This window comes from Cupriavidus sp. CP313 (assembly GCF_054072015.1).
The window spans coordinates 395829-452221 of record NZ_JBSVZB010000001.1 but is presented as its reverse complement, the minus strand read 5'-3'; the positions used below and the strand labels follow the sequence as shown (position 1 = coordinate 452221).

At 68.8% G+C, this 56393-nt stretch carries 48 protein-coding genes and 2 pseudogenes (2 of these 50 cut by a window edge); 19 read left to right on the top strand and 31 right to left on the bottom strand.

Going from position 1 to position 56393, the window contains the following annotated elements:
- The 7 genes and pseudogenes from ACW4E8_RS02020 to fliF all read right to left on the bottom strand — a co-directional run.
- Positions 1-47, bottom strand: a pseudogene (locus tag ACW4E8_RS02020) (type II toxin-antitoxin system HicA family toxin) (its annotated part extends 124 nt beyond the left edge of the window); the annotation flags it as partial.
- 199 nt (positions 48-246) lie between these two features.
- Entirely contained in the window at positions 247-1665 is a 1419-nt protein-coding gene (locus tag ACW4E8_RS02015) for a flagellar hook-length control protein FliK (RefSeq protein WP_456802981.1), read from the bottom strand.
- A gap of 26 nt (positions 1666-1691) precedes the next feature.
- Positions 1692-2150 (bottom strand): flagellar export protein FliJ, encoded by a 459-nt coding sequence (gene fliJ / locus ACW4E8_RS02010; protein WP_316155955.1) that lies wholly within the window; start codon positions 2148-2150, stop codon positions 1692-1694.
- Positions 2128-3603 carry a flagellar protein export ATPase FliI gene (gene fliI, locus ACW4E8_RS02005; RefSeq protein ID WP_456802980.1) on the bottom strand — a complete coding sequence of 492 codons (1476 nt, stop codon included), beginning with the start codon at positions 3601-3603 and terminating at the stop codon, positions 2128-2130. Before fliI ends, fliJ begins: the two co-directional genes overlap by 23 nt.
- Positions 3596-4414 carry a flagellar assembly protein FliH gene (gene fliH / locus ACW4E8_RS02000; protein ID WP_456802979.1) on the bottom strand — a complete coding sequence of 273 codons (819 nt, stop codon included), beginning with the start codon at positions 4412-4414 and terminating at the stop codon, positions 3596-3598. Before fliH ends, fliI begins: the two co-directional genes overlap by 8 nt.
- On the bottom strand, positions 4401-5411 hold the full coding sequence (gene fliG, locus ACW4E8_RS01995; protein WP_456802978.1) for a flagellar motor switch protein FliG: 1011 nt from the start codon (positions 5409-5411) through the stop codon (positions 4401-4403). The genes fliH and fliG overlap by 14 nt, the downstream gene beginning before the upstream one ends.
- Entirely contained in the window at positions 5398-7128 is a 1731-nt protein-coding gene (gene fliF, locus ACW4E8_RS01990) for a flagellar basal-body MS-ring/collar protein FliF (protein WP_456802977.1), read from the bottom strand. Before fliF ends, fliG begins: the two co-directional genes overlap by 14 nt.
- Before the next feature lie 407 nt (positions 7129-7535).
- On the opposite strand from fliF, the gene fliE reads away from it, so the two are divergent.
- A complete protein-coding gene (gene fliE, locus ACW4E8_RS01985) occupies positions 7536-7859 on the top strand; it encodes a flagellar hook-basal body complex protein FliE (protein WP_041688225.1) in 324 nt (107 codons plus the stop codon).
- An 83-nt stretch (positions 7860-7942) separates the two neighbouring features.
- Here fliE and ACW4E8_RS01980 read toward each other — a convergent pair whose 3' ends face one another.
- From ACW4E8_RS01980 to ACW4E8_RS01940, 9 genes are all read right to left on the bottom strand, one after another.
- Positions 7943-8236, bottom strand: a complete 294-nt coding sequence (locus ACW4E8_RS01980) for an EscU/YscU/HrcU family type III secretion system export apparatus switch protein (RefSeq protein ID WP_456802976.1) — start codon at positions 8234-8236, stop codon at positions 7943-7945.
- The gene (gene fliK / locus ACW4E8_RS01975) at positions 8233-9558 is read right to left on the bottom strand and encodes a flagellar hook-length control protein FliK (RefSeq protein ID WP_456802975.1); all 1326 of its coding nucleotides are present in this window, start codon (positions 9556-9558) and stop codon (positions 8233-8235) included. Before fliK ends, ACW4E8_RS01980 begins: the two co-directional genes overlap by 4 nt.
- A 70-nt stretch (positions 9559-9628) precedes the next feature.
- Positions 9629-9970 carry a flagellar protein FliT gene (locus tag ACW4E8_RS01970; protein WP_456802974.1) on the bottom strand — a complete coding sequence of 114 codons (342 nt, stop codon included), beginning with the start codon at positions 9968-9970 and terminating at the stop codon, positions 9629-9631.
- Between the two features lies 1 nt (position 9971).
- Positions 9972-10397 (bottom strand): flagellar export chaperone FliS, encoded by a 426-nt coding sequence (gene fliS / locus ACW4E8_RS01965; RefSeq protein WP_456802973.1) that lies wholly within the window; start codon positions 10395-10397, stop codon positions 9972-9974.
- Between the two features lie 37 nt (positions 10398-10434).
- On the bottom strand, positions 10435-11841 hold the full coding sequence (gene fliD / locus ACW4E8_RS01960) for a flagellar filament capping protein FliD (protein ID WP_456802972.1): 1407 nt from the start codon (positions 11839-11841) through the stop codon (positions 10435-10437).
- A gap of 33 nt (positions 11842-11874) precedes the next feature.
- Positions 11875-12234, bottom strand: coding sequence for a flagellar protein FlaG (locus ACW4E8_RS01955; RefSeq protein ID WP_456802971.1), 360 nt, complete (start codon positions 12232-12234; stop codon positions 11875-11877).
- Positions 12235-12389: 155 nt separating this feature from the next.
- Complete coding sequence (locus tag ACW4E8_RS01950) at positions 12390-13697, bottom strand: FliC/FljB family flagellin (RefSeq protein ID WP_456802970.1); 1308 nt, start codon at positions 13695-13697, stop codon at positions 12390-12392.
- 225 nt (positions 13698-13922) lie between these two features.
- Positions 13923-14249 (bottom strand): RNA chaperone Hfq, encoded by a 327-nt coding sequence (locus ACW4E8_RS01945; RefSeq protein WP_456802969.1) that lies wholly within the window; start codon positions 14247-14249, stop codon positions 13923-13925.
- Between the two features lie 752 nt (positions 14250-15001).
- The gene (locus ACW4E8_RS01940; protein WP_456802968.1) at positions 15002-15958 is read right to left on the bottom strand and encodes an oxygenase MpaB family protein; all 957 of its coding nucleotides are present in this window, start codon (positions 15956-15958) and stop codon (positions 15002-15004) included.
- A gap of 235 nt (positions 15959-16193) precedes the next feature.
- Between ACW4E8_RS01940 and ACW4E8_RS01935 the strand changes: the two genes are divergently transcribed.
- Positions 16194-16454, top strand: a complete 261-nt coding sequence (locus ACW4E8_RS01935) for a hypothetical protein (protein WP_456802967.1) — start codon at positions 16194-16196, stop codon at positions 16452-16454.
- Between the two features lie 288 nt (positions 16455-16742).
- Positions 16743-17183, top strand: a complete 441-nt coding sequence (locus ACW4E8_RS01930) for a BON domain-containing protein (RefSeq protein ID WP_456802966.1) — start codon at positions 16743-16745, stop codon at positions 17181-17183.
- Between the two features lie 212 nt (positions 17184-17395).
- Here the strand turns inward: ACW4E8_RS01930 and ku are convergent, their stop codons facing one another.
- The 3 genes from ku to ligD form a co-directional block, all read right to left on the bottom strand.
- Positions 17396-18415 carry a non-homologous end joining protein Ku gene (gene ku, locus ACW4E8_RS01925; RefSeq protein WP_456802965.1) on the bottom strand — a complete coding sequence of 340 codons (1020 nt, stop codon included), beginning with the start codon at positions 18413-18415 and terminating at the stop codon, positions 17396-17398.
- Positions 18416-18629: 214 nt separating this feature from the next.
- Entirely contained in the window at positions 18630-20639 is a 2010-nt protein-coding gene (locus ACW4E8_RS01920) for a response regulator (RefSeq protein WP_456802964.1), read from the bottom strand.
- A gap of 294 nt (positions 20640-20933) precedes the next feature.
- Complete coding sequence (gene ligD, locus ACW4E8_RS01915; RefSeq protein ID WP_456802963.1) at positions 20934-23636, bottom strand: DNA ligase D; 2703 nt, start codon at positions 23634-23636, stop codon at positions 20934-20936.
- A 257-nt stretch (positions 23637-23893) separates the two neighbouring features.
- Between ligD and ACW4E8_RS01910 the strand changes: the two genes are divergently transcribed.
- Together ACW4E8_RS01910 and ACW4E8_RS01905 are read left to right on the top strand one after the other, a co-directional pair.
- Positions 23894-24901 (top strand): SDR family oxidoreductase, encoded by a 1008-nt coding sequence (locus ACW4E8_RS01910; protein ID WP_456802962.1) that lies wholly within the window; start codon positions 23894-23896, stop codon positions 24899-24901.
- Positions 24902-25048: 147 nt separating this feature from the next.
- Complete coding sequence (locus ACW4E8_RS01905; protein ID WP_456802961.1) at positions 25049-27055, top strand: PAS domain-containing hybrid sensor histidine kinase/response regulator; 2007 nt, start codon at positions 25049-25051, stop codon at positions 27053-27055.
- Here the strand turns inward: ACW4E8_RS01905 and ACW4E8_RS01900 are convergent.
- Complete coding sequence (locus tag ACW4E8_RS01900; protein WP_456802960.1) at positions 27040-28104, bottom strand: sigma-54 interaction domain-containing protein; 1065 nt, start codon at positions 28102-28104, stop codon at positions 27040-27042. The genes ACW4E8_RS01905 and ACW4E8_RS01900 overlap by 16 nt on opposite strands.
- A gap of 356 nt (positions 28105-28460) precedes the next feature.
- Here ACW4E8_RS01900 and ACW4E8_RS01895 point away from each other — a divergent pair, with 356 nt between their 5' ends.
- The 4 genes from ACW4E8_RS01895 to ACW4E8_RS01880 all read left to right on the top strand — a co-directional run bounded on the left by ACW4E8_RS01895 (position 28461) and on the right by ACW4E8_RS01880 (position 31943).
- Positions 28461-29861, top strand: a complete 1401-nt coding sequence (locus ACW4E8_RS01895; protein WP_456802959.1) for a sigma-54-dependent transcriptional regulator — start codon at positions 28461-28463, stop codon at positions 29859-29861.
- Between the two features lie 141 nt (positions 29862-30002).
- On the top strand, positions 30003-30809 hold the full coding sequence (locus ACW4E8_RS01890; protein ID WP_456802958.1) for a sensor histidine kinase: 807 nt from the start codon (positions 30003-30005) through the stop codon (positions 30807-30809).
- 200 nt (positions 30810-31009) lie between these two features.
- On the top strand, positions 31010-31384 hold the full coding sequence (locus tag ACW4E8_RS01885) for a hypothetical protein (RefSeq protein ID WP_456802957.1): 375 nt from the start codon (positions 31010-31012) through the stop codon (positions 31382-31384).
- An 85-nt stretch (positions 31385-31469) separates the two neighbouring features.
- The gene (locus tag ACW4E8_RS01880) at positions 31470-31943 is read left to right on the top strand and encodes a PRC-barrel domain-containing protein (protein ID WP_456802956.1); all 474 of its coding nucleotides are present in this window, start codon (positions 31470-31472) and stop codon (positions 31941-31943) included.
- Between the two features lie 151 nt (positions 31944-32094).
- Here the strand turns inward: ACW4E8_RS01880 and ACW4E8_RS01875 are convergent.
- Together ACW4E8_RS01875 and ACW4E8_RS01870 are read right to left on the bottom strand one after the other, a co-directional pair.
- Positions 32095-32728: pseudogene (locus ACW4E8_RS01875) on the bottom strand (ParB-like protein).
- A 7-nt stretch (positions 32729-32735) separates the two neighbouring features.
- Positions 32736-33470, bottom strand: a complete 735-nt coding sequence (locus ACW4E8_RS01870) for a BON domain-containing protein (RefSeq protein ID WP_456802955.1) — start codon at positions 33468-33470, stop codon at positions 32736-32738.
- 341 nt (positions 33471-33811) lie between these two features.
- On the opposite strand from ACW4E8_RS01870, the gene ACW4E8_RS01865 reads away from it, so the two are divergent.
- The 3 genes from ACW4E8_RS01865 to ACW4E8_RS01855 all read left to right on the top strand — a co-directional run bounded on the left by ACW4E8_RS01865 (position 33812) and on the right by ACW4E8_RS01855 (position 35579).
- Entirely contained in the window at positions 33812-34318 is a 507-nt protein-coding gene (locus tag ACW4E8_RS01865; RefSeq protein WP_456802954.1) for an SDR family NAD(P)-dependent oxidoreductase, read from the top strand.
- Between the two features lie 150 nt (positions 34319-34468).
- On the top strand, positions 34469-34903 hold the full coding sequence (locus ACW4E8_RS01860) for a hypothetical protein (protein WP_456802953.1): 435 nt from the start codon (positions 34469-34471) through the stop codon (positions 34901-34903).
- The gene (locus ACW4E8_RS01855; RefSeq protein WP_456802952.1) at positions 34875-35579 is read left to right on the top strand and encodes a ParB-like protein; all 705 of its coding nucleotides are present in this window, start codon (positions 34875-34877) and stop codon (positions 35577-35579) included. Before ACW4E8_RS01860 ends, ACW4E8_RS01855 begins: the two co-directional genes overlap by 29 nt.
- Positions 35580-35668: 89 nt before the next feature.
- Here ACW4E8_RS01855 and ACW4E8_RS01850 read toward each other — a convergent pair whose 3' ends face one another.
- From ACW4E8_RS01850 to ACW4E8_RS01835, 4 genes are all read right to left on the bottom strand, one after another.
- Complete coding sequence (locus ACW4E8_RS01850; protein ID WP_456802951.1) at positions 35669-35857, bottom strand: DUF3008 family protein; 189 nt, start codon at positions 35855-35857, stop codon at positions 35669-35671.
- A gap of 151 nt (positions 35858-36008) precedes the next feature.
- Entirely contained in the window at positions 36009-36167 is a 159-nt protein-coding gene (locus tag ACW4E8_RS01845; RefSeq protein WP_456802950.1) for a DUF3309 family protein, read from the bottom strand.
- Between the two features lie 201 nt (positions 36168-36368).
- Entirely contained in the window at positions 36369-37025 is a 657-nt protein-coding gene (locus ACW4E8_RS01840; RefSeq protein WP_114134071.1) for a response regulator, read from the bottom strand.
- On the bottom strand, positions 37022-39046 hold the full coding sequence (locus ACW4E8_RS01835) for a type IV pili methyl-accepting chemotaxis transducer N-terminal domain-containing protein (RefSeq protein WP_456802949.1): 2025 nt from the start codon (positions 39044-39046) through the stop codon (positions 37022-37024). Before ACW4E8_RS01835 ends, ACW4E8_RS01840 begins: the two co-directional genes overlap by 4 nt.
- Positions 39047-39374: 328 nt before the next feature.
- On the opposite strand from ACW4E8_RS01835, the gene ACW4E8_RS01830 reads away from it, so the two are divergent.
- Complete coding sequence (locus tag ACW4E8_RS01830; protein WP_456802948.1) at positions 39375-40769, top strand: hypothetical protein; 1395 nt, start codon at positions 39375-39377, stop codon at positions 40767-40769.
- 94 nt (positions 40770-40863) lie between these two features.
- Here ACW4E8_RS01830 and ACW4E8_RS01825 read toward each other — a convergent pair whose 3' ends face one another.
- Complete coding sequence (locus ACW4E8_RS01825; RefSeq protein WP_456802947.1) at positions 40864-42033, bottom strand: NAD(P)H-dependent flavin oxidoreductase; 1170 nt, start codon at positions 42031-42033, stop codon at positions 40864-40866.
- A gap of 270 nt (positions 42034-42303) precedes the next feature.
- Here ACW4E8_RS01825 and ubiU point away from each other — a divergent pair, with 270 nt between their 5' ends.
- The 3 genes from ubiU to ubiT are packed head-to-tail and all read left to right on the top strand — an operon-like array spanning position 42304 to position 44791.
- Positions 42304-43350 carry a ubiquinone anaerobic biosynthesis protein UbiU gene (gene ubiU, locus ACW4E8_RS01820; protein WP_456802946.1) on the top strand — a complete coding sequence of 349 codons (1047 nt, stop codon included), beginning with the start codon at positions 42304-42306 and terminating at the stop codon, positions 43348-43350.
- A 47-nt stretch (positions 43351-43397) separates the two neighbouring features.
- On the top strand, positions 43398-44330 hold the full coding sequence (locus ACW4E8_RS01815; protein ID WP_456802945.1) for a U32 family peptidase: 933 nt from the start codon (positions 43398-43400) through the stop codon (positions 44328-44330).
- On the top strand, positions 44327-44791 hold the full coding sequence (ubiT, locus tag ACW4E8_RS01810) for a ubiquinone anaerobic biosynthesis accessory factor UbiT (RefSeq protein ID WP_456802944.1): 465 nt from the start codon (positions 44327-44329) through the stop codon (positions 44789-44791). Before ACW4E8_RS01815 ends, ubiT begins: the two co-directional genes overlap by 4 nt.
- Before the next feature lie 9 nt (positions 44792-44800).
- Here the strand turns inward: ubiT and ACW4E8_RS01805 are convergent, their stop codons facing one another.
- The 3 genes from ACW4E8_RS01805 to norR all read right to left on the bottom strand — a co-directional run bounded on the left by ACW4E8_RS01805 (position 44801) and on the right by norR (position 48725).
- Complete coding sequence (locus ACW4E8_RS01805; protein WP_456802943.1) at positions 44801-46375, bottom strand: histidine kinase N-terminal 7TM domain-containing protein; 1575 nt, start codon at positions 46373-46375, stop codon at positions 44801-44803.
- 209 nt (positions 46376-46584) lie between these two features.
- On the bottom strand, positions 46585-47013 hold the full coding sequence (locus ACW4E8_RS01800) for a polyhydroxyalkanoate granule-associated phasin (protein WP_456803027.1): 429 nt from the start codon (positions 47011-47013) through the stop codon (positions 46585-46587).
- 146 nt (positions 47014-47159) lie between these two features.
- Positions 47160-48725: a nitric oxide reductase transcriptional regulator NorR gene (gene norR / locus ACW4E8_RS01795; protein WP_456802942.1), complete on the bottom strand. Its 1566-nt coding sequence runs from the start codon at positions 48723-48725 to the stop codon at positions 47160-47162.
- Positions 48726-48877: 152 nt separating this feature from the next.
- Between norR and ytfE the strand changes: the two genes are divergently transcribed.
- Positions 48878-49597, top strand: a complete 720-nt coding sequence (gene ytfE, locus ACW4E8_RS01790; protein ID WP_456802941.1) for an iron-sulfur cluster repair protein YtfE — start codon at positions 48878-48880, stop codon at positions 49595-49597.
- Between the two features lie 34 nt (positions 49598-49631).
- Complete coding sequence (locus ACW4E8_RS01785; protein ID WP_456802940.1) at positions 49632-51920, top strand: nitric-oxide reductase large subunit; 2289 nt, start codon at positions 49632-49634, stop codon at positions 51918-51920.
- Between the two features lie 71 nt (positions 51921-51991).
- On the opposite strand, the gene ACW4E8_RS01780 is transcribed toward ACW4E8_RS01785, so the two are convergent.
- Entirely contained in the window at positions 51992-52900 is a 909-nt protein-coding gene (locus tag ACW4E8_RS01780) for a LysR family transcriptional regulator (RefSeq protein ID WP_456802939.1), read from the bottom strand.
- 96 nt (positions 52901-52996) lie between these two features.
- Between ACW4E8_RS01780 and ACW4E8_RS01775 the strand changes: the two genes are divergently transcribed.
- Positions 52997-56393, top strand: partial view of a molybdopterin-dependent oxidoreductase gene (locus ACW4E8_RS01775; RefSeq protein WP_456803026.1) — the 5' portion only. 17 nt of this gene lie beyond the right edge of the window; 3397 of the gene's 3414 nt are visible here — the first part of the coding sequence; it begins with the start codon at positions 52997-52999; its stop codon lies beyond the right edge, outside the window.

The window sequence follows — 56393 nt, the reverse complement described above, 5'->3', positions numbered from 1 at the left end:
GTGGCGCCCTGTCCGGCGAGCCATCGCCGGAATTCACTCTGCTTCACCCGAATTCTCCTGCACCTCAGGGGAAATCAAGGGTAAGCAAAAATGTTTACTGATTCTAGCAGCAATCCGTTAAATCTGGTTGCAGGATTGTGAGCGAAATACATGAACTGCCCCGCCGCTGACATGACAAAGGCCGCCCGTCGGGCGGCCTTGCTTTCTTCCGTGGCGCGCAATCACCACGCGCTACACAGCGCGAACTCAGGCAAACGTATCGATCTCGCCACGCCCAAGCACGCGCGCGGGACGGGCGGTCGTACTGGCCACTGCCGCCGGTTCAACAGCCGCCAGCGTGCCGGCACCAAAGCTGGTTTGCCCGCGCCCATTCCCCGGCGCTTGCTGTTGCTGCCCGTTCCCATTGCCCGCCTGGCTGGCAAAGCCGTCTGCCCCCACCGAAGTCTGGCCAAGCTGGATGCCGCTTTCCGACAGCGCGGTGCGCAGGTGCGGCAGCGCCGCTTCCACCGCGGCGCGCACGGCCTGGTGGGGCGAGACGAACTGGGCCTGGGCCTGATCGTTGACCACGTTGAGCACGACCTTGAGCGGCCCGAGGTCGGGCGGGTTCAGCTGCAGTTCGGCGCTTTGCTGGCCTTGCGTGCTCAGGCGGATCATCTGCTGGCCGAGGGCTTGCGGCCACTGGCTGTCGTACAGCGGCGGGGTGACCACGGGACGGGCGGCCGCAGCGGCTGCAGTAGCCGACGGGGCGGCCTGGCCGGCCAGCGCGGCGGCCACGGCTTGTGTGTTGTCGGGGCTGGCCGCGGCAGCCTCGCCGGTGCGGGCGGCAGCCTGCGCGACGGCGAACGGCGTTGCCACGGGTCTGGCATTCGCCGTGCCGGGGTTGGCGGCGAGCGGATCGGCGCGGTGCTGGGCGATGCCGCTGTCCGGGCGATTGCCCGATCCGCCGGCGGACTGGCCGCTGGTGTCCTGCTGCTGGACGGCCAGCACGTCGCCCCGGATGGCCTGCGTCGTGCCGGCCTTGCCGTCGGTGCCTGCGCTGGTGCTGGCCTGCATTGCGGCGCGCTGGGACGCGATGGTGGCCAGCGTGTCGGCTACCGAAGGCTGTGCGGGCCGGGCTTCGGTGGTGACGACCTGCAGCGTGTCCGGCAGCGGCGTGGCGGCTGCCGGCGTGGCATCGGCCTGGACATCTGCCGTGGCCGGCTGCGTGGCATTTGCCAGCGCCGCCTGCAGTGCGGCGGCGCCGCCGGTGTCGGCTACGCCGGCGAGGGCGGAACCTGGCGCGCCCGGTGCGGCAGCAGGGCTGGCCGGGGCGGCGGCAGGCAGCATCAGTGCCAGGGCCGCTGCGGCAGCGGCTGCGGCATCCGTCGGCGTGGCCGCCGCGGTGTCGTCCTGGTCCTGGTCTTCATCCTTGTGGCCGGCCGCGGGCTTCTTGCCGGCCGCGGCGGCTGGCTGCGGCTTGCCGGCATCGGCCTGCGCCGCGGGCTGGCGGGATGCGGGCTGGTCGCGCGCGGCGGTTTCCCTGGCCGGCGGCGCGGGGGCCTTGTTGCTTTCGCGGGCGCGCGACAGCGCGTCGCCGAATCCGCTCGCGGTTGCGTCGGCGGTGGCGCGCCTGGCGCCCTCGACCGCATTGGCGGCGCTGCTGACAATCTGGCTGATATCGATCATGGGGTTGGCTACGGGTGTGGCCCGGGTCAGGCTTCGCTCAGGCGGCTGGCCGTGGTGCGGGCCAGGCGGGCGGCGTATTCGTCGTTGGCGCGCTGTTCGCGGCGCGCGGCAACCTGGTCTTCCTTTGCTTCGGCGCGCGCGATCAGCGTGTCGAACGAGTTCAGGCGGCGCTTCTGGTGCTGCCAATGGTTGCGCCCTGCCAGCAGGTCGGCTTCGGCCTTTGCCAGCGCCGCGCCCTGCTGGCGGATGGCATGGTCGAGCGAATCGAGAAAGCGCGAGAAATCCTGCCAGCGGCTCGAGGTCATGCCTTCGGCGGCCACCACCTGCATGCGCGCGCGGTACTCATGGCGGTACTCGGTGAGCTGGTTGAGCTGCTGCTCAGCCTGCGTGCGCAGTCCCTGCAGCCTGCCCAGCTCGCGCGCGGCGGCGTCGGTATCGTTCTGGGCGAGGTCAGCCAGCGTATTAAGCGGTGAATGCTTGAGCATGTTCACTCCTGTCGAAGAGGCTGTGAAGCTGGGCGATGGCGTCGTCGTAGCCGGCGCGCTCGTGGATGTCTTGCTGCAGGAAAGCCTCCATGCGCGGGTGCAGGCGCATCGCCAGGTCCAGCTCCGGGTCGTTGCCCGGCACATAGGCACCCACGCTGATCAGGTCGCGGTTGCGCTGGTAGCGCGACATCAGCTGCTTGAAGCGGCGCACCGAGCCGAACTGCGCGTTCGGGATCAGCGCGGTCATGGCGCGGCTGATCGATGCTTCCACGTCGATGGCCGGGTAGTGGCCGGATTCGGCCAGGCTGCGCGACAGCACGATATGGCCGTCCAGGATGGCGCGCGCGGAATCGGCGATCGGGTCCTGCTGGTCGTCGCCTTCGGTCAGCACCGTGTAGAACGCGGTGATCGAGCCGCCGCCTTCGGGGCCGTTGCCGGTGCGCTCGACCAGCGTCGGCAGCTTGGCAAAGACCGAGGGCGGATAGCCCTTGGTGGCCGGCGGTTCGCCGATGGCCAGCGCGATCTCGCGCTGCGCCATGGCGTAGCGCGTTAGCGAATCCATGATCAGCAGCACATGCTGGCCCTGGTCGCGGAAATACTCCGCCAGGCGCGTGGCGTAGGCCGCGCCCTGCATGCGCAGCAGCGGCGAGGTATCGGCCGGCGCGGCCACCACGACCGAACGTGCGCGGCCCTCGGGGCCAAGGATGTTCTCGATGAACTCCTTCACTTCGCGGCCGCGTTCGCCGATCAGGCCGACCACGATCACGTCGGCGCTGGTATAGCGCGCCATCATGCCGAGCAGCACGCTCTTGCCCACGCCCGATCCCGCGAACAGGCCCATGCGCTGGCCGCGTCCTACGGTCAGCATGCCGTTGATGGCCCGCACGCCGGTATCGAGCACAGTCTCGATCGGCGCGCGCATCAGCGGGTTGATCTGCTCGCCGGCCAGCGGCACTTCCATGGCGGCGGTGATCGGGCCCAGCCCGTCGAGCGGGCGGCCCGCGGCATCCAGCACGCGGCCCAGCAGGCCGGCGCCAACCGGCAGGCGCTTGGAGCCCGGTTCGCGCGGCGTGGTGATGCCGGCCGGCTGCGGCGATGGTTCCAGCGGGTAGACGCGTGCGCCCGGCAGCAAGCCCACCACGTCCGATTGCGGCATCAGGTAGAGCCGGTCGGCGCCAAAGCCCACCACTTCCGCTTCCGCGGTGCGCGGGGCATTGCTGTCGGTGGTGAACTGCCCGGCGGGCAGCTCGATCAGGCAGTCGCTGCCCACCGGCAGGCGCAGGCCCACGGCTTCCAGCACCAGGCCCGCGGCGCGCGTAAGGCGGCCGCAGCTGCGCTTGCTGTCGAGCCCGGCGATGCCGGCCGCGGCGCTGTCCAGCGCGCCGATCCAGCGTTGCGCATGGGCCAGCGCGGGATCCGGCGCGGGCGTGGCCTGCTCGGCGGCGTCAGGCATGTGGTGGCTCCCATGGATCGTCGCGGCCCAGCGCCTTGACCACGCGCGTCCAGCGCGTGGGCAGCGTGGCATCGCGCTCGCCGCTGGCGGCGCTGGCGATGCAGCCCCCGCGCGCCACCGACGGATCGGCGCGCACGGTCCAGCCGGCGGCCGCCAGTTCGCCATGCAGGTGGGTTTCCACCAGCGCCACGTCGTCGGGATGCAGCAGCAGGCTGGGCGATCCGCACAGCGCGGGTTCGCTGGTCAGCAGCTCGCGCACGGCCGGCAGCAGCACCGCGGGGTCGTCTGCCAGGGCAGAGCGCACCAGCTGGCGCGCCACGTCAAGCGCCAGCGACACCAGCGCGCGCGAGACCTGGTCGTCCACGCCGCTGAGCGCGCTGCGGAAGTTGGTGGCCAGCGCCTGCAGCTGCGTGGCCTCGTTGCGTGCGGCTTCCAGGCCGCGGGCGTAGCCTTCGCGGTGGCCGTCGCCGTAGCCCTGGGTCTGCCCCTGGGTGTAGCCCTGGGCATAGCCTTCCTTGCGCGCGCCTTCGCGCATCGCGTCGAGCGCCTCGAAGTCGATCGGCGGCGGTGCGGGCTCGGATGGCATGGCGGCCAGGGCTTCGGGCGGCGCCATATCCCGGGGATCGAGCGAGCCCATCTGCCAGCGCTGCCAGCCGGCTGCGCCGCCACGCGCGCGGCGCGGGGGCTCGAACGGCGCAAAGCCGCCAGGCTCGGCGGCCGCGCCGTTGCCGGCAAGGGAAGAGAGCGGGTCGCCGCGCGGCGCGCGGCGTGCGGCCTGGCCGCGCTCAGGGTTTGCCTCAGACATAGGCATCGTCGCCTCCGCCGATCTGCACTTCGCCCGCATCCGCCAGGCGTCTTACCACCTGCAGGATGGCCTTCTGCTCGGCCTCGACCTGCGACACGCGCACCGGGCCCAGCGCGTCCAGGTCCTCGCGCAGCATCTCGCCGGCGCGGGTGGACATATTGCGGATGAACTTGTCGCGCAGTTCCTGCGGCGCGCCCTTGAGCGCGACGATGAGCGACTCGGTGGCGATTTCCTTGAGCACGCGCTGGATGCCGCGGTCGTCGACCTCCAGCAGGTTCTCGAACAGGAACATCTCGTCGATGATCTTCTGCGCCAGGTCGCCGTCGTGCAGGCGCACGCCGTCGATGACCGCCTCTTCGTGCGCGGTGCTCATCAGGTTGATGATCTCGGCCGCGGTGCGCACGCCGCCCATGCGGCTGCGCTTCAGGCTCTGGCCCGCCAGCAGCTTGGTCAGCACGTCGGTCAGTTCCTGCAGCGCGCCCGGCTGCACGCCGCCGAAGGTAGCGATACGCAGGATCACGTCGTTGCGCAGGCGGTCGGTGAACAGCCCCAGCACTTCGGACGACTTCTGGCGGTCCAGGTGGATCAGGATGGTGGCGATGATCTGCGGGTGCTCCTCACGGATCAGCTCGGCAATGGCCGTGGCGTCCATCCAGTTCAGCGAGTCGATGCCGCCGCCCGGATCGCGCGATTCCAGGATGTCTTCAATCACCGACTGGGCGCGTTCCTCGCCCAGCGCCTTGTTCAGCACGCTGCGGATAAAGGCGTTGGAATCGACGTTCAGTGCCAGGTACTGCTCGGTCTCGGAGCGGAACTCGCCCAGCACCTCGGCCATTTCCTCGCGGGTGACCGAGCTGAGCGTGGCCATGGCCGAGCCCAGCTCCTGCACTTCGCGCTGCGACAGGTGCTTGAACACCTCGGCCGCGGCATCCTCGCCGATCGCCATCATCAGGACGGCGCTCTTTTGCAGGCCAGATTCGGAGATGCCCTTAGCGGTTGTCATTGGCAATCCAGTTCTTGATCACGCTGGCGACCAGGCGCGGGTCGCGCTGTGCGGCGTCGCGCACCAGCGCGAGGTCGCTTTCATACTTGGCGGCAAGCCGCAGGATTTCCGGGTTGGCGGGCTCGTCCGGCGGCAGCAGCACTGCCTCGGTCTCGTCCCTGGCTTCCGGTGCCGGCAGCGGCGGCGAGGTGTAGCGGCGCAGGATCGGGCGCGCCACCTTGAACCACACGAACAGCGCCAGCAGTGCCAGCAGCAGGTAGCCCGCAAGGGTCTTGCCCAGCTCAATCATGTCGGGCTGCTTCCACAGCGGCACCTCGAGCGCGGCCTTCTCGCGCTCGGCGGTGAACGGGCTGTTGACCACGTTGATGGAGTCGCCGCGGTCGGCCGAGAACCCCATCGCCTCCTTGGTCAGGTTCTGGATCTGCGCCAGCAGTGCCGGCGGCAGCGCTTCGGCCACGAGCTTGCCCTTGGCATCGGCCTGCTGGCGGTAGTTGACCACCACCGCCACCGACAGGCGGCGCACGCCGCCCGGTGCCTGCTGCACGTGGCGCACGGAGCGATCCAGCTCGTAGTTGACGGTGGAGTCACGGCGATTGCTGCTGGGGCCGCTGGAAGCCGTGGAATTGGCGCCCTGAGCCCCCTGGCCCGGCTGGGCAGCTTGCCCCGGCTGTCCCGGTTGCCCAGCTGCCGGAGCACCGGCCTGTCCCGGCGCCTGGCCCGCACGCGGTGTCTGCGGCGTGGTCACGGGAGCGGCGGCGGCGGCCGGCGGCTGGTTCGACAGCGCCCCGGGCACGCCGCCCGGCGGCGTGGCACCCTGCTGGGTCGATTCGCTGGTCTGCTGGCTGCGGATGGCCGAGCGGGTCGGGTCCTGGTTGGGCTTGTAGCTCTCGTCGGTGTGCTCGACGATGGAAAAGTCCACGTCGGCGGTCACCTGCGCGCGCACGTTGTCCTTGCCGACGATCGGCGTCAGGATCGCTTCGATGCGCTTCAGGTAGTTCTGCTCCAGCGCCTGGACGTACTTGAGCTGGGTCGCGTCGAGCATGCGCTCGTTGCCGGTGTTCGACAGCAGGTTGCCGTGCTGGTCGACGATCGAGATCGACTTGGGCGTCAGCTCCGGCACGCTGGACGACACCAGGTGGCTGATGGCCGCGACCTGGCCTTCATCGATGGCGCGGCCCGGGTACAGCTGCAGCACGATCGACGCGGTCGGCTTCTGGCGCTCGCGCACGAACAGCGTCGGCTTGGGGATGGCCAGGTGCACGCGGGCGGACTGCACCGCGGCGATGGACTCGATCGAGCGCGCCAGCTCCCCTTCGAGCCCGCGCTGGTAGTTGACCTGCTCGGCAAACTGGCTGATGCCGAACTTCTGGTTGTCCATCAGCTCCATGCCGGCCGTGCCGCTCTTGGGCAGGCCCTGCGACGCCAGCCGCAGGCGGATCTCGTGGACCTTCTCGGCCGGCACCATCACCGCGCCGCCGCCTTCGGCGAACTTGTACGACACGTTCATCTGCTGCAGCGACTGCAGCACCGCGCCGCCGTCGCGCTCGGACAGGTTGCTGTACAGCACCTTGTAGTCCGGGCTGCGCGACCACAGCACACCCACGGCGATGGCCGCGGCCAGGGCTGCGCCGGCCAGCATCAGCGGCAGCTTCGGGTTGGCCTTCAGGCGCTCGATCACTTCTGCCGGGCGCCCGGGCAGTGCCACGGCCGCGGTCATGCGCGTGCTCCGGATCCGGCGCCGCGATGCTCGCGACGGCACGGGCGATGCTGACCGCCTTGGTCGTCGGCGCGGCTCACGGCACGGCTCACATTACGCTGCAGAGAAAACACGCGTACTCCCGAATCGATGGTTGTCTAGTGATTTCCGGAGCCAGCACGGGACGACAGCCCGCGCTCTTCCGGCACGGTGGCAATGATCGGCCAGACTTGAGCCTGACAATCCGGCGAATAGACGCGGTTTTTTGTCCGATTTCGGCCCATGGAGGGGCGGCACCGGCGGGTACTCTGCGGGGGCTGAAACTGGGTGCGAACCGCCTGAGGCCCGCCTGCCGGCAGGCTGTTATGTGATGCAAGGGGCGCGCCACAAGACGAACTCTGCCGGTGGACCGGCATACGACGAGCCATATGACCACTATCTCTTCCATCGAGGGCATGCTGCAGCAACTGCGCGGGATGTCCCAGGTTGCCTCGGGCAACAGTGCCAGCCAGTCCGCCGCGCCGGTCGGCGGCGGCTTTGCCGGCGAGCTGCAGCGCTCGCTGGGCCGCATCAACGCCGCGCAGGAACGCGCCTACGGCCAGGCCGAGGCGTTCGAGCTGGGCAAGCCCGGCGTGGCGCTCAATGACGTGATGATCGACCTGCAGAAGGCTAATGTGTCGTTCCAGACCGGAGTGCAGGTGCGGAACCGGCTGGTGGCGGCTTACCAGGAAATGATGAATATGGCGGTGTAAGGCCACCGGCCTGCCCCGAAAGCAAAGAGCCCCTGGCGCGCGCAAGCGGCCAGGGGCTCTTGTCGTCAGGAAGGCCTGCCGGGTCAGGCCTGCGCTTCAGCGCCTGCGTCCATGCCCGCTTCAAGGTGGTAGATCCACGCCAGCAGCTCTGCCACGGCCACATAGAGCTGCGGCGGCACGTGGCTGTCCAGGTCGACCTGCATCAGCAGGTTCACCAGGGTGGGTGAATCGTGGATATAGACGCCCGCTTCGCGCGCGCGGGCGATGATGGCTTCGGCCACCACGCCGTAGCCTTTGGCGACCACGCGCGGGGCCCTGTCGCTGTGCTGGTAGGACAGCGCGATTGCCGTGCCGCGGTCTTCCGCCGCTTCGCTCATCGCGCCTCTCCCTCCGTCATGTTGTCCTGGGTCTGCACGCTCAGGCGCTGCAGCACGATGCCCTGGGCCTCCAGCTGGTTGCGCAGCAGCGGCCGCGCCGCGATGAAACGCGCCGCGACATCGGTTTCGGGCGTTGCCACGCGGGCGTCGAGCCCTGCCGGTCCCAGTGTCAGCACCGCTTCGACGATGCCGAGGCTCGGCAATTGCAGCCGCAACCGGCTGGACCATGGCCGGGCGCTGTCGTCATGGCCCTGCGCGGCCCCATCCGCATCGGGGCGCAGCAACTCCCACTCCATCGGCACGCCGGGCCAGGCTTCGCCGGCAAAGCGGAACTGCTGCGTGGCGAGCAGTTCCAGCTGCTGGCGGACCACGCCTTCGGTCGCCGGATGGATGGCCGGGCCGGCTGCCGCGGCCTGCCGGCCGGCGTCCGCCGAGGCGGTGTCCGGAGGGCCCACGGCGGCGCGCGCCGCGTGGGGAGCGAGGCTGTCCGGCGCAGCAGTGCGCGCGCCAGCCTCCGCGGTGGTCTGGTAGGCCTGCGTGGCCAGCGCCGCGGCGGACTGGCGCTGGGCGCCCGGTTCGGCAGCGGCTTCGCGGCTGTAGGCCGCCGTGGTGGCGTTGCCTTGCCGCAGCGCCTGTTCCGCCGCCGCATGGCTGTGGGCCACGCGCGGATTGCCGGCCGAGGCCAGCGCTTCAGCCAGCACCTGCGAGGCCGGAATCAGCGGCGGCGCTGACGGCCGCACCGGCTCTGCCGCTGCGGCACCGCCGGCATAAGTCAGCAGCGCAGACGGCAGCGTCGTTGCAGCGGCTTGCGCAGTGCCACCTGGGGCAGCCGCTCGGGCCGGCACCGGTACTTGCGCCTGCGGTTCCTGGCGGATGCCGGGCAACGCGCGCGCGCCGGCAACCCACTGCGCCAGGTGCGATTCGTAGAACAGGCCGCTCTGCCCGACCGTGTTGGCAAGGGCCGCCGCGGCGGCCTGCGCCGAAGCCGGCGTGGGCGCGGCGGCCAGCAGCGGGCCGGCGCTGCGTACCGGCTGCGCGTCGGTACCGTCCATCACCGCCAGGATGGCGCGCGCCGCCGCGCTCAGCGATTCCTGCGTCGAAGTGCCCGGCAGCAACGTAGCCTGGCCTGCCAAGGCGTTGGCGCCGGTGGCCTGCTGGCTGTGGCGGATCGCCTGGCCGGTGGAGTTCTGGACATTCGACTCGGTGGCCTCGGGCACGGGCTGCAGCGCCGCCAGCTTGTCGATGGCAAGCGCCGTGCGCAGCGGTTGTGGGTCCGGGGCCTGACCGGGTGCCAGGCCTGGAGGCAGATGGATGCCGGTCATACGGGTCGCGTGAATGCAGACGGCGGGCTTTCCGGCCCGCCGCAGGGAGTAGCGCAGCGGTCAGGCTGCGTCAGGCGGTGGCGCCGTAGGCGGCGGACAGTTCGAACTGGCGGCGTGAACTGGTCAGCATGTCGCCGAGCTTCTTCAGTTGCGGCATGGCCAGGTCACGGATGCGGGCGTCGTAAGTGAGGATGCGGTCCAGTAACTGGTAGCGGCGCATGCGTTCCGCATCGGAGAACGGTGCCTCGTGGTCCATCTGGCGCAGGCGGTCCACCTGGGCCAGGTAGCCTTGCTGCAGCTCGGTGACGGTGTCCCAGTCAGCTGCCTGGGCGGCCTCGTGCATCCGTGCCGACAGCGCGAGGATTTCCTCGTAGCAGTCCACGATCGGGGAAAACTTGGGAAGGGAATCCATGTCAGTTGTCCTGTAAGGCGGGTTGCCGATCCGCGGCCGCGGCCGTGTCGTCGATCTGCGCCCAGGCCGAAGCCAGGCTTTCGAGCAGCGTGTCGACCTCGGCCAGCAGGGCCGCGTCGCTGCGCAGGTTGGCCAGCATCAGCCGGCGCACCATGTATTCATACAGGGATTCGAGGTTGGCGGAGATCTCGCCGCCAGCCTCATGGTCGAGCACGGCGCGCAGGCCGTTGTCGATGATGTCGATGGCCTTGGAGATGGCGTTGCCGCGTTCGGCAATGCTGCCACCTTCCAGGTGGAACTTCGCCCGTGCGATGGCCGCGCGCGCGCCGTCGTACAGCATGGCGATCAGCTTGTGCGGGCTGGCGCTCATGGCACCGGTCTGGACGCCCACCTGGGCGTAGGCATTGGCGGTTGCGCGGGCGAACATGGTTGGATTCCTCTGGCTCTGGTGTGCGGCTGGGCGATTACTTCTTGGTGCTGTTGGTCAGCGCATTGAACTGCTGCGTCAGGTAGCTGCTGGTGCGGTTCATCTGCGCGACCACCAGGTCCAGTTGCGTGAACTGGGCCTTGTATCGAGCCACCGTGGCAGTAACGCGGTCCTGGACGCGGTCATAGTCGTCTTCCAGGTCCTTCAGCGTCTTGGTGATGCCGTCCTGGGCCACCTTCAGCGCGCCATCGGTCTTGGTCAGGCTTTCGATATAGGTGCTGGCGCGCTTGCCGATGCCGCCGTCGCCGGTGGTGCTGGAAAACAGGGACGTGACGCGACCCAGGTTTTCGTTTATCGCCTTGGTCAGCTTGGAGTCGTCCAGCTTCATCGTGCCGTCTTTGTCGAACGTGATGCCGACGTCGATCAGCGTGATCGTGCCGCCGTTGCCGTCATCCATGGCGCCGCCCAGCATCGACCGCAGGCCGGACTGGATGGTGCGCAGCGTGCCGTCGCCGGTCAATGCCGCGGACGTACCGGCCTTGGTATCGAATGCCGTCAGCGACTTGGCGGAACTCTGAATGTTGTTGTAGGCGGTGACAAAAGCCTGGACGGCGGCCTTGATTGCGTCGTTGTCGCGGGTCACCACCAGCGATGTCGTGCCTGGCTTGACAAGGTTCATGGTCACGCCCTGCGCTGCGTCCACCACTGAATTGCTCTGGCTGACCACGTCGATGCCGTTGATCTTCAGCGTCGCATTGGCAGGCGGCACCTTCTGTTCCATCTTGTTGGCGGCGGGCGCCGCGGCCGGGTCGAACGCAACCACGTTGTTCAGCGCAGCATCGGTCGACGACACGCGCATGGTGGCTTGCGTTCCGGTCTTGTCCGACGTCAATACCAGGCGGTAAGGGTTGGCGCTGCCGTCATTGACGATGCTGGCGGTCACGCCGATGCCGGCCTTGTTGATGGCATCGCGCATCCCTTCGAGGGAAGAATCCGCGGGGATGGTGACCTTCTTGGTGCTAGTGGCAGCGCCACCGGTGGCCAGCGCTTCGCCAAAGTCGAACACGAGCTCGCCGCCACCGATCGCGGCCTTCTGGTCGGCAACGTTGCTGCTCACCAGCGACTGCGCGGTGGCCAGCGTGTTGACAGTAATGCTGTAGCTGCCAGGCACTGCGTTGGCAGCGGTGGTGACGGTCATCACGTCCGTGGTGCCGACGCTGGCTTTTACGGCGCCGAAGGTGGCAGCATCGGACAGCTTCTTCGCCGCGCCCTGGTAGGCATCCAGCACGCTCTGCACCTGACTGTAGGCCGACAACTTGGTCTGGTAGCTCTTGGCCTGCGCATTGATGGCGTCAAGCGGTGCCTGCTCGGCCTTCTGCAGCTGGTCCAGCAGGTCGCTCAGGTTCAGGTTGGAACCGATGCCGATGGAGGAGATCGTTGCCATATTATTGTCTCGTCTTCAACTGATATTCAGGGCTCAGGCCGCGTGGTTGATGAACAACCCCTGCAGCTTGTCGATGGCGCGGGCAATGCGCAGCACCTCTTCGGTGGGCATCTGCCGGATCAGGTCGCCAGTTTCCTTGTCGATCACCTTGGTGATGACGCGGTGCGTGGTCTCGTCGATCTCGAAGCGCAGGCCGATGGTGGTGGTCTTGAGTGCATCGACTAGTTCGCCGATGGCGGCGCTTGGGTCCAATCCCTTGGTGGCTTCTGCGTGCTCACGAGCCTCGGCGCGATCCTGCCGCTGCGCAGCGTGGCTGCCCATGGCGGCGGCGCCGCCAGACGGCACGGCGCCGGCCAGGCCTTCGGCTGGCATCCGCACGGAAATTGGGTTCACTGTCGGGGGAGGCGCCATCGAATACTCCGTCCGGGTTGGCAGGGTTCAGTTCCAGGAGAAACGCTTTGCAGGCAGTCGGGCTGCCTGCGAAATGCTCCTCGGGCAAAAAGGCCGGGCCTTGCGGCCCAGCCTTCTTGCGCCTTTCGCCGACGCGATTAACGCAGCAGCGACAGCACGCCTTGGGTGGTCTGGTTGGCTTGCGCCAGGACCGACGTACCAGCCTGTTGCAGGATGTTCGCGCGGGTCATGTTCGACACTTCCGTTGCGTAGTCAGCGTCCTGGATGCGCGAGCGCGACGAGGACAGGTTGGTCACGGTGGTGCCCAGGTTCGAGATGACGGAGTCAAAGCGGTTCTGGACGGCACCCAGCGAGCTGCGCAGGTCGTCAACTTGCTTCAGCGCGGCGTCGATCTTCTTCAGCGCGTTGCCCGTGGGAACGCCCGTGAATTCAGCCGTGGGGGTGGCGCCGCTCAGGGAGATCGTGCCAACGGCCACGTTGAGGGTGCCGGCGGCACCGCCGTCGGCCAGGGTGCCGGCAGCGACGTAGCTCTTGCCCTGCACGGTGACGTAGCCCGTGGCAGCGCCTGCAGCATTGTTGGCAACGCGCACCAGTTGGTCTTGCAGCGTGACGGCGGCGCTGATGCCATTGGCGGTGTCGTCGAACGCAACATCGGCTTCGTTGAGCTTCACGGCGCCGGTGGCACGATCGACCGAAGCTGCAAAGTAGTCGTCACCAGCCTTCACGACGAACTGGCCGGAGTTCGCGCCGGCAGCCGTCTTGACTTCGTGCAGTTCGAGGTCCGCTGCGGCGAAGGTCTTGCCGGTTGCGGCGTTGATCTTGGTGACGTCGCCTGCAGCGAAGCTCACGTTGAACGAACCGGTACCAGCGGCAGCGTTGATCGTGGTGATCTTCGGGCCGACGTCCAGCGAGTTCTTGGCCACCGAGAAGCCGCTCAGGCCCAGCGTGGTCCTGTCGATCTGCTTCAGATCGATGGAGATGGTTTCGCCGTCGTTGGCGCCAACCTGGACGGACAGCTTGTTGCTGCCGGCCAGAACCTTGACGCCGTTGAAGTCGGTTTGTTGCGACGTACGGTCGATTTCAGACAGGCGCTGGTTGATTTCATCCTGAATCGACTTCAGGTCGGACGACGAGTTCGAACCCGTGGCCGCCTGGACCGACAGTTCACGAATACGTTGCAGGTTGTTGTTGACTTCGGTCAGCGCGCCTTCCGTCGTTTGCGCCAGCGAGATGCCGTCGTTGGCATTGCGCTGGGCTTGCGTCAGGCCGCGGATGTTCGAGGTAAAGCGGTTCGCAATCGCCTGACCAGCGGCGTCGTCCTTGGCGCTGTTGATGCGCAGGCCCGACGACAGGCGCTGGATCGCCGTGTTCAGCGACGATTGCGACGTGTTCATGTTGTTCTGAGTCATCAGAGACAACGAATTGGTGTTAATGACTTGCGCCATGGTACGACTCCTATATGCAAAGTTTTGGGCATTCCGGCTAGTGCCGTAACGTTGGCGGCCTGCTTTGCAGGGCGTAGATTGCCTCCGTTGCTTGGGTTATCGACCGGGCAAGACAAAGGTTTAGAGTGATCTCCGCGATAGTTTCGCGGGGTGCCGGCAGGGCGGGCGGAGGCGCCGCGCGGCAGGGGGCTGCGGGGCGGGAAGGCGTGTGGGGCGGGCGTTGGCCTAGCGGCGCTTGTGGGTGCGGGGGATGTAGATCGGCAGGAAGTCCGGCTCCGGGGCCGGATCCGGTGCCACCACCGGCGCGTCCGGCGCATTGGCCAGCGTGACCAGGCAGATGGCCCGCTTGTAGACCACCGTGGGCCGGATGTCGTCCGGCTGCCGGCCAAGCAGCACCACGTAGTCGTCTGACGCCAGGACGAGGCCCTGCAGTCGCGCGCCGTTGGACAGGTGGACGATCACAGGCGCCTGGCTGGTGCTGTATGCAGCAAATTGCTGGTGCTGCAGTTGCTTTCGGCTCGGTGACTTGGGCCGGGTTTCCTTCTTCTTCACAACGACTCCGGAAGAGCCCGCAAGGGTTCTGGCGGCAAATAACAGTCCATTGGCCGGCGGCTTGGGGTGCGCCACGGCCAGGGCGGCAGGAGAAACATCCGCTCTCGGTAACGGCGCAGGTGCCGACGGTTGGCGCTGCCAGAAGAGAAGGGGAATACTTCGGGGCTGAGAGTAACAAAGTTTTTTACCAGCGTTGACGAACCGCACGCCGTTCCTGGAATAGAGGCTTTGCTCTATAAAAATTGTTGCTCTCGAGGCTGTGATATTGTAGCCGATTGTGCGCTGCCGCATACTGCGGCCAGGGCGGCGAGCCGGCAGGCCCGGTGTGAACCGGGCTCGCGAGGAAATTGCCAGCCCATGCGAAAAAATGCCCTGATGTAGCGTCAGGGCCAAAAATCATCAAAAGTGCGCAAACGATCTCATATCGTCATGAGGGAATGCCCTGATAGAAACGGGATTTACACCTCATGTAAGCGCGTTTATATTCTTGGTAAGAGCTTTTCGGCTCGAGCAGTCCTGGAAAGCCTACGAGCACCCCGCGCGTAGGCTTCTTTTTTTGCCTGCGTCGTTTGAATCGCGCTCTGTGGCGCTGTGGCTGGTGCGGCTGGTAAATCCGACCGGCCGTTCGGAATGCCGAGGCAGATTTAACGCCACTTTCGCACCGCGCAATCCTCCGAAATGCGAGGGTTTTTGCCGTCAATTCTCATTTCCATTCAAGAATCATCCGCTGAACGCCGATAGCCGCGCGGCCCTCAGCCGGCCGTCGTGGCGGTGCCGCGGGCCACGCGCCGCCGTGCGCGCGCTGCCAGGCCGGCGCCCAGCACCCAGCGAAGCGCCGGTGCCAGCACATGCATGCCCGCGAGTGCGGCCGGGCGCCGTATCGAAGGGCCGTCCAGGTCGAGCTGGTGCCGTGCCCACGGCGGCAGCAGTGCGATGCCCGCGTCGGCCATGATGCGCACCGCCGGCTGCAGCAGCGGGTTGGCCACCGGTATCTTCCGCACCAGCCGCACCACTTCGCTGGTGCGTTCGCTGGCCAGCAGCGCAGGCCGCATGGCCTCCAGGTAGGCCGTGACTTCGGCACGCGAGCGCGGCACGTCGGCCGCGCCCAGCATCTGGGCGATGCGCGCAACCTCGTCGTAGTAGCGATCCTGCTCGGCGCCGCTCAGTGGACCGACATAGCGCAGGTAGCCAGCCAGGAAGCTCGAGACCTCGGCCACGTGCACCCACGTCAGCAACGCCGGGTCGGAGGCCGCATAGTGCCGCCCGTCCGGGGCCACGCCGACCACGCCGGCATGGATGCGCCGTACGCGCCCGATCAGCGCCATGGCATCGGCACGGCTGCCGTAGGTGGTGCCGGCGATGAACTGCGCGGTGCGCCCCAGGCGCCCCTGCATGTCGGTGCGAAAGCTGGAGTGGTCCCAGACCCCGGCCAGTGCCAGCGGATGCAGCGTCTGCAGCAGCAGCGCGCTGACGCCGCCCGCGAGCATCGCCGGAAAGTCGGCATGCACGCGCCAGCAGACCGCCTCGGGCCCGAACAGGCCGGGATCGCCCGGCGGGTTGTCGTAGTCGAGGGTCAGGCCGGAATTGCTGCGGGTCAGCGCGCGCACGTGCGCGCCGGCGCGCACACGCAGCCTGGTGGAGAGATGGTTCAGCGGGCCGCGTCTTGGCTGCGCAGAGCGGCCGGCGGCAGGGTCGGTAAAGCTGGACAAGGCCGGTAGTGCCTGGATGGGGAAGTCAGTGGCAGCATACACGGGATGCGGGACGATGTGCGCGGGGTCATGCCGGCGCGGTTGCCGCAAAAAGGGCCGGAGCCCCCTTGCGGGAGTCCCGGCCTGTCAATCTCCGGCGTATGCCCCTGCGGCCGCACCGCATGTTGCTGCCGCACATACCCGGAAAGCTGCCTGTTGTCGTAGCTGTCGCTGCTTATGGCTGGCGTTGTCCGCCTTGCTGGCCACCCTGTTGCCCGCCCTGGCCGCTTTGCTGGCCGCTGCGTTGGCCACTCTGCTGGCCCGGTTGCGAGCTGCCGCGGTCCTGCTGCTGTTGTTGGTCCTGCTTGCGGTCCTGGTTACCCATCTGACCGCCGCCTTGTTGTTGTCCCGGCTGTTGCTGGCTGCCGCGTTGGCCAGACTGTTCCTGCTGCTTCTGTTCCTGCGGCTTCTGGCCCGACTGCGATTGACCCGGCTGTTGCTGCTGTCCCATTGCTAGCTCCTTGGCGCGGCGAACTGCCGCGTTCCCTGTACCGCAATCGCCATGCCAAGCATGGAAGGACCTGGGTGCCGCCAGCAACGGCCTGTATCGGGCGATGCAGCACACCGTGCGGCGGGCGCTTTTACAACGGGCGGCCCGATTTACACACCCTGGGCCCCGTCGCGGACGCCTGGCGCGGCCTGGCCGGCAGGTATGGAGCTTGCTGAAAAATGGCTTACCAGTGGTTCCGCGTGCCTGGCAAGGCACGGCAACGGATGCGCTGGTGACCCGAAACAGGAGGCAGCCATGCGTTTTTCCCGAATCCCCGCGCGCACTGTGCGGATGGCCTGTGTTGCTGCGGCGTTGGCCGCGGCGGGCAGCGCGCTGGCGCTCGACAAGAGCGGCCTGATCCTGGTTGCGGCGGACAATACCCCTGTGGCACCCGTCAATTCCGCACCGGGCATGCCCGGCCGTGCCGACCCTGACCGGGGCGCCGCCCCGGACATGACCGCCGACAAGACCAAGCGGGCCGTCGAGGACGGCGCCATCACCACCAGGATCAAGACCAAGCTGCTCACGACCAAGGATCTCAAGTCCACCGGCATTCATGTGAAGACCCAGCAGGGCACGGTCGACGTGAGCGGCACGGTGCCGAGCCAGCAGCAGCACGACATGGCGCTGGACGCGATCCGCAGCGTCGAGGGCGTGACGTCGGTCAATGACAACCTGAAGGTGTCGTCGCGGTAAGCGGGCTTGTCCGATGCTGAGGGTTTGCTCCCCACTCCCGCGCGCGGGAGAGGGGCCGGGGGAGAGGGCAGGCTCTGGCATACAGCAGGCATGACTTCGTTGAGACTCCGGCCCTCTCCCCGGCCCTCTCCCGCAAGCGGGAGAGGGAGACCACAAGCGGGATTTGGCTGACATCATTTGCGAACCGCACCCTCTGGAACCGCAGTGCCTGCCTAAGCCGCCTGCTTCCTGCGCGTAGTACTTGCACTCTTGCGCGCGGCCGGCGCATGCGACTCGCGCTTGGCCGGTGCACGCTTGGTCTTGGTGGCAGTGCTGGCGCGCTTGGCAGGCGGGGTCGCAGCCCGCTTTGCAGCGGGCTGTTTCCTGGCGGCGGCATGCCGCGCAGGGGCCTTGCGGCGCGCGGGCGCGGTGTCTTCCTTGTCTTCCTTGCCGCGCTGGCCCAGGCTCTGGCGCAGCAGCGCCACCATGTCGATGACCTTGGCGCCCTGGCGCGGCGCTTCTTCCTCTTCCGCAGGCGGGGTCAGCTGGTGGGTCTTGCCGGAGTCGATCCTCTCTTCGATGCGCGCCATCAGGTCGTCACGATAGGTGTCGCGGTACTGTTCCGGCTTCCAGTCTTCGCTCATGTCGTTGACCAGCTTGGTGGCCATCTCGATCTCGCGCGCGTGCGCGCCGCTGGGTTTGCCGGTGGCTGCCTTGGGCAGGCTCAGTTCGGAGATGGGCAGCACCTCGTCGGCAAAGCGCATGGTGTTGAGCACCAGCGCGTCGCCGTGCACCAGCATCGCGGCCAGGTGCTGGCGGGCGCGCAGCACCACCAGCGCCAGCGCGGCACGCCCGGTGCGGCGCATGGTTTCATGCAGCAGCGCGTAGCCGCGCTCGCCGCGCTTGTCGGGCTCGAGGTGGTAGGGCGTATCGAAGTAGTACGGCGGGATGCTCTGCGCGTCGACAAAGCTGACGATATCCACCGTCTGCGTGGCCTCGACGTTGGCCTGGCGGAAGTCTTCCTCGTTCAGCAGCACGTATTCGTCCTTGGCGTACTGGTAGCCCTTGACGATATGTTCCTTGTCGACCGGCTTGCCGGTGCTCTTGTTGATGCGCTGGTAGCCCACCGGCGCCATGTCGCGCACGTCCAGCAGGTCCAGGTCCAGCGTCTGGCTGCGCGACGCGGGCCGCAATACCACCGGGATATTGACCAGGCCAAAGGTTATGGCGCCTTTCCAGATGATGCGTGACACGTGACGGCTCCTTTGCCAGCCGCACGGGCACGTTGCGGCGGCGGTGGCGGCAGATCGCCTGGAGGCGGGTCTGCCACCGGTTCGGGTGGACCCGGCGGAGGTTCCGGCGGCGGGGTTTCAGGCTTGCGCTGCGGGATGTCGGGGTCGGGCGTGGTATGCACGGAGCTTCCTTGTTCAAGGGTGGATGGGATCGGCGGCTGGCATTGGCATCGCGCTAGGGATGGCCCGCGCTGAGTTCGTCCAGCAGCCGTGTCAGCGCGTCCAGGTCGGCCGGCTTGACCAGGTGCTGGTCGAAGCCGGCTTCCAGCGCGCGGCGGCGGTCCTCGGGCAGGCCGAAACCGGTCAGCGCCACCAGCGTGGCGCCGCGCATCTCGGGCAGCGCGCGCAGGCGGCGCGCCGTCTCGAAGCCGTCCATGGCGGGCATGCCCAGGTCCAGCAGCACCACCTCCGGACGGGCATCGGTGGCGCGCGCCAGCGCGCTGGGGCCGTCGACGGCGGTCACCACCGTATGGCCGAGCGTCTGCAGCGTCATCATCATGGCTTCGAGTGCATCAGCGTTGTCGTCCACCACCATGATCCGGCGCGGCACGCCGCGGTGCGGTGCGGCGCGGCCGGAGCCTGGGTGCCACTTCTGCCACGGCTCCACCGGCAGCGTCACCGTGAAGGTGCTGCCCTGTCCGGGGCCGGGGCTGTCGGCGCGGATGGTGCCGCCATGCAGGCGCACCAGCTTTTGCACCAGCGTCAGGCCGATGCCGGGACCGTCATGCTGGAACGCGCCGCGCGGCGGTTCTGGCTGCGTGCCGTCGTCGTGCGGGGCCAGCGGATCGAACAGCTGCCGCTGCAGTGCCTCGGACAGGCCGGCGCCGTTGTCGCGCACGCGCACGGTGACGCGGGCGCCGGACGCGGCATCGGGCGCAGTGTCCGCCGCGCTGTCTTCAAGACTGGCATCGACGACGATCTCGCCGCCGGCGGGCGTGTAGGCCGCGGCGTTCTGCAGCAGGTTGCTGAAGATCTGCGTCAGGCGCACCAGGTCGCCGCGTACCGGCAGGGGCTGCTCGGGCAGCGACAGGCGCAGCGTATGGCCGCAGGCCTCTATCGTGGGGCGCACGGCTTCCACCGCGGTATTGAGCGCGGTGCGCAGTTCCACCAGGTCCTCGCGCAGCGTGATGCGGCCCTGGTTGAAGCGCGAGATGTCGAGCAGCTCATCCACCAGCCGCGTCAGGTGGTGCAGCTGCCGGCCGATGATGTCGCGCGCGCGGAACATGTCCTCGCGCGAGGGCGAGAGCTGCTGCAACAGGTCCGCGGCGCTGCGCAGCGGCGCCAGCGGATTGCGCAGTTCATGCGCCAGCATGGCCAGGAACTGGTCCTTGCGCCGTTCCTCGTCGTGCAGCGCGCGTCCGGCTCGGTTTTGCAGCGTCACGTCCTGGCAGGTGCCGGCAATGCGCGACGGCGGCGCGCCGCCCTCGGCCGGCGGGCCTTCCACGCTGCGCACCGGGAACGCCTGCGCGCGGATATCGCGCAGCTCGCCGTCCGGGCGCGTCAGGCGGAACTCGATGTCCAGCTTGCCGTCGCCCAGCATGCTGGCAAAGGCCGCTGCCACGCGCGCTCGGTCGGCCGGGGCCACGCGCTCCAGGCAGCGGCGCGGCGCTTGCGTCAGCTGCTCGGGCGCATGGCCGCACAACGCGGCGAACGAGGGGCTGGCGAACAGCAGGCGGGGCTCGGCAGGGTCAAGGATCCACACCACGTCGGCCAGCGATTCGGCCAGCTGGCGGAACATGTCTTCATGCGCATGCAGTGCCCGCGAGGTGCGGTGATAGGCGTCCTCTGCACCGCGCAGCCGCAGCAGCGCCTGGATGCTCGACAACACCTCTTCCGGCTCGGCAGGCTCGACCAGGTGGCCGTCGGCGCCGCAGTTCAGCGCCTCTACGCGCTGGCGCGATTGCGCCAGCCCTGGCGAGGTCAGCAGCACCAGCGTGTGCGCGGTCTGTGGATCGGCCTTGAGCAGCCGGCAGACTTCCAGCCCGCTGATATCGGGCAGGCGTGCTGACAGCAGCACCAGCACGGGCGCATGCTGCCGCACCAGCGACAGCGCCGAATGGCCGGTGGCGGCCTCGATCACGGAATACTCGCCGCGATGGAGGATGCGGCTCTTGACGTAGCGCGGCCCCTCGCGGTCATCGACATTCAGGATCAGCGGGGCCGGGTTGGCGGCATGCGGCGTCATGGCATCACGCTGACAGGCGCTTTCGCGCCCGCGCGGAGGGTTGCTCAGGGGCAGGGCCCGGGATGGTCCGCGGCGCCGTGTAAAGCTGCGCCGGCCGCGCCGCACCGCTTGCAAGGTTTGCCGCGCCGGCGCGGCTGCTGGTTGTAGTTATTACATGCGCACAAAAGTCGTTCATTGCCGTTCCCCCTTTGGCATCAGCACGCCTGCGGTCTTTGCCAGGCTGTTGCGCTGGCAGTGGCAAGAAATGTGCCGCTTGGCGTTTGCTGCGGAATCCGGCAGGAACGGGCGGGATGGCTATCGGGCGCGTGCCAGTCGCGCCGCGGCACGCGTGATCGCCTGCCGGGTCCGAGCGTAGTCCGCCCATGGGTCGTCGGCCGCCAGGGCGTCGAGCCTTGGGCCCGCATTGGCTACGGTCCACTGCGCCGCGCCTTGCAGGGAATCGAGTTCCTCCCACCACACCGGCATCGACACGCCCAGCCCCGGGCGTGCCCGCGCCGAGAATGCCGCCACCGTGGTGGCGCCTACGCCATTGCGCAGGTAATCGATGAAAATCTTGCCAACGCGGTTGCGTGGACCGCTCTTGGCCACGAAGCGCTGCGGAATGGTCGCGGCGACATGGCGCACCGCGTCATGCGCGAACGCCTTCACCTCGTCCCACCCCGCACGCGGCGTGATCGGCACCACCACGTGCAGCCCCTTGCCGCCGCTGGTCTTCAGGAAGCTGGCGAGGCCGAGTTTATCGAGCAGCGCCTTCATCAGCGCGGCGGCCTCCTGCATTTGTGCCCAGGGCACGCCTTCGCCCGGGTCCAGGTCGAAGACGATCCGGTTGGGGCGGTCGATGCTGCGTTTGCTGGCGTTCCAGGTGTGGAACTCCACCACGTTGAGCTGTGCCGCGGCCACCAGGGCTTCGGCCGAAACGATTTCCAGCAGCGCGGGATGCCCGGGCCACAGGCCCGGATCGAGCACGTTGAGGCCGTCCACCCGCAGCGTGTCGCCATGCCGCTGGAAGAACTGCGCGCCGCCCACGCCCGACGGCGCACGCACCATCGCGATCGGACGTCCGCGCAGGTGCGGCAGCATCAGCGGCGCGGCGCGCTCGTAGTAGCGCACCAGGTCGCTTTTGGTCAGGCCGGATGCTGTGTCGATGACGCGCCCGGCATGGCTGATCGCGACTTTGCCGCCGGCGGCGGTGGCGTGCTTTGCTGCTTTTGCCGCAGGCTTGCCCTTGGCCGCCGGCGCTGCCGGCCGCTCCACCGACACCGCGCGCGCGGGCTTGTCGGTGCGCAGGCCGTGGAAGACGGCATGGCGCACGCGGCCTTCGCGGGTCCAGCTGCCGAACGAGACCTCGGCCACCAGCTTTGGCCGCACCCAGTGCCCTTTTACGCCGGCTGGCACGCTCTCAAAGGGCGCGGAACCGGCGCGCAACGCGTCCAGCTGCGTGCGCAGCGCAGCCAGCGTGCGCGTGTCGAAGCCGGTGCCAACATTGCCCGCGTAGCGCAGCCGCCCGCCGCTGTCGTGCACGCCAAGCAGCAACGAGCCGATGCTGGCGCGGCTGCCCTTCGGGTCGGTGAAGCCCGCCACCACGAACTCCTGGCGCAAGGTGCATTTCAGCTTGATCCACGTACTGCTGCGCGCGCTGACATAGCCGGCGTCGGCGCGCTTGCCGATCACGCCTTCAAGCTTCATGCGGCAGGCTGCCTCGAGCATGTCGGCAGGGCTGGCCTCGAAGTCCTCGCTGAACTGCAGGCGCGGCGAGGTGTTGTGCGCGAAGATCCGGCGCAGCAGGGCGCGGCGCTCTACCAGCGGCACCTTGCGCAGGTCATGGCCGGCAAAGTAGGGCAGGTCGAACACGAAATACTGGATGCCCTCGACGCGCGCGGTATCGAAGGCGTTCTGCAGCGCCTGGAAGTCGGTTGCGCCATGCTTGCCGAGCACCACGATCTCGCCATCGAGCCAGCCGTCGGGCAGGCCCAGGGTGCCGACGTCGCGCGCCAGCGCACGCAGCTTGCTGGTCCAGTCGTGGCCCTGGCGCGTGAACAGGCGTACATCCTTGCCGTCGATGCGGGCCAGCAGCCGGTAGCCGTCGAACTTGATCTCGTAGCGCCACGCCTGCGCGTCGGACGGAGGCTGTTCCACCAGCGTGGCCAGCTGCGGCGCCAGCGCCAGCGGCAAGGCCGCGCGCGGCGCGCCGCGCGGCGGCTTCAGGGACTTCGCCATGCTGTGTGCATCTGGTGCGGCTTCGTCAGGCGGCTGCGAGGTCTTTGCGCGCTTTGCCGCAGGCTTGCGCTGTGTGCCGCCCAGCACGCTGTCCGGCAAGGCCTCGACCACGTCGAACTCCGATGCCGGCACGGCGGCCTCGTCGCGCTCCTTGATCAGCAGCCAGGCGTCCTGCTCCTTCTGCTGGCTGCCGTGCATGCGCACCAGGGTCCAGTGGCCGTGGAGCTTTTCGCCGCGCAGCTCGAACTTCAGCTTGCCGGCGCGGTAGCCGGCCTCGGCATCGCCCACCGGCAACCAGGTGCCGCGGTCCCAGACGATGACCGTGCCGGCGCCGTAGTGGCCGGCGGGGATCACGCCCTCGAAGCCGGCGTAGTCCAGCGGGTGGTCCTCGACGTGGATGGCCATGCGCTTGTCGCCAGGGTCCAGGCTCGGGCCCTTGGGCACGGCCCAGCTTTTCAGCGCGCCGCCGAGTTCGAGGCGAAAGTCATAGTGCAGCTGACGCGCCGCGTGCTTCTGGATCACGAAGGACAGCTCGCCGGCGCGCTTGCGCGGTTTGCTGCGGGTGCGCGCGGCGCCGCCGCCAGGCTCAGGCGTAGCCCCGAAGTCGCGCATGCGGCGGTATTTGTCGAGCGCGGCGGGGGCGGCCTTGGCGGCTGGCGCGCCGCGTGCCGCCGGGCGGGCCGTGCTGGCGCGCTTGACGGTGTGCTTGCCGGTGCGTTTTGCCGGGGCGCGGCGTTTGCCTGGATCCGGTGGCGCTGTCGGTCGCGTGGTCTTGGCCATGGCTGTCGCCGGTTACGTGGGATGTATCCAGCTTAGGCAGCACATCCCGCCGCTGAAATCGGCGCCCGTCCTACAGCGCCCTGTGCAAGCCCCGTGCGTGCGCCGAGGCATGTGGTTCTTACCGGGTGTTGTAAATCTGCGGCGGCCCGCCTGCCGTGGCGCCGCCACCCAGGGCCGCGCCGGACAGGAACGCTCCTTGCGACTCCCCAGCGGCATGCCCGGCAACGTGCCGGGCCTCCCCGAGGAGGAAGCGGCAAATGAAACCAACCCTGAAGAACATTGGCTCGCAGGTCATCGTCCTGACCGGTGCCAGCAGCGGCGTGGGCCTGGTGACGGCGCGCAAGGCGGCGCAGCAGGGCGCGCGGCTGGTGCTGGTGGCGCGCAGCGAGGGCTCGCTGCACCAGCTGGCCGAAGAGTTGCGCGAGCATGGCAATGAAGTCATCACCGTGGTGGCCGATGTCGGCAAGCATGAAGAGGTTGGCAAGGTGGCGCAGGCTGCCATCGAGCGCTTCGGTGGCTTCGATACCTGGATCAACAACGCCGGCGTGACCATCTTCGGTCGCTATTGCGACGTGCCGCTGGAAGACCAGCGGCGGCTGTTCGATACCAACTACTGGGGCACCGTGCATGGCTCGCTGGCGGCGGCCGCGCACCTGCGCGAGCACGGTGGCGCCATCATCAACATGGGCAGCGAGGCGGCGGACGGCCCGCTGCCGCTGCAGAGCGCCTACGCGGCCTCGCAGCACGCGATCAAGGGCTTCACCGATTCGCTGCGGCTGGAACTGGAGCAAGAGCAGGCGCCGGTCAGCGTGACGCTGATTAAGCCTGCCGGACTGGAAACGCCGCTGGCGATGCACGCCAAGAATTTCCTCGATGTCGAGCCGCGCCTGCCGCCGCCGCTGTATGACCCGGCGCTGGCCGCCGACGCGATCCTGTTTGCCGCCGAGAACCCGCGCCGCGAGCTCTTCGTCGGTGCGGCCGCCAAGGCGTTCTCGGCCGCGGCGTACCATGCGCCGCGCACCTTCGACCGCTTCATGCGCCGCTTCATGGGCCGCGCGCAACAGACGCACCACCCCGCGGGACCGCTCGAGGACAACGCGCTGTATGGCAGCGGCAGCGGCCTGCAGGAACGCAGCGGCAGCCACAACGCGCTGCACTCCTGTCCCTACACCACCACGGCGCGGCACCCGATGCTGGCCACTGCGCTGGTGGTGGGCGCCTCCGCCGCGGTTGCCGCGGTGTACCAGTTGCGGCACAAGCGCTAGTGTCCTGTGCCGCGCATGGGCCGCGAACGCCTATCATTGACTCGAATGCCCGCAGTTGCGGGCATTCGGCCCTCCGCCGCGCGGTGGCGCCAGGCCGCCCGCGCTCGGGGCCTGCTGTCTTCACCCCATCACACAGAAGGTGTGCCCATGTCCGAGCCGCAAGCGGAAAAAGGTGTCCGTGCGTCACCCGTCGGCGAGCCGGACCGCGCCATGGCGGACGATGCCGGCCTCCCGCTGGCGGCACAGTACCGGCGCCTGCTCGATGCGGTGGAAGACTGCGCCGTGTTCGAGACCGATGCGCGCGGGTGCATTTCGATGTGGCCGGATGCCGCGCGGCGCGTGTTCGGCTACAGCGCCGAGGAAATCACCGGCCGTCACTTTTCCTGCCTGCATCGCCCTGACGATGTCGCTGCCGGCCTGCCGCAGCAATGGCTGCAGGCGGCCGCACTTGGCGGCAGCGCGCGCGACGAGGGCTGGCGCGTGCGGCGCGACGGCAGCCTGCTGCAGGCGTCCTGCCTCATGCAGGTCATTGGCGCAGCCGACGAGCCGGGCGCGGCGGCCAGGCACGGCGATGCCTTGTCCGTGGAGTCCGCAGCAGGCCAGGCCGCCGGCTTTATCGTGTCGTGCCGCGACGTTACCGTGCAGCAGGCCGCATCCGAGCATGCCCGGCTGGCCGATACCCGGCTGCGGCTGCTGGCCGACAACCTGCCCGGCACCGCGGTGTGCGATCTTGACCTGGACGGCACCATCCGCAGCTGGAACGTCGGCGCGCAGGCGCTGGCCGGCTACGTCGAGGCCGAAGCCGTCGGCCAGCCGCTGGCACTGCTCTATTCCCGCCAGGATGCCGCCGCGGGGCGCGACCGCGCGGCGCTGGAAGCCGCGCGCGCCTGCGGCCAGTGGGCCGGCGACGAGCGCGTGGCACGCAAGGACGGCTCGGTGGTGCGTTGCCATACGCGCATGGTGCTGGTGCGCGACGCCGCTGGCTGCCCGACCAGTCTGCTGTGGACTGCCCGCGACCTGAGCGATGCGCTGCGGCTGGAAACGCTGGAGGCCGGCAGCCGCCGGCTGCAATCGTTCCTGGCCATCCTGGCACATGAACTGCGCAATCCGCTGGCGCCGGTGCGCAACGCGGTGGAAGTGATCGCGCTGACCCCGAATGCCGACACGCGCGTGCGCCGCTGCGCCGGTATCATCGACCGCCAGCTGCATCAGCTGGAGCGGCTGGTGAACGACCTGCTCGACGTGGGCCGCGTGACCGCTGGCAAGCTGAAGATGGAGCTGACGCCCACCTCGTACAACGACGTGGTGACCACCAGCATCGAGGCAATCCGCCCGGTGCTGGAAACAGCCGGCCAGCAGCTCGTGGTGGCGCTGCCGGCAAGCTCGCCCTACGTGCGCGCCGATGCCGCGCGGCTGGGGCAGGTGCTGCTGAACCTGCTCAGCAATGCGGTCAAGTACACCCCGCGCGGCGGCACCGTCAGCGTGCATGTGAGCGTGGAGTCAGCGCGCGTGATCACCGCCGTGTCGGATACCGGCCGGGGTCTCGCGCCCGCGGCGCTGGACCGCATCTTCAACCTGTTCGCGCAGGAGGCCGACGGCGGCAGCGGCAGCGGCCTGGGCATCGGGCTGGCACTGGCCAAGGCCGTGGTGGAGGCGCATGGCGGCGCGATCCAGGCCGACAGCGGTGGCGCGGGCAAGGGCAGCACTTTCACCATGATCCTGCCGCGCGCCACCGCCCGCCCGTGCGCGGCCGGCACGCGGCCGCGGGGGCCGGCGCCGCGGCGCCGCGTGCTGGTGGTGGACGACAATGCCGATTCGGCCGACAGCATGGCCGAGCTGCTGGGCCTGCTCGGCCACGAGGCGCGCGCGGCCCATGGCGGCCAGCAGGCACTGGACATGGTTGCCGAATTCCGTCCCGATTGCGTGCTGCTCGACCTGGAGATGCCCGACATGTCGGGCTTTGAAGTCCTGCCGGCGCTGCGCCAGGCGTGCGGCCCGCGCGCGGTGCAGTTCCTGGCGCTGACCGGGCACGGCACCGCTGAAGACCAGCGGCGCAGCGAGCTGGCCGGCTTCCATGCGCACCTGACCAAGCCGCTGGCGATCGAGGCCCTGTCGCGCGCGCTGGCCGCGCCGGGGCCTTACAAGGAGCGGTAGGCGTCCAGCCGGTTGTACAGCGTCTTCAGGCTGATGCCGAGCGCGCGCGCGGCCTGGCGCTTGTCGCCGTCAAAGCGCGCCAGGGTGGCCATGATGATTTCGCGCTGGGTGTCGGCCAGCGTGGTGCCGACGCGCACGTTGACCACGCCGTCCACCGTGGTGGGCCGCGGCGGCTGCGTGGCCAGGTTGGGGTTGCCGATTTCCACGACCTTGTCAGCCAGGATAAAGGCGCGGTAGACGGCGTTCTTCAGCTCGCGCACATTGCCCGGCCAGTCATAGCGCACCAGCCGCTCCAGCGAGGCGGCCGAGAAGGCCTTGTCGGTGCGCTCCATGGCGTTGTATTCGGCCAGGAAGTGGCGTGCCAGCGGCACGATATCGTCGGGCCGCTCGCGCAGCGGCGGGATATGCAGCGGGAACACGGCCAGCCGGTACAGCAGGTCTTCCCGCAACTGGCCGGCACGCGCTGCCTCGACCGGGTCGCGGTTGGTGGCTGCCAGGATGCGCACGTCCGTGGCGATGGGCGTGTCGCCGCCGACGCGGTGGAAGGTGCGGCCTTCCAGCACCCGCAACAACTTGATCTGCATCTCGAGCGGCATTTCAGTGACTTCATCGAGAAACAGCGTGCCCCCATGGGCCTGCTCGAAGTAGCCTGCCTTCTGCTCGATCGCGCCGGTAAAGCCACCTTTCTCGTGGCCGAACAGCTCTGACTCGATCAGTGTGGGCTGGATCGCGCCGCAGTTGACCGCAATGAAGGGGCCCTTGCGGCGCGCGCTGCGCTCATGCACCGCGCGTGCCACCACTTCCTTGCCGGAGCCGCTTTCGCCTACCGCGAGCATGGTGACGTCGGTGGGCGCCACGCGCTCGATCTGGGCCAGCAACCGTTGCATGGCGGGCGACGTGCTTTCCCACAGCAGCGAGACCTGCGAGGGTATGGCGCGGCGCGGCGCGGCCTCGCGTGCCGGCTCGGAAGTGCTGGCGGCGTGGCTGGCGGGCTGGCCAGAGGGGGGAGCGGCGTTGCTGCGCCGCGGTGTGGTGGCGGTCACGGGCACAATTAAGGCCTCGGTCGGGGGCGGGTTTGTCGTGGGAAGTTCCTATGCTAGCCTTTGGCGCAGGGGCTTGCCATAGATGCACGGCCCCGCGCGGAAACTTCCGACAGCTGTGTCAGACGGACACCGGCAACGACCGTGCCTGCCCCCGCTTAGACTGGCATTACGCAGTGGACTTGTGCAACCGACTGACAATGTCGCAGTCGAAACCCGTGCCGCCCCTGTGCCCGTCGCGCCACGCCTCGCATGGAGCGCGCCGGCGGGCGTCCCGAGCCCGGCAGCAATGGCCGCCGTGGCTCGCGAAAGCAGGCGCCAGTGGATTTCGCCCAAGTTTCCAATAGGTCTCACTGACGGATCGTATGCCCCACATCCTGATTGTCGATGATGACGAAAACGCATGTGCCGCGCTAGCCGAGATCGTGGCCATGGAAGGCTTCACCTCCGCCACCGCGGGCACCCTGCGCGAGGCGCGGCTGCAGCTTGGCTGGCGCATGCCGGAGGCGATCGTTGCCGACCTGCGCCTGCCGGACGGCAACGGCATGGAGCTGTTCGACGAGGTTGGCGCCTCGGGCGTCGAAGTGATCCTCACGACCGGCTATGCCAGCGTGGAAAGCGCGGTCGAAGCGCTGCGCGCCGGTGCCACCGATTACCTGGTCAAGCCCATCAACGTGGCGCGGCTGCAGACCGTGCTCAGGCGCCTGGCCACCACCGGCGAGTTGCGCGCCGAGATCCATTCGCTGCGCGGCGAGTTGCGCCGCTACGGCCGTTTCGGCCGGCTGATGGGCAGTTCCGAAGTGATGCAGGTGGTCTACGACCAGCTTGCGCGCGTGGCGCCGACTGAAGCCACGGTATTGCTGATCGGCGAAAGCGGCACCGGCAAGGAACTGGCCGCGCAGACCGTGCATGAGCTCTCGTCGCGGCGGCGCCAGCCGTTCCTGGCGGTCAACTGCGGCGCGATTTCGCCCACGCTGATCGAAAGCGAGATGTTCGGCCACGAACGCGGCAGCTTTACCGGCGCGGACCGCCAGCACAAGGGCTATTTCGAGCGCGCCGACGGCGGCACCCTGTTCCTGGACGAGATCACCGAGATGCCCGCCGAGCTGCAGGTCAAGCTGCTGCGCGTGCTGGAGACCGGCACCTTCATGCGCGTGGGCACCAACCGCGAATGCCATGCCGATGTGCGCGTGCTGGCCGCCACCAACCGCAACCCTGAAGATGCGGTGGCCGACGGCAAGCTGCGCGCGGACCTGTTCCACCGGCTGAACGTGTTCCCGGTAGAACTGCCGCCGCTGCGCGCGCGCGGCGACGACGTGATCCAGATCGCCAACCTGATGCTGGACCAGCTCAATGCCGAGCAGGGCACCCAGCGCCGCTTCGCGCCCAATGTGCTGGACAGCCTGCGCCTGCACGCCTGGCCCGGCAACGTGCGCGAGCTGCGCAACTTCGTGCAGCGCGCCTTCATCATGTCCGACGACGACCTCATCGCCGAGGTGCAGGTGCCGCTGCAGGTTGCGGCCACGCAGGCGCCGGGCGCGGCGGTGGTGTCGGTGCCGGTGGGCATGTCCCTGGCAGATGCCGACCGGCAACTGATCTTTGCCACGCTGGAGCAATGCGCCGGCGTGAAGAAGCACGCGGCCGAGATCCTCGGCATCAGCCTGAAGACTTTGTACAACCGGCTGGAAGATTATGCCGCCCGCGGCGAATTGCCAGAGTGGCTGCGCGCCTCGCGCAACGACACCGGATCGTCGGCTACCGGCTGACGGCGTGAGCCTGCGCCTGCGATTGCGGGGGTTGCGCCCGCGGCAAGGGCCCGCAGCGGCCTGTGCAGCACGTTTCTTGCTTCGGTCCAATGCATCCAACCCGGCCAATCCGGCCGGGGACGTGCCAATGCCGAGCCGCACATGACGCAGCAACCCCCGCAGTCCGCGATGCCGGACGCTCCGCTTTCTTCGCCAGCCGGTGCCGTGCGCAGCGTGCAGGAGGTGAGCGCGCTGATCGAGCAATCGGCGCATGATCTGCGTTCGTCGCTGAACGCCATCCAGAGCTGGGCCTACGTGCTGGACCGCGCCTTCGATACCACGCCGGCGCCCGCGCAGCGCGCACTGGACGGGATTCGCTCCGGCATGCAGCAGCAGCTGGCGCTGATCGAGGAGATGGAAGAAGCCGTGCGGCTGCTGGCCGACGAGGGCGCACCGCGCTGGCAGCGCCTGGACCTGCTGGCGCTCACGGCCCAGGCCATCGCCGACCGCCGTCCCGCGGCCGAAGCCCGTGGCGTGCTGCTGTCGCCGGTCGCCACCGACGGTGCGGCCGAATCGTCCGAATCGGCCTACCTGATCGATGGCGACGCCGTGCGGCTGGCCCCGCTGCTGCGGCACCTGCTGGTGCATTGCATCTGGCGCGCGCCGGCCGGCGGCTCGGTCGCCGTGCAGGTGTTCAGCGAGCCGGATCACGTGAAGCTGCGCATCACCGAGAGCCCGCCGCTGGACCAGCAGCGCAGCGCCAGTCGGCTGGCCGCGCTGACCGATTTCTTCGGGCGCCGGGCGGCGCCGGACGGTGCGACCCCGGCCCGGCAGAGCAGCGCGCTGCTGCTGACGCGCCGCATGGTGGAAATGCACGGGGCGGCGCTGAGCGCGGAAAGCGATGGCTGCTATAGCGACAGGATCAGCGTCTGCATTGCTGTCAGGTTCCCGCGCCACATGCGCGCCTGACGCGGCGCCGCGCATCGATGTAGTTTTTACCGGCCTGTCGCGTGCGCTACGCGTAGCGCTTGCCGGCCGGCCTTTGTCACACTCGCCATACACGCGGCGTCACGACAGCGCCCGCATCGCTCCCGGCCACTCTCCTGGCCTCTCCCGTTTCTGGCCCGCGCCTTGCATGGATGAATGACCCAACCAAGGAGGGTACAACCATGCCCAAAGCCAGCCGCAAATCCGACAAGGCCGCGCAGGTTGCTCACAAGCCGTCCGGCGCGAAATCCGACAAGTCCCGGGCTGCCCGCGTGAGCGGGCCGTCCGCAGGCAAGGCCCGCGCAGGCAGCAAGGCCGCCGCCGGCGACAAGCAACGGGGCAAGGAAGCCAAGACCTACCAGGCCGCCGTGGACGACTCGCTGGAGATGACGTTCCCGGCCAGCGACCCGATCTCGCCGGGCGCAGCCATGCACGCCGAGAAGAAGACGCAAACCTCGCGCGACGACGTCGACTGGAAGCTCAAACGGGGCAGCGAAGAGCAGCCCGTGGGCGCCAAGCCGGCCGGCCAGCGCAAGGGGTCGGCCACCAAGCGCTGAAGCGTATGTCCGCCATCCTGAGTCCAGGTGCCGCGGCGCGGCGGCCCCAGTGCCCTGCGCCGCGGCGCGCCAAACGGAGATATCCATGACCCGAGTCCAACCTGAATCCCCTGGCGAACAGCCGCCGCACGGCGCATCCATCGTCGGCGGCGTCGACCGCAATTCCCCGGGCCCCGGCCCATTCGTGATGGCAGCCGACACGCTCGAGGGCGACAAGGTGGTTGACCCCGCCGGCGACGATATCGGCACCATCGACCACATCATGATCGACGTGCTGGGCGGGCGCGTGGCCTACGCGGTGCTGGCCATGGGCGGCTTCCTTGGCATCGGCGAAAAGCTCTTTGCCTTGCCGTGGTCCGCGCTCACGCTCGACACGCGGCGCAAGTGTTTCGTGCTCGGTGTCGAAAGGGACCGGCTCAAGGCCGCACCGGGGTTTGACAAGGACCACTGGCCCAGCATGGCGGATTCGCAGTGGGCGACCAGCATTCACCAGTATTACGGGATTTCGCCTTATTGGGAGGCGGATCGGTATGATCCTTGGGATGATAAAAGGGGATGATGGGGAGTTTGGGGGTGGCTCTTGGCTTGGTGCCAAGCGCGACATCCGGCCGCATGGCAGACAAGCCAAACAGCCCCACCAGCCAAGACACTGGCGGTCCACTCTGTGGGAGCGCAACGATGAGCAAGTACAGCCCAATCCAGGAGGTAACTCAGCACCCCAATGGGCCGATATAGCCCGGCAGGCCGCGCGCGCCCGCGGCGTGCGCCAGCCGGAACGCTTGCGCCAGCGCGATGGCAAAGTGATGCGTGGTGTCGAACGGGCCCGCCACGTGGCGGCGGAAATAGTCGGCCCAGCGAAAATCCATATAGGCGGTCTTGACCTTGCGATAGCCGCCGGCCAGCTGCACAAAGGCCTCAAGGCTGCGATACGGGTCGTCGCGCATGTCGTGGATGCCGCCGGGCAATTCCGTCAGCGGACGGCGGCGCCCGTGCTCGTCGTAAGGGTGGACCATATGCTCGGCCACCATGTGGCGCCAGAACGCCGGCACGTCCAGGTCGCTCAGGTCGGCGCGCACCAGGCCCGGCACATGGGTGAGCCCGAGATCGTGCCAGGCGCGCACCCAGTGATGGTGATCGACCACGTACAGGGCCTGTTCCGGGCCGATCACCAGATGCACGCGATGCCGGTCCAGGAACGCGGCGCGGTGTTCCGGCGGCACGCGCCGTGACATGGACTTTCTGCGCGACGTGGTAGCCGCCTACCGTGATCTGGGTGGGATGCAGGGCATCCAGCGGCACCATCAGCTTGCTGCCCGGGCGCAGCTTGCGAGGTTGGCGGCGCATGGGCGCATCAACTCTTGTTCAGCGTGCGCTCAGGCGAGGTCCCCGGAGCATCCGTGCCGGCCGCATCGCCGCCGCCGACCTCGGAGCCCGCCGCCCATGCGGCGCCTGGCTGACGCTGCACGCGCAGGTGATTGTCCACCTCGGTGACGCCGAACACGGCATCGGCAATGTCCTCGATCACGTACTTCTCGCGGCGCTCGCGCACGGTGCCGTCCAGCGTCACCACGCCGTTGGCCACTTCCACGCTGACGTCGCCGACATCGACATACGGGTTCATCGCCAGGCGTTCGCACACATCCTCGCGTACGCGCTCATCGGTGCGGCGGTAGCCCTTGGGGCCAACCGGACGGCGCCCGGCGCGCTGGCCGCCTGGCGCTCCCGCTTGCGCTGCATAAGGCGCGTGGCGCCGGTAGCCCGGATCATCCGGGTACACACGCTGGCCGCCGCTGTACGACTGGCCACCGCTGCCAGCGTCGCCAAAGTAGCCGCCGCCATAGCTGGGCTGGCCGCCGCGCTGCGCGCGGTCGCGTTCCATGCCTTCGCGCCAGTGCATGGCGCGGCCGCCGCGTTCACCCCAGTCTTCTTCACCGCGCCAGTCCTCACCCCATTCCTGTCCCCAGTCCTCCGAGCCGCGGCCCCGGCTCTGGTCGCGCATCCGTTGCGCCGGGCCGCGCTCGCGGCGCTGCGTTTCGGTGCCGCTTTGGGGGCCGCTGCGGCCGCGGTCGTTGCGGAAGTTGAACATGGTTGCCTCCTGGCTGTGGGGCCGGGCGTCCTCCGCCGCACTGCCTGGTGCGGCAGGCCGGTGCGGCAACTGCCGCAGCCGCGCCGGGCCGGTGACGTTCATGCCTGCAATGGCCGCAATATCCGTGCCCCGGCGCGCTGGCGGGGCCATGCGGGCTGGCCGCACGGCGCGCTGTAAGGATTGCCGGGCGATGTAAGGGTTACGGGCGGCGTGCCAGCCACGGCGGCGGGCGGTGGCCACGACGCGGGAGCCGCGGCGTGGCGTGGGCTCGCCGTTTGCGGCATGGAACTTGCGCGGCACCTGCGAGGGCCGCAATGCGGCCGCGCAGACAGGAGCCAGCCATGTCCACACCGACCAGCATCCCGCCCCAGCACCAGTCGCGCCAGCCGGGCCTGGAGGCCGCCATGCGGCCGCAGCCGGACAGTGGCGCCGAGGACTATGTCGGCAGCGGCCGGCTCCGCGGGCGCGTGGCGCTGATCACCGGCGGCGACAGCGGCATCGGCCGGGCCATTGCGGTGGCCTTTGCGCGTGAAGGCGCCGATGTCGCCATCGCCTATCTCGATGAGCATGCCGATGCGCGCGAGACCGTCGAGCTGGTAGAGGGGGCTAGCCGCAAATGCCTGGCAATCGCCGGTGACCTCGCCGACCACGCGCATGCCGAGGCCGTGGCGCGACAGGCGTTGCAGCAGTACGGCAAGCTCGACATCCTGGTCCGGGACAACCGTTCGAGGTGGCGGCGGGCTTTGTGTTCCTGGCGTCTGACGCGGCCAGCTATATCACCGGGCAGATCCTGCACATCAACGGCGGCGAGGTCGTCAACGGCTGAGGCGCCAGGACAAGGCATGTAGTTCCGGGGCCGCCTTTGCAAATATTGCACGCCGGCGTGCGCGCCATGCAGGCTGTGCGCGCGGCGTGCCGCACAGTGGACGCAGGCGTGGCTCTTGCAGTGTGGATGGCAGCAGTCATGACCATCGCCACCATCATGGGAGTCAGTCATCATGTCAGCGATCGTAGCCGGACGTTTCGATTCGCTTGCCAGCGCCGAAGACGTGGCACGGACCCTGTTCGCGCGCGGCTTCTCCGTGTGGGATGTATCCATCATGTCGGTGGGGCAGGACAGTGCGCCGGACAGCGGCGCGGTGGACCGCGTCATGCTGGCGGCGTGCGTCAACAACGGCCTTGGTTCCGTTGCCGTGGACGTGCTGCGCGAGGCCGGTGCGAGCGGGCTGGAACGCGCGCAAGGCAACTGGGAATGCGGCCAGTGGACGGATTTCAATCCCGCCCGCCACGGCGAGCCCGTATGCGACGGCGAGGGTGAATACTGGCCGCGCCCGCTCGCACGCGAGGCGGTTGCCGAAGAGAGCACCGGCAACGAAGACCCGGGCAGCGAGCTTGAGCACTTCGTTGACCAGAAGCGTGCCGGGCACGACTGAGCGCCGCGCTGAACACGGCGCGCCGCGCAGCAAGGCCGTTTCCGAACTGGCTCGCCTGCGCCCGACCCAGCTGACGCTGGGTTATGCCCATGTCAGCTACAAGATGGACGTCACGCAGCGCCACGCGAACCCGGACGACCGCGCGGCGCTGCGGCGCTTCATGCGCCGCCATCGCATCAAGACCGTGGCCGGGCCGGGCGGCGGCCTCCATATCGTCGATCACCATCACTGGGCGCGGGCGTGGCTGGATCTCGGCTACGAGCAGGCACCCGTGCGCGTGCTGCATGACTTCAGCCGCCTGAGCCCGTCGGCGTTCTGGAAACGGATGCGCCATCTCGGCCATGTCCATCCCTATGACGAGCACGGCAAGCTGCAGGGCCCAAAGGTGCTGCCGTCCACCGTGCGGGGCATGCGCGACGATCCCTATCGCAGCCTGGCGGCCTTTGCGCGCGAGGCCGGGGCCTACCGCAAGCCTGGCAGCGCTGCCGGTGAACTCTCATGGGCCGGCTTCCTGCGCGAGCGGGTGGAACAGGACCTGGGCAGCGTTGCGGGATTCGGGCTGGCGCTGGCGGAGTCGATCCGGCTGGCGCGCAGCGCCCGGGCAAGACGGCTGCCGGGCTATTGCGGCGGGCCGGTGAGGGGGAGAGTCGGGGGAAAGAAGGGCGGTGCCAGATAGCGAGATGGCCTTGGCAGACCGCTTGGGTGCTCCCCTCTCCCGCTTGCGGGAGAGGGGCTGGCCGGCAGGATGCTGACCTTGGTCCCAGATCAGGTGTCCGACTTGTGCTTCGGCAGGCCCTTGGTCTTGGTCGAAGCCATCTTGTCGAGTTCCTTCTCGCTCATCGACTTATGCATCGAGCGGGAAGGTCCCTTGAGCGATCCGGCCTTCTTTTCGCCGCGCTTTGCGGAGAGCGCCGCTCCTGCGGCCTGCTGTTGCGCCTTGGATTTGGCTGGCATCTGAGTCTCCTTGCGAAAGGGGGAAGGAACCGGGCGATGCGGTGACACACGCCCGCGCTTCGTTATAGGGCGCCGGCGCGGCAGCGACAAGGGTAGCCCCGCGCCGGCGCCGCTGCGTGCGCGTGCCGGCGTGCATCGCCCGCAGGCTGGCCTAGATCCGGCCAAGCACCACGAGCAGCACCACGATCAGGACGATCAGGCCCAGGCCGCCGCTAGGCCCGTAGCCCCAGCCGGAACTGTAGGGCCAGGCCGGCAGTGCGCCGAGCAGCAGCAGGACAAGAATGATCAGGAGGATGGTGCCGATTCCCATGGCGTGCTCCTTGTTCGTGGATCTGGCAAGCCGGGGGCTTCCGGACCGGGGTGGTCTCGGAGAGCCAACTGCTTACAGTTCAGCCTAGATCAGGGGGTGCCGGCATCCCCCCGGACTAGGGCTGATATCGGTGTAGGAATCGGACGACGCTGGGGTGTGGGGGGCACATGCAGGGCTGTCGTGGCGGACACTGCGCCGCGTTCAGCACGCTGCGTTCAGCCCGTGCTCGACGGCATAGACGGCCACCTGCACGCGGCTGGCCAGGTTCAGCTTCTTCAGGATGTTCTGCACGTGGATCTTCACCGTGCTTTCCGCCACGCCCAGGTCGCGCGCGATCTCCTTGTTGCTTTCGCCGCGCGCCAGGCCCTGCACGATCTCGCGCTCGCGCGCGGTCAGCCGTGGCGCTTCGTCCTGGCGCGCCGCGGCCACCGGTGCGGGTGCGCGGAACTGGGCCACCAGCTTGGCGGTCATGCTGTCGGAGATGACCGGCTCGCCGGCTGCGGCACGGCGGATGCCGGCGATCAGCGCCTCGGTCTCGATATTCTTGATCAGGTAGCCGCGCGCGCCGCCGCGCAGCGCGGCGGCCAGTTCCTCGGCTTCTTCCGACACCGTCAGCACGATCACGGCGGTCTGCGGCAGGTCTTCCACCAGCAGCTGCAGGGCCTCCAGGCCGGACAGGCCGGGCATGTTCAGGTCCAGCAGGATCACGTCGGGGCGGTGCTGCTTGGCGCGCTTGATGCCTTCCACGCCGTCGGCGGCTTCGTCGACGATCTCGAAGTCGGCCTGCCGCTGCAGCAGCGCGCGGATGCCGGAGCGGAACAGGGTGTGGTCGTCGATCAGCAGGATGCGGATGGTCATGGCTGGGTCTCGGTGGTCGTGGGGGCGGGGCGGGTGTCGGCGAGCTCGCGGGCGCCGGAAGAGCGGCCGGCGGGCAGCACCAATTCGATGCGCACGCCGTGGCCGGGGCGGGCCTGCACGTGCAGCTGCGCCCCCAGCCGCGCCGCGCGCTCGCGCATGATGTTCAGGCCGATATGCGCTTCGGCGCGCGTGGCGAGTTCCTCCGGATCGAAGCCCTCGCCGTCGTCCTGCACCACCAGCCGGAAATCGCGGCCGTGGCTGAGCGCCACCGCCACGTGCGCCGCCATGGCGTGCTTGCGCACATTGGAGAGCGCCTCCTGCAGGATGAACAGCACCTGCAGCTGCTGCTCCGGCGCCAACGGCCAGGCGCCGCCGCTCTCGTCAATGGCGAGCGTGGCCTCGGTGCGGCATTGGCGGCGAAAGCGGCCCACGGTCTCTTCCACCGCCGGGCGCAGCTCGCCGGTGCCGAGCCGCGAGCGGAAGTTGTTCAGCAGTTCGCGCACGTCCTGGTAGCTCTCTTCCACGCCGTGGCGCAGCATCGGCACGATCTCGCGGGTCTCGGCCAGGTCGTCGCGCTCGACCGCGGCGTCCAGCAGCTGCACCTGCAGGTTCAGGTAGTTCAGGCCCTGGGCGATGCTGTCGTGCAGGCCCTGCGCCACCAGATTGCGCTCTTCCACCACCGCCAGCTGGCGCGCGGTCGCGGACAGGCGCAGGTGTTCCAGCGCGGTGCCAAGGTGCTGGCCCAGTGTTTCCAGCATCTGGCGGTCTGACGGGGGCAGCGCGCGCGGCGTGCGGAAGTGCAGCGCGAACACGCCGGTGGCGCCGCGCTGGCTTTCGATGCGGAAGGCCGCCAGCGACTGGAAGCCGTTGCGGCTGCAGGGCGTGGCATCCCCGGCGGCGCCGTGGCGCTGCGCCGCGCGCAGGTCGACGACGGCGACCACGGCCTCGCGCGTGGCGTCGCCGCAATGGCAGGCGTTGGCCGTCGCGCAGGATTCGGATTCGGCCAGCGCGGCCGGCAGGCCGGCGGCTGCCAGCAGGTGCATCCTGCCGTGGCGGCTGTCCAGCACGCGCACGCTGCCGCCATCGGCATCGAACTGGCGCATCACGCGCTCCAGGAAGCCGCGCGCCATGGCCTCGGCATCGGCGGCCTGGTTCAGGAAGGCGGCCATGTCGTAGAGCGTCTCGAGGTCGCGGTTCTGGCGTTCCAGCTCCGCGGTCTTCTGCGCCACGCGCGCCTCCAGGTCGTGGTACAGCCCCTGCAGTTCGCCGGCCATGCGGTTGAAGCCTTCGCTGAGGGTGCCGAACTCGTCGCGGCTTTCAACCGGCAGGCGCAGCGAGAACTCGCGCGCGGCCATGCGCCGCAGGCCGTCCTGCAGCCGCAGCACCGGCAGGATGATCCACAGGTAGAGCAGGTAGATCACGGCCACGGTGCCCACGCACGCCATTGCCGCCAGCGCGATCTGCGACACGCGCAGCCAGTCGGTCTTGCGCGCGCTGTCATGCTCGATCATGCCGACCAGGCGATCGGCCTGCGCGACGAAGCCGGGCAGTGCGGCGATATAGCGTGCCGGCGCGGCGTCGTTGCCCGGTCCGGCCACCGCCAGCGGGCGCAGCCGTTGCTGCCAGTCCTGCGTGACCCGGGTCATCTGCGCATGGATGGCGGGTTCGTCCGGCAGGAACAGCGGGCGCGCCGCGTCGCCTTTCCTGAGCAGGGCCAGCGTGGTGTCCAGCGCCTGCACCTGCTCGGCCAGTGCATTGCCCTGGCGCGCCTGTGCCAGCGTCAGTTCGATCGCCACGCGGTTGGCGCGCATGCGCAGGCTGCCGGCGTCATTGATGGCGGCACCCGCGCCTTCCAGCTTCCATGACAGCCACAGCGTGCCGGCAATCATGCCCAGCACCACCAGCAGCACGGCCAGCGAGAGCGAGATGATGCGGGTGGAAAGGCGGTCGCGCAGCGCCGGCAGGCCGGCAGCGCCGGAGGCCGCCGTGGCGCTGGCGGCTGGAGGATCGGTTCGGAACATGGCGGTATCGGGGGCTACCAGTCAGGGAAGCCGGGTGGTGGCCCGGCGGCCAGCGCGTGCATCGCTGTGCGCTGGCAGTGGAAGCCATTTTCCCTGCGCAGCAGGCGGGGCTTCCTGCGCCAGATCAAGAAAACCCGGCTTCGGTGCGGTGTATGTGCGGTCGGCGGCGCATCGCCGGGGATGTCGCCCCACACCAGGCCTGTCACGTCGTGATATATCGCTCCGCCGCATGGCGCGGGGATTTGCCGTCGGACTTGGCTGCGGTCAAATCCCCACGACCTGCCCTGGCCTAGCATCGGGTCCCAACATTGAAGGGGAGAAGCGAGGCGTGAAGGCAGCCAATTTCGACTATGAACGCGCCCCGCGCCCGGCCGTGGTCTTCGGCTGCCTGATGCCGGCGCCGTGGCTTGGCGCCGCGGCGGGAGTCTTGCTTGCCACCGGTCCGCCCGGCGGCTTGCCGGACCGCTTTGCGCCACTGGCGCTGGTGGCGGTGCATGTGCTGGCGCTGGGCATGCTGCTGCCGGTCATGGTGGGCGCGCTGTTCCAGATGATGCCGGTGGTGGCCGGCGTGGCCGTGCCGGGTGCGGGGCTGCTTGCGCCGTTCATGGCCGCGGCTGGCGCGGGCGTGGCCACTGCCCTGGGCATTGGCCTGCTCGGCGGCGAACCCGTGGCGATGCAGGCGGCGGCGGCCGTGGCCGTGATCCAGTTGCTGGCCGGGGCCATCCTGCTGGCTGCTGGCCGGCGCGTGGCCGCAGTGGATGCCACCACGCGCACCCTTGCCGGCATCGGCGCGCCGCTGATGGTCGCGGTGCTGTGCGGCATGGTGCTGGCCGGCGCCTTCGGCGGCTGGTGGCGCGTGCCGGTGGAGCGCTGGCTTGGCCTGCATATGGCGTGGGCGCTGGGCGGCTGGCTGGCGGCGCTGGTGACCGGCGTGGCCACCACCGTGCTGCCGATGTTCTGGCAGGCGCCGCGCCTGCCGGCGGCGATCGGGCGCTGGCTGCCCATGGCGCACTGGTTGCCGCTGGCGCTGTTCAGCGCCGCGGCAATGCTGTGGCCGGATCACCGGGCACTGGCGCATGGCGTGCTGCTCGCGTGGCTGGCGTTCGTGGCGGTGGTGGGCGCGTGCGGACTGGCCGGCACGCTGCGCGCGCGGCGGCGCCATGATCCGCTCTGGCTGCTCTGGCCGGTGGCATGCGCCAGCATGGTGGGCGCGGCGCTGCTGGGGGCGGCGGCAGTCGTGCTGCCCGCCGCCGGCCTGCCGCTGGCATGGTGGGCCGGCACCATGGCGCTGGTCGGCGTGGGCGTGCTGCCGGTCACGGCCATGCTCGGCAAGATCGTGCCGTTCCTGGTCTGGTTGCACCTGCGTCGGCTGCTGCCGCCGCGCGCGCGGGTGCCGGCCATGCAGGCCATCATCGTGCCGGGCCGGCAACGGCGGCAGGCATGGCTGCTGTTGGCGGCCTACGTGCTGCTGCTGGCGGTGCCGCTGGCGCCGGCGCCGCTGGCCCGCGCTGGCGGCCTGCTGCTGGCGGGCGCCAATGCATGGCTGGGGTGGCAGCTGCTGGGAGCGTTGCGATGCATGCGGGAGATGCGCAAGCGCGGCGGGTTGCCGCCGCGCATTGCTGACAAGGTCCCCATGCTGCCGGTTTGCTCCCCTCTCCCGCCTGCGGGAGAGGGGCCGGGGGAGAGGGCAGGCGCTGGCACACCGACGCGCCTCCCTTCGTAGATACTCCGGCCCTCTCCCCCACCCCTCTCCCGCGAGCGGGCGAGGGGAGCCTTGTTCGCGCGGCGTTGGCTACGGCGTGCATGACAGGCATGCGTCAGGCTGGTGTCGGGGCTTGGGTCAGTCCCGCAGGCTTTTCCCCGGTCAACAGGTAGTGCATCAGCTCCGCCACCGGACGAATGGCTTCGCCGAAGGGCAGCGCACCCCGGCCGCGAAAGAACAGGCCGCGCTCCACGTCGCCGCGCACGGCCTGCGCCAGCTTCAGGTCGATGCAGAACTGGCCGATGCGGGCAACGCCGTCGCGCAGCCCGCACGCCTGCAGGCAGTCGAAGCCCTCCAGGCATTCACGCGGCTTGGCGCGGCGCTGCAGCCGCGACTCGCTCGACAGGTAGCGCGACAGCCACGGCGTCAGCACCGCGCGCGCGGGCAGCCCGGCCACGCTGGTGAACTCGCGCAGGGTCTCGGGCCGCGCCGTGGCCAGCACCTGCTTGAAGGCCGGGTGGGCATCGCATTCCTCGGTCACGGCGAAGGCCGTGCCCAGCTGCACCGCGGCGGCGCCCTCGCCCAGCCAGTGGCGCACCTTGGCATGGCTGTCGATGCCGCCCGCCAGGATCAGCGGAATGCTGTCCCAGGCCAGTCCCAGCTGCGCAAACAGCTCGCGGCATTCGGCCAGCACGCGCGAAAACGAAAAGCGCGGCTCCGACAAGTCCTGGATGGTGGCCGCGCCCAGGTGGCCGCCGGCATGCGCCGGGTGTTCGACCACGATGGCATCGGGCAGCCGGCCCTTCTTCATCCAGCGGCGCAGCACCAGGCCGATGCCGCGTGCCTCGGACAGGATCGGGATCAGCGCCACCCTGGGGTGGCTGGCGGTCAGCTCGGGCAGGTCCAGCGGCAGGCCGGCGCCCATGACGATGGCATCGGCGCCGCTTTCGCAGGCTTGCCGCACCAGCGCTGCGTGCGAGCCCACGGCCTTCATCACGTTGACGGCGATCAGCCCGCGGCCCTCGGACGCCGTGCGCGCGGCACGGATCTCGCGATCCAGCGCCTCGAGGTTGGCGGCTTCGATGGCGGGCTTGTCACGGCTGCCGCGGGTGCGTTCCATCAGGTCGGGGTGGTGGTGGCGCAGGTCGATGCTGGCGATGGTGCCGACGCCGTTCTCGCGCGCGACGGCGCCGGCCAGCCGGTGGGCCGAGATGCCGATGCCCATACCGCCCTGCACGATGGGCAGCAGGCGGCGGCCGGCCAGCTTGAACCAGGGGTGATTCATAAACGGGTCTCCGGAAGAGGGTGGGCGCGGGGCCGGCGTGCGGCCAGCCGCGGGGATGACCGGGCAAGCGTGGCACAGCGGTACGGGCCGGCGTTTGCTGCAGGTCAAGCGCGCGGTGGTGGCCTGCCATCGGCCTACGCCAACCGGCATAGGCCAACGCGGGCGGTGTGCCGTTGGCGTGGGTTTGCGCGCGGTCAAGCCCCTGCTGCAAGTGCTTGGCTAGCATCGGCCGCTGTCCTCATCTTCGCGCCGCCGCCGGCGCCATCACCGATGACCCCTGCCTCTCCAGCCCTATCCGCCGCGGCGAGCGTGCCGCGCCGGCCCCAGCTTGTTGCGCCCGCCGGTTCGCTGGCAGCCCTGCGCATGGCGCTGCAGCATGGCGCCGACGCGGTTTACCTGGGCCTGCGCGATGCCACCAACGCGCGCAACTTCGGTGGCCTGAACTTTACCGAGGCCGACATCCGCACCGGCGTGGCCGAAGCCCACGCGCGCGGCGCCGAGGTGCTGTTCGCCATCAACACCTTTGCGCAGATGGGCGCGGTGGCTCAATGGCAGCGCGCGGTCGATGCGGCGGCGGACCTTGGCGCCGACGCGGTCATCATGGCTGATGCCGGCCTGATGGGCTATGCCTGCGAGCGCCATCCGGGGTTGCGGCTGCACCTGTCGGTGCAGGGCTCGGCCACGCATGCCGACGCCATCGAGCTGATGCGCGAGCGCTTCCATATCCGCCGCGTGGTGCTGCCGCGCGTGCTGTCGCTGGCGCAGATCGGCAAGCTGGCGCGCCAGACCAGCGTGGAGCTGGAGGTGTTCGGCTTCGGCAGCCTGTGCGTGATGGCCGAGGGGCGCTGCCTGCTGTCGTCCTACGCCACCGGCGACTCGCCCAACAACAAGGGCGTCTGCTCGCCCGCGCACGCGGTGCGCTGGACCGAGCAGGACGGGACCATGCAAGCGCGGCTGTCGGGCATCCTGATCGACAGCTATGCGCCGGGCGAGCCGGCCGGCTATCCCACGCTGTGCAAGGGCCGCTTCGAGGTGGAGGGCGAGCGCGGCTACGTGCTGGAAGAGCCGACCAGCCTCAATGCGCTGTCGCTGCTGCCGGCGCTGATCGACATGGGCATCGCAGCCATCAAGATCGAAGGCCGGCAGCGCAGCCCGCGCTATGTGGGCGATGTGGTCGGCGTGTTGCGCGCGGCCATCGACGCGGCCTGCGCCGATCCGGCGCGTTTCGTGCCGCGGCAAGAGTGGCAGAGCACGCTGGGGCGCCATGCCGAAGGCGACCAGGTCACGCAAGGCGCCTACGACCGGCCGTGGCGGTGACACCCATGACATCGATCTGCCTTGAACCGGCCATGATGGAGCTTCCCATGCCAGAGATTGCCGCGGCCGCGATGCCGCAAGCCATAGCGATGCCCGACTTCGGCATCGCCCTGGGCCCGCTGCTGTACTACTGGCCGCGCGAGGCCGTGATGCAGTTCTATGCGTCGGTCGCCGATGCGCCGGTCGACCGCGTCTACCTCGGCGAGACCGTCTGCACGCGCCGCCATGAAGTCCGCCATGCGCAATGGCTGGAGATTGCGCAGATGCTGCGCGATGCCGGCAAGGAGGTGGTGCTGTCGACGCCGGTGCTGGTGGAGTCCGATACCGACATCGCCTGGATGCGGCGCGCCTGCGCCCAGGACGACTACCTGGTCGAAGCCAACGACCTTGGCGCGGTGCGCTGTATGCAAGGGCGGCCCTTTGTCGGCGGCCCCCACCTCAATGTCTACCACGCCGATACGCTGGCGTGGCTGGCCGGGCTGGGCGCGGCTGGCTGCGTCGTGCCGGTGGAGATGGACGGCGGCACGCTGGCTGCGCTGGCAGCGGCGCGCCCCACGGGCATGCGCGTGGAAGCCTTTGTCTGGGGCCGCCTGCCGCTGGCGTTCTCGGCACGCTGCTTTACCGCGCGCCACCATCGCCTGCGCAAGGACAGTTGCGAGTTCCGCTGCATGGATTATCCCGACGGCCTGGTGGCCGCCACCGGCGAAGGGCAGGCGTTCTTCACGCTCAACGGCGTGCAGACGCAGAGCGCCACCTGCCTGGACCTGTGCGCAGAGGCGCTGGCGATGGCGCGGATGGGGGTGGGGATGCTGCGCGTGAGCCCGCATTCATCCGGCACGCTGCAGGTGGTGCAACAGCTCGCGGCGATTCGTGCAGGTGAACAGGCACCCGCTGCCAGCGGCATCACGCCGGCCGGCGCCCAGCCCTGCAACGGCTACTGGCACGGCAGCACGGGCATTGCCTGGGAGGCCCGGGCATGAGCGCGCTGCACAAGCTGATCGCGGGCGTGCACCGGCGCATGCCCGCCCGTGCCCGGGCGCTGCCGCTGGTGGCGGCGCTGGAGTTGGCGCGCCGCGCGGGATGGCTGGAGCCACCGGCGGCCTTGGATGGACACGCCTTCCTGCTGACGGTGCAGGATCTTGGGCTGGCCGTGTCGTTCCGCTGCGAAGGCGGACGCTTTCGTGCCGCTGCGTCGGACGCCGAACCTGAGCTGACGCTGCGCGCCTGCGCGGTCGACTACCTGCGCCTGCTGGGCGGCGAGGCCGATACCGACACGCTGTTCTTCCAGCGGCGGCTGGTGATCAGCGGCGATACCGCGCTGGGCCTGGAGGTCAAGTACTGGCTCGATGCCGCGCCGCGGCCCGCATGGGTCAGCCAGGCGGCGGCGCGGCTGGTGGCCTTGCACGGGGCCACCGTGGGGCGGGCCGGTGCGGCGTCGTAGCCGTGGCGCTCAGGCGTCGCCGTCCAGCATGAAGCGGTTGCGTCCCGCGCGCTTGGCCCGGTACATCGCGCTGTCGGCGCGGTGCAGCAGCGGCTCCAGCCGCGGCGCTTCCGGCACGGCGCAGACCGCGCCCACGCTGATGGTGACCACCGGCTGCACCGGCGTGCCGTTGTGCGCGATGCCGAGATCGCGCACAACGGCCACCATGCGGCGCGCCACGTCACGGGTCTCGTCGCGCGTGGCGCCGGGCAGCACCGCCGCGAATTCCTCGCCGCCCAGCCGGGCGCAGAACTGCTCGCCGGACAGCGTGCGGGTCAGGGCGCCGGCAATCTGCCGCAGGCAGTCGTCGCCGGCCACGTGGCCATGCAGGTCGTTGTATTGCTTGAACTGGTCCACATCCAGGATCAGCAGGCCCAGCGCCTGGTTGCGCTCGCACGCCCGGGTCACGGCCGCGATCGACTCGCGCTGGAAGTAGCGCCGGTTGCGGATGCCGGTCAGGGCGTCGATGTCCAGGTCGGCCTGCACCTGCCACAACTGCTCTTCGGTCTGGCCGAGCCGCGCGGTCAGGGCCAGCTCACGCGACTGGAAGCGGCTGATGTCGCGCAGGAACAGCAGGCTGCCAATCTGCCTGCCGTCCAGGCGGGCGACCCCTTCCACTGTGAGCTCGAAGGGCGCGCCCGGCGGCACGAAAGGCGTGGCCGCGAGGTTGGCAGTGTCGGCAGGCGAGTGCTGCAGCGCGGCTTCCCAGCCGGAGGGCAGGGGGTCGCCGCGGCGCAGGGCCGGCCAAAGCTGCGCGGCGGCCGGATTGAATTCGACGATGGCGCCATGGCTGTCGACGATCACGCAGCCCTCGCTGAGGGCATCGAATACCCGCAGGCGGGCGTAGTGGCCGATATCGTCAAGGTGCGTGCGCAGCGCGCAGAACCAGACCAGCGCCGCCATCAGCGAGAACGTCGCCGGCGTCAGGTCCCCGCCCAGCTGCCCGGTCCAGCGGTTGAGGTAGGCGACATTGGCAACCAGGGGCAGGGCCAGGCCCGACGCCAGGATGGCGCGGCCCCGGCGCGACAAGGCCCCGTTGGGCACTTCGGCCGTCACCAGGAAATACAGGCTCACCCCCAGCAGCAGGTACGACCAGACGGCCACTGCCGCATAGCCGACGCCATGGTCGAACACCGCGCCGGGCAATACGCCGGGAGGCATCAGCGTGATGCGCGGCCAGATCAGCCGGTGGCGCTCGTTGGTGAAGACCATCACCACGGTGACCACGGCCACCAGCACGGGCAGCCACAGCCTGGACCAGGGCACCACATAGCGCGGGCGGCTCAGGTGCACCATCGCCACCAGCCAGCCGATCGGCACGGCGACGATCCCGAGGTACTGGACCTTGGCCCACAGGATGCGCCCCTCCAGGTCCGTGGAGCTGATCTCGAGCAGGCGGCCGCCGCTCCAGGTCGCCGCGCCGAAAGCCAATACCAGGAACGCCTGGACGGTCGGATCGTCGCGCCGGGGCCAGGTGGCGATGGCCATGCCGATGCAGACAACCACGGCGACGGTAAGCAGGAGAACCAGGGAGTATGAGGGCATTGAAGGCGGAGCGCGTCCCGAGACCCGGGCGTTGGTTCCGGCGATTCGCGATCTCGTCAGCCAGCATGATACCGGGCTGCGCGGCTGGCTTGGCCGTGGGTGCGCCGATGCAACAGGTGGCAGGCAAGGGGCGCGGGGCGCCCCACTACCTGGTGTCGAGCGAACAGATCGGGATGATCACCGCGACGGGGCAAGGCGGGGTGGCCGGGTCATGCCGGCCGCGGGGTTTCGCGGACCTGCCAGAAGGGGATATCGGTGACGTTCCTTTGCATGCCTTGCCAGTCCGGCATCAGGCCCCGCGTCAGCAGGTGGCCCCAGCCATCGATCCACTTCTGCTGGGCCCGGGCGCACAGCTCCAGCATGGCCGACGCATAGTGCAGCGGGCCGCCGATCAACGGCAGCTCGCAGGCAATCTCGCGCGCGTAGAAGGCCTCTGGCTCCGGCGCGAGGATCGAGCCCATGGCATCGAACTGCAGTTCTTCATACACGGAGCGGGCGAACTCCAGGTTGAGTTCGGCCATGCGGCGCCAGTTGTCTGCCAGGTCAGCCTGCATGGCCTCAAACTGGTGCGCGCCGGAGTAGAAGGTGGGAAACGGCCAGAAGCCGAGCGGCCAGAAGGCTTGCGTTGCGGTCATCATCACGGGAATCTCCGGTGGTGGGCGTGCGCGCAGCGGGGCGGCAGTTGCCGCACACGGCGATGCCGCGATGGGGGCGGCACCCGGACTAGCTTATGCGGTAACGGCGCGCATCGCCATGTCGGCATCCTGGCACCCAAGTGTGTCAATCACTTGCATCCCAGCCGCTTGGCCAGCTTGTGCAGGTTACTGGCATCGATGCCCAGCTGGCGTGCCGCCTGGGCCCAGTTGCCACCCTGGTCCTGCAGCGCCTGTTCGATGCAGGCCCGCTGGGTTTGCTCCACCGCGTCGCGCAGGGTGATGCCTGCAGCAAGCGCCGGGGCGGCGAACGCGCTGGCCATGCCGGCGCCGGCATGGCGTGCCGCGGGCACATCCAGTCCGTCGAGATCAAGCAGTTCAGGCTCCAGCGTCACAATGTCATTGCGGCCCGCGCCGCGGCTGACGGCACGCAGTGCCGCGCGGCTGATCACGTGTTCCAGCTCGCGCACGTTGCCGGGCCAGCGGTAGCTGCGCAGCGCATCCTGCGCACCGCCTGACAGCCGCAGGCTGCGCAGCCCCAGGCGCGCGCGGTTCAGCTCCAGGAAGCGCCCGGCCAGCAGCAGCACGTCGTTGCCGCGCTCGCGCAGCGGCGGGATCGGGATCGGGTAGACCGACAGGCGGTGGTAAAGGTCGGCGCGGAACGAGCCGTCGCGCACATGCTCGCGCAGGTTGCGGTTGGTGGCGGCGATCACGCGCACGTTGACGCGGCGCGGGCGGTCCGAGCCCAGCCGCTGGATCTCGCCGTTCTGCAGCGTGCGCAGCAGCTTGGCCTGGATCGCCAGTGGCAGCTCGCCCACTTCATCGAGGAACAGCGTGCCGCCGTCGGCGGCCTCGAAGCGCCCCGGGCGCTCGCCGGTCGCGCCCGAGAAGGCGCCGCGCGCGTGGCCGAACAGCTCGCTTTCAGCCAGCGACTCCGGCAGCGCCGCGCAGTTGACATGCACCAGCGGCTGCGCGCGCCGGCGCGACTGGCGGTGCAGGCGGTGCGCGAACAGCTCCTTGCCGACGCCGGTCTCGCCCAGCAGCAGTACCGGCAGGTCGGTATCGGCCACCACTTCCAGCTCATGCAGCAGATTGGCGATGGCCTCGCTCTGGCCGATGATCTCGCCGCTGATGTCGCCATGCTGGGCCGTGCCTTCGTCGGCATCGGGCGTGCCGCGTGCCAGCTGCAGCGCGCGGATCTCGCCTTCCAGCCGGGTGGTGCGGATGGCCGCTTCGACGATCACCGTCAGCCGCTGCAGCTCGGCCTGGGCCGCGGCATCGAAGGTGCCGATCGCCAGCGCGTCCAGCGTCAGCGCGCCCCAGGGCTGCCCGTCCACGGCCAGGCTGGTGCCCATGCAGTCATGCACCGGCAGCGGCTCGCCGACGTGCTCGTCGATCAGGCCGTCATACGGGTCGGGCAGCACGCTGTCGTGGTGGAAGCAGGTCACCCCGCGCCGCGCCAGGATGGCGGCCAGGCGTGGATGCAGGCCGACCGCGAAGCGCCGGCCCAGCGCATCGCGCACCAGGCCATCGACCGCAATGGGGCGCAGGTGGTCTTCCTCTAGCCGCAGCAGCGCCACCGCGCCACAGCGGAAATGCGTGCGCAGCATGCTGACCAGCCGCTGCAGGCGCACGGCGTGCGGCAGGTCGGTGACAAGATCGGCCAGCAACTCGGGATACATCGCGCTTGGTAGCATGGTGAAAAACACCGTCAGGGTAATAAGTACCGCGAGAAGTATAGGGTATTAATCACCATCAATGTTTCAAGTCATTGATCCGGATAGATTTTTTTTAGGCACGCTCCTCGCGTAAGTCATGCAGGCATAACTTCCACACGGAGAAACCAATCATGACTATGCAGGACCACTCGCTTGGCCAGCTGGCCCGCCTGATCCCCGGTGCCACCCGGGTCTTCCACGACTACGGCCTGGACTTCTGCTGCGGGGGCAAGCAGACCCTGCGCGACGCCGCGCAGCAAATGGGTCTCGATGCGGCTGCCGTCGGCACCATCGACGCCCAGTTGCGCGCGCTGCAGGACGAAGCCGGGCCGTCGTCGCAGGACTGGAACACGGCGGCGCCGGCCGAGCTGATCGACCATATCCTCACGCGCTTCCATGCGCGCCATCGCGAGCAGTTGCCCGAGCTGATCCGCCTGGCGCGGCGCGTCGAGCAGGTCCACGGCGACCGGCCCGATTGCCCGCTTGGCCTGGCCGACCACCTGAGCGAGATGCTGGGCGAGCTGGAAACGCATATGCAGAAGGAAGAGCAGGTGCTGTTCCCGATGTTGTCGCGCGGCCTGCATGCCGCCGCGGGCCGGCCGATCACGGTGATGCGCGCCGAGCATGACGACCACGGCGTGGCGTTGCAGCGGCTGGCGGCGCTGACCAACGACATCACGTTGCCGCGCGCGGCCTGCAATACCTGGCGCGCGCTCTACCTGGGCCTGCGCACGCTGCGCGAAGACCTGATGGAACACATCCACCTGGAAAACAACGTGCTGTTCGAGATCGCCACGGCGCCCGCCGCCGCCGCGCAAGCCACCGGCTGCGGTTGCTCGACGCACGCCTGAGCCCGCCCGCCACCATAACCAACGACTTCGCATCATGCGTTCCTACCGCAGACTCTGGTTCCTGCTGATCGCCGTGCTGGCGGTCACGTTCTCCCTGCTCGGCTACTACGGCGTCGAGGTGTACCGGCAGGCCCCGCCAATACCGGCCAAGGTCGTCACGACCGAGGGCCGCACGCTCTTCACCGGTGAAGAGATCCTGGACGGCCAGACCGCCTGGCAGTCCGTGGGCGGCATGCAGCTGGGCTCCATCTGGGGCCACGGCGCCTACCAGGCGCCGGACTGGACCGCCGACTGGCTGCACCGCGAGCTGACCGCGTGGCTGGAGCTGGCCGCGCAGGACGCACACGGCCGGCCCTATGCGCAACTCGACGCGCCGGCGCAGGCCGCGCTGCGCGAGCAGCTGCGCACCGAATACCGCGGCAATGCCACCGATCCGGCCACCAACGTGCTGACTGTGTCGAAGCGCCGCGCGCAGGCCATTGCCGATACAGCCGCCTACTACGACAAGCTCTTCTCAGACGCGCCCGCGCTGCACACCACGCGCGAGCACTACGCGATGAAGGAGAACACGCTGCCCAGCGCCGAGCGCCGCGAACAACTCACGCACTTCTTCTTCTGGACCGCTTGGGCCGCATCGACCGCGCGCCCGGGGCACGAGGCCACCTACACCAACAACTGGCCGCATGAACCGCTGATCGGCAACCAGCCCACCAGCGAGAACGTGGTGTGGTCGGTGATCAGCGTGGTGGTGCTGCTGGCTGGTGTCGGCTTCCTGGTGTGGGCGTGGGCCTTCCTGCGCGGCAAGGAAGACGCGCCGCCGCAGGCGCCGGCACGCGACCCGCTGCTGGCCGTGGCGCTGACGCCGTCGCAGCGCGCGCTTGGCAAGTACCTGTTCCTGGTGGTGGCGCTGTTCGTGTTCCAGGTGTTGCTGGGCGGCTTTACCGCGCACTACACCGTCGAGGGCCAGAAGTTCTACGGCATCGACGTCTCGCAGTGGTTCCCCTACGCACTGGTGCGCACCTGGCATATCCAGAGCGCGCTGTTCTGGATCGCCACCGGCTTCCTCGCCGCGGGCCTGTTCCTGGCGCCGCTGATCAACGGCGGCAAGGACCCGAAGTACCAGCGCCTGGGCGTCGACGTCCTGTTCTGGGCACTGGTGGTCGTGGTGGTGGGATCGTTCACCGGCAACTACCTGGCGATCGCGCAGAAGCTACCTGCGCACCTGAACTTCTGGCTGGGCCACCAGGGCTATGAGTATGTCGACCTGGGCCGGCTGTGGCAGATCGGCAAGTTCGCCGGCATCCTGATCTGGCTGGTGCTGATGATGCGCGGCATCCTGCCGGCGCTGCGCGCGCGCGGCACCGACCGCAACCTGCTGGCGCTGCTGACCTCGTCGGTGGTGGCGATCGGCCTGTTCTACGGCGCGGGCCTGGCCTACGGCGAACGCACCAGCCTGACGGTGATGGAGTACTGGCGCTGGTGGGTGGTGCACCTGTGGGTGGAAGGCTTCTTCGAAGTCTTTGCCACCACGGCGCTGGCCTTCATCTTCTCCACGCTGGGGCTGGTGTCGCGCCCGATGGCAACGGCCGCCAGCCTGGCCTCGGCCTCGCTGTTCATGCTGGGCGGCATTCCCGGCACGTTCCACCACCTGTACTTTGCCGGCACCACCACGCCGGTGATGGCGGTGGGGGCCGCGTTCAGCGCGCTGGAAGTGGTGCCGCTGATCGTGCTGGGCCACGAAGCCTGGGAGAACTGGAGCCTGAAGCGGCGCGCGCCGTGGATGGCAGACCTCAAGTGGCCGCTGATGTGCTTTGTCGCGGTGGCGTTCTGGAACATGCTGGGCGCCGGGGTGTTCGGCTTCATGATCAACCCGCCGATCGCGCTGTACTACATCCAGGGGCAGAACACCACGCCAGTGCACGCCCATGCCGCGCTGTTCGGGGTCTACGGGTTCCTGGCGCTGGGCTTCACGCTGCTGGTGCTGCGCTACGTGCGCCCGGCCTACCGGCTCAGCCCAACGCTGATGAAGACCGCCTTCTGGGGACTGAACATCGGCCTGGTACTGATGATCGGCACCAGCCTGCTGCCGATCGGCATCATCCAGTTCCTGGCCAGCGTCGAGCATGGCACCTGGTATGCGCGCAGCGAGGCCTTCATGCAGCAGCCCATCCTGCAGACCCTGCGCTGGGTGCGCACCTTCGGCGACGTGGTGTTTATCGTCGGCGCGGTGTCGTTTGCCTGGCAGGTGGTGCTGGGGCTGGCGAATCGTACGCCGGTGGCGGCGGATGCGGTGCCGGCGCGGATGAAGACGGCGGTGCGCTGAAGTCCGGTTTAACGAGAAGCAGTGCTTGGCCCGCCGGGGTACGCGGCGGGCTTTTTTTTTTGCCAACACGTCTAACGCATGGTCTCCAGCAGCGCGATCCTCAGGAACTCTCGCAGCGCATGCGTGTGCTCGTCAGGTCCTGGATCGAGTCTCCAGATCAGGCCGACGTCCATGGATGGGACCCGGTCGGAAAGGCTGCGGCGCAGGATGCGCTGGCCCTCCAGTGACCACGGCCGGTAGACCAGGTCGGACAGGATGGAGACGCCGCGTCCCGCCGCTACCAGGCTGCGGACGGCTTCGATCGAGCAGCTTTGCAGGCGGACGCTCGGCGTGAGCCCGTACTGCCCCCAGTACTTGATCACGGTGGCAATATGCTCGTCCATGTCGAGCAGTATGTAGTCGTGCCGCGCCACGTCCGTCAGGCTGATCTGCTCGAGCTGCATCAGGGGGTGGTCAGGATGGCCCCAGAGTTGCCGTGGCGACCGAAGCAGTGTTTCGCAGCCGGTGTGATGCATCTCCGGCAGGTTGGAAACCAGCAGCAATGCCAGGTCGAGCTTGCCGGCCTGGATATCGGCCTCGATATCGCCGCGAGGCCTTTCCAGGATTTCGAGCTCGAGTAGCGGAAACTTTTGTTCAAGCGCCGGCAGCAGCTTGGGCAGCACGTACGCCGTGATGGTTTCGGTGACACCGAGGCGGATGGCGCCTGTCACCGCGCTGGGGGTCACCGCCGCGGCGCTGACAGCATCCCGTACCGCCGCCTCGATCTGCTGGGCATGCCGCAGGAAGCGGATGCCGGCCGCGGTCAGCTTTACGCCGGCTGCGTGCCGGGAGAACAGCGGGGCGCCTACGACGTCTTCCAATCCCTTGAGTGAGGCGGTCATGGACGATTGCGAAACATTGCAGCGTTGCGCCGCTCGCGACACCTGGCCCGTCTCAGCAATTGCCACAAAGTGCTGTATCTGTTTCAAGGTTGGGAGCATCGATTTTTCCGATATTGCAATGTCATAACTATGAATTAGCTATATCGCCCCATGCTAGCTAGCATCCAGCACGAATACAAGTTGCTGGAAGTGGCGATGAGCGAAGTCGAAAAGAAGGGGTTTTGCACGCTGTGTCGTTCCCGCTGCGGAACGATCAATGTCGTGAACGGAGACACCCTCGTTGCGGTCCGCCCGGATGGCGAACACCCCACGGGGAAGGCGATGTGCCTCAAGGGAAAGGCAGCGCCCGAACTCGTGCACAGCGCCGAGCGGGTGTTGCACCCGATGCGCAGGACGAACCCAAAAGGCGCAGCGGATCCAGGGTGGGTGCGCATTTCATGGGAGGAGGCGCTCGATCAGATCGCCGCGCGCCTGATTGAGGCGCGCACCACGCTGGGTGCGGAGTCGGTTGCCTTCGCCGTGACCACACCCAGTGGCACGGCGCTGTCGGACAGCATCGACTGGATCGAGCGTTTCGTCCGCCTCTACGGCAGCCCCAACATCTGCTACGCCACCGAGATCTGCAACTGGCACAAGGACTTCGCGCATGCCTTTACCTTTGGCTGCGGGATGCCGACGGCGGATTACCGCAATGCCGAACTGATTCTTCTGTGGGGACACAATCCCGCCAACACGTGGCTGTCGCAGGCAGAGGCAATCGGCGCCGGACGGGCCGCCGGCGCCAGGCTGATCGTGGTCGACCCGCGGCAGACCGGGCTGGCGGAAGAAGCCGATCAATGGCTGCGCGTGAAACCTGGCAGCGATGCCGCGCTGGCCATGGCATTGGCCAACCTGCTGATCGAGGCCAATGCCTTCGATATCGATTTCGTGGGGCAATGGACAAACGGTCCGCTGCTGGTACGCAAGGACAATGGCGCCTTGCTGCGCGGGCGCGACATCGGTATCGGGCAGGCAGACGCCTTTGTCGTCTGGGACGCCCACCAGCGCATGGCCGTGCCGGCGGGCGGCCAGTGCCATGATCCCGACCGCATCGCGCTGCGCGGAACCTTTGAGGTGACCGTTGGCGATCGCCATGACCAGACCACGCTGATGTGCCAGCCGGCGTTCGAGCTCTATGCGGCGGAATGCGCGCGCTATCCCGCCGATCGCGCGGCCCGGCTGACGTGGATTCCGGAGGGCGATATCCGCCATGCCGCGAGCATGATCGGCACGGCACGGCGCGTTGCCTATCACGCCTGGTCCGGCGTCGGCCAGCATGAGAACGCCACGCAGGCCGAGCGTGCGATTGCCTGCCTCTACGCGCTGACAGGCAGCTTCGACCGGCGCGGTGGCAACCGCATCTACCAGAAGCCGCCGTTCAATGCGGTGAGCCGCCTGGACCTGCTGAGTCCGGAGCAGGGGCGCAAGGCCCTGGGATTGTCCGAACGCCCGCTGGGGCCGCCCGCGCAGGGCTGGATCACCGCGCGCGACCTGTATCGCGCCATCACCGACAAGAAGCCCTATGCGGTGACGACGCTGATCGCGTTCGGCACGAATCCGCTGCTCTCGCAGCCGGATGTGGCAATGGGTGAGCGGGCACTGCGCGCGCTGCCGTTCTACGTGCATTGCGATCTCTTCGAGAACCCGAGCGCGAAGTATGCGGACATCCTGCTGCCCGTGAGCACGCCATGGGAACGCGAGGGGCTGCGCATCGGCTTCGAGGTTTCTGCCGAGGCTGAGCAGTTGGTGCAGTTGCGTCAGCGCATGGTCCCGCCGCGCGGCGAGGCGCGCTCGGACAATGAGATCGTGTTTGCGCTGGCGGCGTGCATCGGGCTGCAGGAAGCGTTCTTCGGCGCAAGCCTGGAAGCCGGCTGGGACTACATGCTCGCGCCGATGGGACTAACCGTGGCAGCGCTTCGCCACAAGCCGGAAGGGGTACGCATCCCGGTCGAGGACGCCGAGATGAAGTACCGCATGGGCAAATCGGTCAGGCCTTTCAATACGCCGACAGGCCTGGTCGAGCTGTACTCCGAACGGCTGCTGGCGCATGGCTATTCGCCTTTGCCCGGCTACCAGGAGGGAGATGCCGCGCGATCTGCGTTCCCCTATGTCTTGACGTCGGCGAAGAATGGCTACTACTGCCATAGCCAGCAGCGCGGTGTCGCGTCTTTGCGGCGCAAGGCGATGCTGCCGCGGCTAGATATCTCCAGGGAAGCCGCCGCGGCACGGGACATCCGCAGCGGCGACCCCGTGCGCGTCTCGACGCCGGGCGGCAGTGCGTTGTTCACGGCACGCATCGATCCTGGCCTGCATCCCGCCGTGCTGGTGGGCGAGTACGGCTGGTGGCAACGCTGCGACGCGATGGGGCAAGCACCGCTCGCCGTGCGTGGCGCGGAAAGTGCCAACTTCAACGGGCTGATCGACGCGCAGCGCCAGGATCCGGTCAGCGGCTCGTCGCCGTTGCGCGCCTATCGCTGCAGCATCGAGCGCGAAACCGCTTTCGATATCCGGCGCCGGCCGTGGGAAGGCTTCCGCGCCTTCCGCGTGGTGGCGCTGCGCAAGGAAGCCGCCGATGTCACGTCGGTGTACATGGCACCCACCGATGGCGGCCACCTGCCCGACTTTCTGCCGGGCCAGCACGCGACCATCCGGTTGTTCATCGGCGGCGGGCGGCAGGAGGTGATCCGGTCCTACTCGCTGACCGGACCCGCCGTCATGGCTGACCGCCAGTGCTACTCGATCTCGGTGCGGCGGGCAGTGGCGCGGCTCGCCAATGGTGAACTGGTGTCCGGCCGCGCCTCATCGTTCATCAACCAACAGCTCGCAGTCGGCGACGTTGTCGAACTGCGCGCGCCCGGCGGCACCTTTGTCATGCCGACCCGTACCGCGCGGCCCCTTGTGCTGCTTGCCGGCGGCATCGGCATCACGCCTTTCATCAACTTGCTGGAGTCATTGGCCGGCCAGGCGGAGCCGCCCAGGATCCTGCTGCTCTATGCGAACCAGAACGGTGCGACGCACGCCTTCAAGCGCAGGATTCGCGAACTGGAAACGGCGATTCCCACGCTGTCCGTGATCAATTACTACGATGCGCCGGCTGGCGGGGACATCGCCGGGCGCGACTTCCACGTGCATGGGCGCGTATCCGCCGACGCGGTCCCGCAAGCGCTGTTCGCCTTGCGCCCGCTGATCTACATGTGCGGCCCGGTCCCGATGATGACTGCCTTCGCCGAGGGCATGGCCGCCAGAGGCGTGCCGCACTTCGATATCCACAAGGAGATCTTTCGCTCTCCGGCTGTCGCGAAGATCGAGCACGGACAGGCATTCCAGGTGCATTTCCGCAAGTCGGGGGTCGTCCACCAATGGCGTTCCGAGGACGGCGCTCTGCTCGGCTTTGCCGAGGCGCGTGGCGTGCGCTTGCCCAGCGGGTGCCGCGTCGGGCAATGCGAAAGCTGTGCCGTCAGGATCGTTTCCGGGTCGGCGCACCACTTGCAAGGCGAGGCACCCGATGACCCCGGTGTTTGTCTCGCGTGCCAGGCCGTGCCGGCCAGTGACC

Excerpts from the sequence above, each read along its gene's own strand:
- fliJ (WP_316155955.1), bottom strand. The coding sequence starts at position 2,150 with ATGCTCAAGCATTCACCGCTTAATACGCTGGCTGACCTCGCCCAGAAC.
- fliI (WP_456802980.1), bottom strand. The coding sequence starts at position 3,603 with ATGCCTGACGCCGCCGAGCAGGCCACGCCCGCGCCGGATCCCGCGCTG.
- ACW4E8_RS01785 (WP_456802940.1), top strand. The coding sequence starts at position 49,632 with ATGCGTTCCTACCGCAGACTCTGGTTCCTGCTGATCGCCGTGCTGGCG.
- ACW4E8_RS02015 (WP_456802981.1), bottom strand. The coding sequence starts at position 1,665 with ATGATCGATATCAGCCAGATTGTCAGCAGCGCCGCCAATGCGGTCGAG.
- ACW4E8_RS01840 (WP_114134071.1), bottom strand. The coding sequence starts at position 37,025 with ATGACCATCCGCATCCTGCTGATCGACGACCACACCCTGTTCCGCTCC.
- ACW4E8_RS01825 (WP_456802947.1), bottom strand. The coding sequence starts at position 42,033 with ATGAATCACCCCTGGTTCAAGCTGGCCGGCCGCCGCCTGCTGCCCATC.
- ACW4E8_RS01895 (WP_456802959.1), top strand. The coding sequence starts at position 28,461 with ATGCCCCACATCCTGATTGTCGATGATGACGAAAACGCATGTGCCGCG.
- ACW4E8_RS01890 (WP_456802958.1), top strand. The coding sequence starts at position 30,003 with ATGACGCAGCAACCCCCGCAGTCCGCGATGCCGGACGCTCCGCTTTCT.
- ACW4E8_RS01805 (WP_456802943.1), bottom strand. The coding sequence starts at position 46,375 with ATGCCCTCATACTCCCTGGTTCTCCTGCTTACCGTCGCCGTGGTTGTC.
- ACW4E8_RS01885 (WP_456802957.1), top strand. The coding sequence starts at position 31,010 with ATGCCCAAAGCCAGCCGCAAATCCGACAAGGCCGCGCAGGTTGCTCAC.
- ACW4E8_RS01920 (WP_456802964.1), bottom strand. The coding sequence starts at position 20,639 with ATGACGCCGCATGCCGCCAACCCGGCCCCGCTGATCCTGAATGTCGAT.
- ytfE (WP_456802941.1), top strand. The coding sequence starts at position 48,878 with ATGACTATGCAGGACCACTCGCTTGGCCAGCTGGCCCGCCTGATCCCC.
- ACW4E8_RS01780 (WP_456802939.1), bottom strand. The coding sequence starts at position 52,900 with ATGCTCCCAACCTTGAAACAGATACAGCACTTTGTGGCAATTGCTGAG.
- fliF (WP_456802977.1), bottom strand. The coding sequence starts at position 7,128 with ATGACCGCGGCCGTGGCACTGCCCGGGCGCCCGGCAGAAGTGATCGAG.
- fliD (WP_456802972.1), bottom strand. The coding sequence starts at position 11,841 with ATGGCAACGATCTCCTCCATCGGCATCGGTTCCAACCTGAACCTGAGC.
- ubiU (WP_456802946.1), top strand. The coding sequence starts at position 42,304 with ATGACCCCTGCCTCTCCAGCCCTATCCGCCGCGGCGAGCGTGCCGCGC.
- ligD (WP_456802963.1), bottom strand. The coding sequence starts at position 23,636 with ATGGCCAAGACCACGCGACCGACAGCGCCACCGGATCCAGGCAAACGC.
- ACW4E8_RS01970 (WP_456802974.1), bottom strand. The coding sequence starts at position 9,970 with ATGGATTCCCTTCCCAAGTTTTCCCCGATCGTGGACTGCTACGAGGAA.
- ACW4E8_RS01850 (WP_456802951.1), bottom strand. The coding sequence starts at position 35,857 with ATGCCAGCCAAATCCAAGGCGCAACAGCAGGCCGCAGGAGCGGCGCTC.
- ACW4E8_RS01930 (WP_456802966.1), top strand. The coding sequence starts at position 16,743 with ATGCGTTTTTCCCGAATCCCCGCGCGCACTGTGCGGATGGCCTGTGTT.
- fliG (WP_456802978.1), bottom strand. The coding sequence starts at position 5,411 with ATGACAACCGCTAAGGGCATCTCCGAATCTGGCCTGCAAAAGAGCGCC.
- ubiT (WP_456802944.1), top strand. The coding sequence starts at position 44,327 with ATGAGCGCGCTGCACAAGCTGATCGCGGGCGTGCACCGGCGCATGCCC.
- ACW4E8_RS01815 (WP_456802945.1), top strand. The coding sequence starts at position 43,398 with ATGCCAGAGATTGCCGCGGCCGCGATGCCGCAAGCCATAGCGATGCCC.
- ACW4E8_RS01860 (WP_456802953.1), top strand. The coding sequence starts at position 34,469 with ATGTCAGCGATCGTAGCCGGACGTTTCGATTCGCTTGCCAGCGCCGAA.
- ACW4E8_RS01845 (WP_456802950.1), bottom strand. The coding sequence starts at position 36,167 with ATGGGAATCGGCACCATCCTCCTGATCATTCTTGTCCTGCTGCTGCTC.
- ACW4E8_RS01800 (WP_456803027.1), bottom strand. The coding sequence starts at position 47,013 with ATGATGACCGCAACGCAAGCCTTCTGGCCGCTCGGCTTCTGGCCGTTT.
- ACW4E8_RS01905 (WP_456802961.1), top strand. The coding sequence starts at position 25,049 with ATGTCCGAGCCGCAAGCGGAAAAAGGTGTCCGTGCGTCACCCGTCGGC.
- ACW4E8_RS01870 (WP_456802955.1), bottom strand. The coding sequence starts at position 33,470 with ATGTTCAACTTCCGCAACGACCGCGGCCGCAGCGGCCCCCAAAGCGGC.
- ACW4E8_RS01865 (WP_456802954.1), top strand. The coding sequence starts at position 33,812 with ATGTCCACACCGACCAGCATCCCGCCCCAGCACCAGTCGCGCCAGCCG.
- ACW4E8_RS01880 (WP_456802956.1), top strand. The coding sequence starts at position 31,470 with ATGACCCGAGTCCAACCTGAATCCCCTGGCGAACAGCCGCCGCACGGC.
- fliE (WP_041688225.1), top strand. The coding sequence starts at position 7,536 with ATGACCACTATCTCTTCCATCGAGGGCATGCTGCAGCAACTGCGCGGG.
- ACW4E8_RS01835 (WP_456802949.1), bottom strand. The coding sequence starts at position 39,046 with ATGTTCCGAACCGATCCTCCAGCCGCCAGCGCCACGGCGGCCTCCGGC.
- ACW4E8_RS01950 (WP_456802970.1), bottom strand. The coding sequence starts at position 13,697 with ATGGCGCAAGTCATTAACACCAATTCGTTGTCTCTGATGACTCAGAAC.
- norR (WP_456802942.1), bottom strand. The coding sequence starts at position 48,725 with ATGCTACCAAGCGCGATGTATCCCGAGTTGCTGGCCGATCTTGTCACC.
- fliH (WP_456802979.1), bottom strand. The coding sequence starts at position 4,414 with ATGCCTATGTCTGAGGCAAACCCTGAGCGCGGCCAGGCCGCACGCCGC.
- ACW4E8_RS01980 (WP_456802976.1), bottom strand. The coding sequence starts at position 8,236 with ATGAGCGAAGCGGCGGAAGACCGCGGCACGGCAATCGCGCTGTCCTAC.
- fliS (WP_456802973.1), bottom strand. The coding sequence starts at position 10,397 with ATGTTCGCCCGCGCAACCGCCAATGCCTACGCCCAGGTGGGCGTCCAG.
- ACW4E8_RS01910 (WP_456802962.1), top strand. The coding sequence starts at position 23,894 with ATGAAACCAACCCTGAAGAACATTGGCTCGCAGGTCATCGTCCTGACC.
- fliK (WP_456802975.1), bottom strand. The coding sequence starts at position 9,558 with ATGACCGGCATCCATCTGCCTCCAGGCCTGGCACCCGGTCAGGCCCCG.